Source organism: Desulfovibrio intestinivivus, assembly GCF_053570665.1.
Genome location: NZ_JBRBQT010000001.1, coordinates 3,142,107 through 3,199,777 on the forward strand (window position 1 = coordinate 3,142,107; position 57,671 = coordinate 3,199,777).

A 57,671-nucleotide genomic window follows, 5' to 3' on the forward strand; every position below is an offset into this window, starting at 1 on the left:
GCACAAGCGACCATGAATGATGCCGAATCCGGCAGTTGCCCGCACCGCAGGAGTTGCCAGCACAGGGCAACCCCTTGCGCCGCCCGGTAGCGGCGGACGCATGAGCACGGCATGCAACAACTATGAAGCGCACCGCAAGCCTCACCGGGCGCGGCTCCGGTTTGGTCGCTACGCTCCGGGCCGCAAAAGCGGTGTGAACCTAAGCAGACGGCGCAAAAAAATCAATACGCCTTGATGTACTCGTCCATATTTTCCGCAGAGCAGTTGCGGCTGACCCAAAAAGCAGAGGCCCATACCATCAGGGCTGTGGCCTGCGTGTCGTCAAGGCTTTTGATCTTGGCCTCAAGGCTGGATTTGCTGGCCCCATGCCGCAGATGTACACCGTTGATGTCGCAGGCATCCGTAACGCGCAGCAAAAGATACGAAAGCCGCGTATGGTCGGGCATGAGCTTCATATCCTTGTGGGCTTCCACAATGGTTTTCAGCTCCGCAGCACTAAAGATATGCTTGATGCCCGTGATTGCCCGAAAAAACGTGTCCACCGCCCAGGGAAGGATAAACTCCGCCCCCGCGCTCTTTGTGCGGAAGTAGTCTTTGAGCCAGCGTTCCTGATCGTCGTTAATACGTGCTGCGACCTGCGGCATGATGCCCCCGATGTTGCGTGCGGCTTGGCGCAAGTTCGCCAAGCATCGTGTTACGCTATGTTTTCTTTTTGCGCTACACTACCTGCTCGTGAATTTCAAGATAAAATCTAGACTTTTTTCCAGAAACATTATTCGGTCTTACCACAGATCAGGATGCGGGCATGGCAAATATGCCAGGTGCATGCCCCCTTGCCTCGCCCTGCTTGCCGCGCGCTGCCCATGAATGTATCCATAGCGCACAGACAGAATAAAGGAGCTTGCATGCAGAATGCCAGACAGGCTGCGCCCCCACAATTACAATCTACCACAGCACCCAACAAGGACGCAATGCAGCAAAGCGCCGTGCGCGCAGCCTTGATCCGCATGCACGCAGCCACGGTTCTGTTTGGTATCTCTGGCATTTTTGGTAAATTGTGCCAGTGTTCCGCCGTTGATCTTGTCTGGGGCAGGGCCGTGGTTGCAGTGGTCGCCCTTGGCTGCATCTGCCTTATCCGGCGTGATCCGCCCTGGCATGGAATTGCGGCACGCGACCTGACAGGCCTTGCCGTAAGCGGCATTCTGCTGACCCTCCATTTTGTCACATTTTTTATGGGGATAAAACTGGGCGGCATTGCGGTGGGCACGCTCGGCTTTGCGTGTTTTCCCGCCTTTACGGCCCTGTTTGAAGCCATAGCCTACCGCGAACGCCCAAGTGCCAGGGAATTGCAATGCATTGGCATGGTGAGCATTGGGCTTGTGTGCCTGACGCCTTCGTTTTCGCTGGCTGATACTGCAACCCACGGCCTGCTGTGGGGCATGGTTTCCGCTGCGGTCTACGGCCTGGTGGCCATAGCAAACCGGCACTTTGCCGGGGGCATATCTGGCATGCATACCTGCTGGTGGCAAAATACGGTAATCATCATTTGCCTTCTGCCCTTTGCAGCAGCGGATGTGCCGGGCATTGCCGCGCTGGACTGGCTGTGGATAATCTGCCTGGGCCTTTTGTGCACCGCCCTCGCCTACAGCCTTTACGTCAGCAGCCTCACAGCCCTCAAGGCCCGCCAGGCAGCTGTTATCATCACGCTTGAGCCTGTTTACGCCATAATTGCTGCGTGGCTGCTCTTTAACGATGCTCCCGGTTTGGGCATTTTTGCAGGCGGCGCGCTCATACTTGGCGCTGTATTCAGACTCAGCAGGTGATGATATAAGCGGCATTTTGCCTTGTATAAAATATTCAACTCAAATAATCGCATGAATACATACTGCAATACTGCATTTTCCATAAAATATTATTACAAATGATATAAAGTTTATATTGGATTTGACGATTTTTTTGACTAGTAAAAGTGAAAATATTTGGGAGAGATGTGAAGTGTTAACGGAATGCTAATTTTTTTAACATACGTTATCATCACATTATAATAACAATGGCATCACGAGTTCACTGGAGGGTACCATGCTGCGCCTGTCATTCAAGAGCGTAAATACTGTTATAGCTGCACTGATAAGCGTCATTCTGCTTATCGGCGTTTCCATTTTTGTTGTTTACGTTGGCAAATCTTCATACCACATTGTCAACAATACATCTGTTGGCGGCATGAAGATCATAAACAACAGCCTCATTGCCAACGTCAATGACATGATTGACGCCAACATGAGCATGATCAAGGTTCCGGCGCAGAGCGGTCAGGCTAAAAAAGCCATCGAAGGCAACAGCGCCGAAATGGACACCCTGATCAAAGCCCTTATCAAAGAATACAAGGGAATCAATTCCATCTTTGTTCTAAATGCGCAGGGCGTTGCTGTTTCCGGCGCATCCTCCAGTGGAGAGAATTTTATTGGCAATAACTACAGTGAGAGGGCATATTTCAAAACTGCCATGCAGGGCAAGGATGCCATTGACCCCAACATCGTTATTGCAAAAACCACAAAAAAAGAAATCTTTGCTATTGCCACCCCGGTTTTTAGCGGCACAGGCAATCCCATTGGCGCAGTATGCGTGACCATGAACTGGCTTGAATATATTAAAAGCCATGTTTTTAACATAACAGTTGCAGACCATGGTTATGCATTTATTATTGATGCCAACGGTCGCGTTATCGCCCACCCCAATGCTGATACTCACATGAGCGATGTCAGCAAGCTGGAATTTGTAGTCAAGGCGCTCAAAATCAAGAACGGCTCTTTTGATTATGAGTTTCAGGGTAAGGAAAAGGTGATTGTTTTTCAAACCATTGAAAGAACAGGCTGGCTTGTCTGCACCTCCGCATTTACAGACGATCTTGCAAAAGACGCCATTGAGCAACGCAACATTCTTATTCTCGTTGCCATCGGAATTTTTGTTGTATTGCTGGGCAGCATTGTGTTTATGGTTCGCCGGATCATTACTGCCCCGCTGAAGAACATTATGGACTATAGCGCGCAGATTGCGCACGGCGACTTCAAGGCCTCGCTCACGGGCAACTATCGCTTTGAACTGGCTGAACTTGCAGGAAATTTCAAAGAAACGACCGCTGTGCTCAAAAACCGTCTGGGTTTTGCTGACGGCGTATTGCAGGGCATCACCTTCCCCACCCTTGTTGCAGATACAGACGTGCATATTACCTATGTAAATGACGCCATGGTCAAACTTGTGGGCAAGAGCGGCAAGCCCGCAGATTATAAGGGTATGACAGCGGCTGAATTTTTCTACGGGGATGCCAGCAAGCGCACCATCTGCCATAAATGTCTGAGCGAGGGAGTGAACGCACATGGCATTGAAGCAGCAATGACCTTTGCAGACGGCCAGCACAAAAATCTGCGCATTGATGCCTCGCTGATCCGCGATCTGGACGGCAACATTGTTGGTGCAGTAACACTTGTGTTTGACCTGACGGAAATCAAAAAACAGCAGGCCACCATTGAGCAGCAGCGTGATGCCGTTGCCCAGGTGGCGCAGAACGCCAATGCCATTGCCGACAGGCTTTCCACCGCTACCGAGGAACTTTCCACCCAGGTGGAACAGGCCAGCCGAGGCGCGGATCAGCAAACACAGCGCGTTTCTGAAACCGCCACCGCCATGGAGCAGATGAATGCCTCTGTGCTTGAGGTTGCGCGCAATGCGGGCGGCGCTTCAGACACTACCATCAATGCCAAGCGCAAGGCAGAGCACGGCGCAGAAGTGGTCAACAAGGTGGTGCAGGGCATCAACCAGTTGCACACGCAGGCTCTGGGCCTCAAAACCGGCATGGCCTCGTTGGGCGATCAAGCCCAGAGTATCGGCCAGATCATGACAGTGATTTCAGACATTGCAGACCAGACCAACCTGCTGGCCCTTAACGCGGCCATCGAAGCGGCGCGCGCGGGCGAAGCCGGACGCGGATTTGCCGTTGTGGCCGACGAGGTGCGCAAACTGGCGGAAAAGACCATGCAGGCAACCCGCGAGGTTGGTTCCGCCATTCAGGGCATCCAGAACGGCACCACGCAGAACATTAATCAGGTCAACCAGACTGTAGACACCATTGAGCAGACCACCGAGCTTGCCGGAACCTCCGGCGAGGCGCTCTCAGAAATTGTGGTGCTGGTTGATCAGGCTGCGGATCAGGCACATTCCATTGCCGCCGCCGCAGAAGAACAGTCGGCCACCAGCGACGAGATCAACCGGGCAGTGGAACAGATCAACACCATCAGCGCCGAGACCTCCTCCGCCATGTCGCAATCTGCCAACGCGGTGACGGAACTGGCAAAGCAGGCGCAGGAACTTAAAAAGCTCATTGCGCAGATGGTTTCCTAGCTGGCGCGGACGCTGGGGCAGGCGCGAGTACCTGCCCAATCATGACAGACTCAAACCCCTTGAACGGCCTCGCCGTTCAAGGGGTTTTTAACGTTCGGTCTGTCCGCAATGCAGGTGCTGCACGGCAATAGGAACTGATCAGGCCCGCCTGCGTTCAATGCAGACCTTGCGGTTTGCCACTGAACGAAAGCGGGCCTGTTTTAAATACCCTGCATTGGTCTGCCCAAAAGAAGAAAGACAAACGGATATTGCACAAAACTGAAAGCTTGCACAGGCAGAAACAGCCTGTGCAAGCTATATCGGCTAGATATCCTTAATCACATCCTGCATGCTGTAGAGCTTGCCGGGCTTCTGCCCTGCCATCCAGCCAGCGGCGCGGATAGCGCCGCGCGCAAAATTCTCGCGCGAGTGGGCCTGATGGGTCACTTCAATGCGCTCCCCAGGCCCCATAAAGTACACGGTGTGTACGCCCACCACATCACCGCCGCGTATGGCCTGAATGCCGATCTGCTCCTTGGGGCGAGCGCCGATGATGCCGTCACGGCTGGAGCAGCGCACATCGTTGAGCTTCCAGTCGCGGGCCTCGGCAAGGCACTCGCCAAGGGTCAGGGCCGTGCCGCTGGGGCTGTCCTTTTTGCGGTTGTGGTGCAGCTCCACCATTTCAATATCATAATCTTCGCCAAGGGCCTTGGTGAGTTGGGGTAGAATGTTGAGCAGCACATTCACGCCGATGCTCATGTTCGAGGCCCAGAAGATGGGAGCCTTGGCGGCAAGGGCGCGCAGTTCATCCTTTTCTTCATCGGTAAAGCCAGTGGTGCCGATCACGAGGGCGTTGCCCGTCTGCGCCACGGCCTTGGCCGATTGCAGGCTCACCGAAGGGGCGGTGAAGTCAATGACCACTGCACCAGGAAGCTTGGACAACAGGGCCGTCAGACTGTCGGAAACCGGGCAGGCAGCGCCCGCAAGAGCGGCTATGCGCTCCGGGCTGTCCACCAGCCCCGCAAGGGTGAACTGCGGGTCGGCTTCCACAAGCCCGCTGATGGTTTTGCCCATGCGCCCGCTGGCCCCGACCACAATAATAGAAGTGCTCATAGCTTCTCCGTTTCCGTTATTCCGGCTCAATGCCGGATTCACGCAACAGGTTTCTGAATTCCGTTTCATCCAGCACGGTTACGCCAAGGGAGCGCGCCTTGTCCAGCTTGCTGCCCGCCTTTTCGCCCGCCACAAGATAGTCCAGCTTTTTGCTGACAGCACCAAGGGGAACAGCCCCGGCGGCCTCGGCCCACTTTTGCGCCGTACCGCGCGGCACGCTGATGGTGCCCGTAAAGAGAATGGTTTTACCCGCCAGCGGCCCTTCGACAAGGGTTTGCGTGCCCTGAGCCGAATCCGCGCCCTTGGGCCACGGCCCCTTCTCCTTGAGACGTGCAAGCTGCTCGCGGTTGGCGGGGCTGTCAAAAAAGTTGCGTATGGACGAAGCCACTTCTGGCCCCACATCGGGCAGGGCCAGCAGGCTCTCCACCGTGGCGTTTTCCAGCTCGTCCAAATCATGAAAGCGTCCTGCCAAAGTGCGGGCCGTCTGCTCGCCCACATGGCGGATGCCAAGGGCGCTGATGAGCCTTTGCAGGGTGGCGGTGTGGCAGGCGTTTTCCAGCGAATCCACAAACTTCTGCGCCAGCACCTCGCCCATGCGCTCAAAACCCAGCAGCTCCTGCACGGTGAGGCTGAACAGATCGGCTGGCGACTGCACACGCCCGCTGGTCACAAGCTGCTCAATCCACTTTTGCCCCACGCCCTGAATATCAAGCCCGGCCTTGGAAACAAAATGAGTTATTGAGCGCAGGCGAATGGCGGGGCAAGCCAGATTTTCGCACCGCCAGGCAGCTTCGCCTTCTTCGCGGTACACGGGCTGCCCACAGGCCGGGCACGTGCGGGGGAACTGATAGGGTTCAGCGCCCGCAGGCCTTTTATCCAGCACCGGGCCGACCACCTCGGGGATAACATCGCCCGCGCGCTGCACAATAACGGTATCGCCCACGCGCACGTCGCGCGCGCGGATTTCATCCTCATTATGCAGGGTTGCGCGCGAAACCATTACCCCGCCCACAGCCACAGGCGCAAGCGTGGCCACAGGCGTAAGCGCCCCTGTGCGGCCCACCTGAATTTCTATGCCCTCAAGCAGGGTCTGAGCCTGCATGGCCGGAAACTTGAAGGCCACGGCAAAACGCGGCGCGCGCGCCGTAAAGCCGAGTGCTTCCTGCGCTTCAAGGTCATTCTGCTTGGCCACGGCACCGTCAATTTCCATGGCAAATTCCGGCCTGTTTTCGCGCACCCAGTTCACATATTCTTCAACATCCTGCGGGTTCGCGCAGAGCTTGCCGTTTGGCGGGGTAAGAAAGCCGTATGCCCTAAGACGGGCCATCAGTTCCGAATGCAGGAGGCAGGGCTGCGCCGGGGCCCACTGCGCGTCACCGAGGCTGTAAGCCAGAAAACGCAGGGGGCGGGATTCAGTCACAGAAATGTCGAGCTGGCGCAGGGTCCCGGCGGCGGCATTGCGCGGATTGGCAAAGGTCTTTTGCCCCAGCGATTCCTGCCGGGCGTTGAGAGCGTCAAAATCCTTTTTATACATCACCACTTCGCCGCGCACTTCAAGCCGCGCGGGAAACGGCCCTTCGCCCCTGAGACGTAGCGGCACTGTGCGGATGGTGCGCACGGCCTCTGTGACGACTTCGCCCACTTCGCCATCGCCGCGCGTCAGAGCCTCCTGCAACACGCCATTCGCATAGATGATTTCCAGCGCGAGGCCGTCAAGCTTGGGATCACACCAGAAGGCTTGCGGCAGAGGGCCGTTGACTTCCGTATCCCATGCGCGGCGCATACGCTCCACAAAATCGCGCCACTCTTCGACAGAAAAGACGTTGTCCAGACCGTACATCTGGCGGCTGTGGCTTTTTTTGGCAAGACCGTCCAGCAGCTTGCCGCCCACGCGCAAGGTGGGTGAATGGGCAGAGCGCAGCTCCGGCCAGCGGTCTTCCAGCGCGGCCAGCTCATGAAACAGCGCGTCAAACTGGTCGTCCGAAATTTCCGGAGCATCCTGCGTGTGATACAGATAATTGTGGCGCTCCAGTTCGTCGGCCAGCCAGCGGGCGCGATTGCGCTCCTCGCTGCTGGGGCCGCCAGCGGGGCCAGTGGCAAAGAGGCTGTTCTGCTCCTGCCTGCCATTGCGTGAATTCTGCGACATGAAAAAACCTTTCTGATGGTCAGCCGCCGTGCCCTTGTTTGGCTTCCGGGCATGCGGCGGCACTGCTCACAGGGGCAAGCGCCCCGTCTATTCGGGCATGGCGATAAGCCTGGCCCGCAAAATGCGGATACGGTCGCGCAACTCTGCGGCCTGTTCAAATTCCAGATCGCGGGCTGCCTGACGCATTTCCTTTTCAAGCTTGGCAACAAGAACGGCAACGTCCTCGGCTGTCAACGGCACGGCATCTGCCTCGCGCTGTTTGCCCTTACCCTTGCCGCGCCCGCGTCCGCCGCCATCTTCCACATACAGGCTATCCAGTGGGGATTCAAGCGATTTGCGGGTGCTGGTGGGCGTGATGCCATGCTCTTCATTGTAGGCCGTCTGTCTGGCGCGACGGCGCTCGGTTTCGCCCATGGCGGCGCGCATGGAATCGGTGATCTTGTCCGCATACAGTATCACCTTGCCCTGCGCGTTGCGCGCGGCGCGGCCAAAGGTCTGGATAAGCGAACCCATGGAGCGCAAAAAGCCCTCCTTGTCCGCATCCAGAATGCACACAAGCGACACTTCGGGGATGTCCAGCCCCTCGCGCAGCAGGTTGATGCCTACCAGTACGTCAAATTCCCCAAGCCGCAACGCGCGGATAATCTGCATGCGCTCGAGCGTATCAATGTCCGAATGCAGGTAGCGCGCCCGCACGCCCATGTTGCAGCAGTATTCGGTGAGATCTTCCGCCATGCGCTTGGTAAGTGTGGTGACAAGCACCCTCTCGCCCAGCGTCACCTTGCCCCGGCATTCGCCAAGCAGATTTTCCATCTGGCCCTTGGTGGGGCGTACTTCCACAACAGGATCCACAAGGCCCGTGGGGCGGATGATCTGCTCCGCCACAATGCCCTGCGCCTGATCCAGCTCGTACTTGCTGGGCGTGGCCGACACGTAAACCACCTGATTGAGCAGGTTGGTGAACTCGTTGAACTGGAGGGGGCGGTTATCCAGAGCCGAAGGCAGGCGAAAGCCGTAATCCACAAGGGTCTGCTTGCGCGAACGGTCGCCCTTGTACATGCCGCCCACCTGCGGAATGGTGATGTGCGATTCGTCCACAAAGAGCAAAAAGTCTTCGGGAAAATAGTTGAGCAGACAGGACGGCGGCTCGCCCGGCTTGCGGCCGTCGAGGTGGCGGGTATAGTTTTCAATGCCGTTGCAGTAGCCGAGCTCTTCAATCATTTCGAGGTCAAGCTGGGTGCGTTGCTCAATGCGCTGGGCCTCCACAAGCTGCCCGTGCTCCTTGAAATACGTAAGCCGCACCGCCAGTTCATCGCGTATGTCGCTGGCAGCCCGCTTGAGGTTGTCCTGCGCGGAAACAAAGTGGCTGGCAGGATACAGCACTGTTTTGCTCACCTCGGCCAGCACTTCTCCCGTGAGGGGGTCAATCTCGCGCATGAGGTCAATGTCGTCGCCAAAAAATTCCAGCCGCAGCGCCCGCTCGTGATGGTAGGCGGGAATGATTTCAAGGGCATCGCCGCGCACGCGGAAGGTGCCTCGGTGGAAGTCGTAATCGTTGCGCTCGTAGTGCACTTCCACCAGCCGGGTGATGAGCTTGTCCATGGGGAAGTGCTGGCCCACCTCAACGGGAATGACCATCTTGGCGTAATATTCCGGCGAGCCAAGGCCGTAAATGCACGAAACCGAAGCCACAATGATCACATCGCGCCGGGTCAACAGGGCGTGAGTGGCGGCATGGCGCAGCTTGTCGATGTTGTCGTTGATGGACGAATCTTTTTCAATATAGGTGTCCGAGGCCGGAACATAGGCCTCCGGCTGGTAATAGTCGTAATAGCTGACAAAATATTCCACGGCATTGCGCGGAAACAGCCCCCGGAACTCGCCGTAAAGCTGGGCTGCCAGCGTTTTGTTGGGGGCGAGAACCAGCGCTGGGCGGTTGCAGCGGGCAATGACGTTGGCCATGGTAAAGGTTTTGCCGGAGCCGGTAACGCCCAGCAAAACCTGGGAGGGAACCCCGGCCTGAAGATTGTCCACAAGAGCGTTAATGGCCGTGGGCTGGTCGCCCGTGGGCGTGTATGCCGTTTCAAGGCTGAATGGGATGACCGGATTATCTTCCATAATATTATGTTTTGGAGTAAGAGGACAGGATTACATCAATAACGAACGGGAATTGCCATGGAAAAAATCTTCGTACCTTCACAGATAGATCTGCCCATCGACCGGGTTTTCATTGTGGCCGCAACTCTCAGCACCTTCAAGGGCTGCCGCCATCTGGACGTGCAGATTTTCCGCCCCGGCGCGACTGATGCCGAAGTGGAAGCCATCAAGGGTCTTGGCCTTGTGGCCCCGGTTGACCCTTCCGTTCCGGCAGAAGTGCTGCAAGGCGCTACGGAAGAAGCCGCCCTGCGCTGCGTGCTTGAATCCTTCACCGCAGAAGAAAGCCACGCGCTGGTTGAATACCTTGAAAAGCGCTATGCCGACCAGATCGAAAAAATCACGGTCTGCCCGCTTGATCTGCCCGTGCCCTTTGGCGTTGCGCCGCTGGCAGGCATTGGCGAAGGCAAGACCACGGGCTTCATCCGCTTTGACGCGGTGCGCGACTACCCGCTGCCCTTCCCGGCCTATGGTTTTTACGATCTGGCCGCCCAGAAGCCGTCCGGGGAATAGCTGTACACGACTCCCCAGGGCAGCCACGGAAACGGCAGGCCGCTTTCAACCATTTCAGGCGTTGCGCAACTTTGCGCAGCGCCTGTTTGCGTTTGCATGGCAAGGGCGCGCTCAAGTTCGGCCTGAAAAATCGCGCGCGGCAACATCACGCCGCCCATTCGCATGATGTGCGGCGTTTCCTGCTGGCAGTCAAGCAAGGTAGCGCCTCGCTGACGCAGCAGGCCCACAAGCCCTGCCAGGGCGGCACGTGAGGCCTCCGGCTGGGTGTGGAACATGGATTCGCCAAAAAAAGCCCGCCCCAGCGCCACGCCGTACAGACCGCCCACCAGCTCGCCATCACGCCAGGCCTCAATGGAATGGGCATAGCCAAGGGCGTGCAGGTCTTCGTAGGCGCGCATCATGTCGTCAATAATCCAGGTGCCGCCCTCCTTGTCCCTTGGCGCTGCGCAAGCGCGGATAACCTGCTTGAAGGCGGCGTTGTGGGTCAGTTCAAAAGGATGCAGGCGCAGCTTGCGGGCGCTGCGCGCAGGCAGGCGAAAGGCCTCAAGAGGCATGACGCAGCGGGGATCCGGCGACCACCAGAGGATGGGCATTCCCTTGGAATACCAGGGGAAAATTCCACAGCTATAGGCTGCGACCAGACGTTCTGGCCGCAGATCGCCGCCCAGACACAGCAATCCGTCTTCACGGGCTGTTTCCGGCGGCGGAAATTGAGAGGCCAGTGCTGTAAATGCCCCGATCATAGCGTCCTTTGCCGACAGAGTATCATTTGAATATTTTCGGGGAAGGAGCGGATGCCATTGAAAACAGCCAAACGCAAACGGGCCGGAACTGCCGCATTCGGCAACAGCCCCGGCCCGCCTTTCTGCATATAATCAGGCGTCTACAGGCACCGGCTTGCGGCTTTTGGCCGCGCTGCCCTCATGTTCAAGGGCCAGTTCCTCGCCCTTGACTGTCAGCTTTGCGCTGCCGCCCTTTTTGAGCGAACCGAACAGCAGCTCGTGCGCCAGACGGTCTTCCAGCTCCGTGCGCAGCAGACGACGCAGGGGCCGCGCCCCCATGGAGGGATCAAAGCCCTTGCGGGCCAGCCATTTGCGGGCGGTCTCCGTGAGTGTAAGCGTTACGCCGCGCTGCTCGAGGCTGGTGCGGATTTCGCCCACAAACTTGTCCACAATGCGCAACATCATGGGTTCGGTGAGACTGCCAAAGGGCACCAGCGCGTCCAGCCGGTTGCGGAATTCAGGGCTGAAGGTGTTTTCCACAGCCTTGAGGCCCTTGTGCGCCGCATCCTGCGGGGCTGTGCCGCCAAAGCCCATGGCGGGCCGCGACATTTCAAAGGCCCCGGCATTGGAGGTCATGATAAGGATAACATGCGAAAAGTCTGTCTTGCGCCCGGTGTTGTCCGTCAGTGTGGCGTAATCCATCACCTGGAGCAGCACGTTGAAGATATCCGGGTGGGCTTTTTCCACTTCGTCCAGCAGCACCACGGAATACGGGGCCTTGCGCACGGCCTCTGTCATGAGCCCGCCCTGATCAAAGCCCACATAGCCTGGAGGCGCGCCGATGAGCCGCGAAACAGAATGCTTTTCCATGTATTCGCTCATGTCGTAGCGCAAAAATTCCACGCCCATGAGTTTGGCAAGGCTGCGGGCCACTTCCGTTTTGCCCACGCCCGTAGGGCCGTAGAACAGGAAGGCCCCAGCAGGGCGCTGCTCCTGCCCAAGCCCGGCGCGGGCGCGTAGGATGGCGCGCACGGTCAGCTCAATGGCTTTTTCCTGCCCGAACACAAGGCTCTTGAGGTCTTTTTCAAGCGTTGCCAGCTTGTTGCGTTCCTTGCCGGAAACTGTGCGCACGGGTATGCCCGCCATGCGGGCCACAATGCGCTCCACATCGGCCACGCTGACCAGCGGGGCATCCTTGCCGCTCTTTTTGGCAGGCTTTCCGGTAGGCGTTACGCCACGGCCAAGCCGCACGGCCGCGCCAGTTTCATCCAGCACGTCAATGGCCTTGTCGGGCAGCAGACGGTCGCGCACATGCCGCGAGGTAAGATCCACCATGGCCTTGAGGGCCGCAGGGCTGTAACGCACGTGGTGATACTGCGCATAGCGCGGCTCAAGCCCTTCAAGAATGCCAAGGCATTCTTCCGTGGTCGGCTCGGTAAGGTCAATGCGCTGAAACCGGCGGGCCAGCGCGCGGTCTTTTTCAAAATGGTTGCGGTATTCCTCGTATGTGGTGGAACCAATGCAGCGGATTTCGCCATTGGCGAGCACGGGCTTGAGCAGGTTGGACGCGTCAAGCGAGCCGCCAGAGGTGGAACCAGCCCCCACGATGGTGTGGATTTCGTCAATAAACAGGATGCAGTCGGGCTGCTCCTTAAGCTTTTGCACCACTGCCTTGAGGCGGCCTTCAAAGTCGCCCCGGTAGCGCGTGCCCGCCAGCAGAAGCCCCATATCAAGGGCGTAAAGCTTTGTTTTGGCAAACATTTCAGGCACGTTGCCTTCCACAATGCGCAAGGCAAGGCCCTCGGCCAAAGCGGTTTTGCCAACGCCTGGGTCGCCCACAAACAGGGGATTATTCTTGCGGCGGCGGCACAGAACCTCAACCGCGCGGTCAAGCTCCGCAGTGCGGCCCACGAGGGGGTCAATCTTGCCTTCCTTGGCGCGGGCCGTAAGCTCAACAGTGTACTGGGCCAGAGGGTCGGCCTTGGCTTCGCCGTCCCCGGCTTCGGCCCCGGCTTCCACACCGCGCGAGCCAGCGCCTTCGTCAAGCCCGTGCGAAATAAAGGTCAGCACGTCCAGCCGCTCAACGCCCTGTTTGCGCAGATAGAAGTGTGCGTAGCTTTCTTCCTCATCCATGATGGAAATGAGCAGGTCGCCAAGCTCCACAGCATCGCGCCCGGAGGAGCGGATATGCTCCAGCGCGCGTTCAAGCACACGCTGCACACTGTCCGTCTGCGAGACTTCGTGCTTTTCCGCCAGGGAAACGGTTTCCAGTTCCTTGTTGAAAAATTCCTCAAGCTGCTCGCGCAGCACGGGCACGCTTGCCCCGCTGCCCTCAAGAATGATGCGCCCCTTCATGCTGTTGGTCAGCGCAAAGAGCACATGCTCCACAGTCAACAGATCATGCCGTCGCCGGTGGGCTTCCATGAGGGCGTCCCGAATGACCAACTGAACATTTTTACTCAACATAGGCTTATCTCAATGGATTTTTTCCATGGTGCATTTAAGGGGATACCCTGCCGCCCGCGCCGTGTTGTGCACACGCCGAACCTTGGCCTCGGCTACTTCAAGGGTGTATATGCCGCATTGGCCTACCCCGCGCTGGTGTACCGCCAGCATGATGGCCGTGGCTTCTTCGGCGGTTTTGTGGAAAATACCGCACAGCACCGACACCACAAACTCCATGCTTGTATAGTCGTCATTGTGCAGGAGTACCCGGTAGCGATCCGGTTCCTTGAGTTTTTTTTCCACGATTACGCGGCTGTCGCCGCTGGTTTGATTGTCGGGGATAAAAGACATGCATGGCTCCCAAGACGTTTCAGCTCTGCCGCGATGAATCCGCGCCGACATCGGCCTTTTCGGTCAGGCCCAGCACTGTGCGCCAGTGCGCCCTCTGCGCTTCGTCAAACACAAAGGAAAGCTGTTTCGGCTTGTTGTTTTGCCGCAACCATTCCTGATGCAGCTCATGATAACTTTTGATGCTTATTTCGGCATTGTCAAGGTTCAGACGCTTCTCGACCATGGCAATATCCTGCGCCCGGCCTTCCAGCTCAACCACCTGGGCAAAGGGCAGCGCGTCCAGCTCCACTTCCACGGTGTCCATGCGCCAGGGCTCGCGAACTTTTTCGTACCGGGCCGCCACCGTATAGCCCAGACCTTCCAGAATACCCCGCAAGGCCGCGCCATCGGCAATTTCCGTTTCGCGCTCCTCCCGCACCTTAAAGCCGCCGTCTTCCGTGGCGGGCAGCTTGAGCGTGATCAGGTGGCGCGTTTTGTCCTGCCATTCCTGACTGCGCAAACGCAGCAGTTTGCCGCCTGTGACCAGCGCTCCATGGGCAGTGTCAAACACCCAGTTACATTCAAAATGCGCGCCAAGACAGTGCGCCCCGTTGTCCACCAGCGCCTGACGCAGGGTTTGCAGATTCACATGCAGATATTTGCGTTCAATCTCAAGGCCCATGACTGCCGCCTTTACTTGCGATGAAACAGTTTTTGCTGCAAGGCTGCTATGGTGCTGATGCCGCCCTGCTCCGCAGCCGGGTGCACAATGGGGTCAAAGCCCAGCCGCCGCGCCTGCGTGAGGCGCAAATTCTGCGCGGATACGGGCCGCACCTGCCCGTTGAGATCCACCTCGCCCCACAGTACGCTCTTTTCCGGCAGCGGAACATCATAATACGACGAAAGCACCGCAGCCACCAGCGCCAGATCAAGCCCCGGCTCGCTCAGCTTCATGCCGCCGCCCACCTTGGCGTAAATATCCACCTGAGCAAAATTGAGCTTGAGCCTTTTTTCCAGCACGGCCAGCAGCAAATGCAGGCGGGCCACGTCAAAGCCAAGGGCCGCCCGGCGCGGGATGCTCAAAAATGTGCGGGAAACAAGGGCCTGCACCTCCACTGCCAGCGGGCGCTGCCCGTCCACGGCCATGACCACGGCAGTGCCGGATAGCGAAGGATCGCGCTGGCCCAGAAAAAACGTGGAGGGATCGTCCACGATCTGCATGCCCGTGGCCTCCATACGGAAGACCAGCAGTTCCTCATTGGGGCCAAAGCGGTTTTTGAACACGCGCAACAGGCGAAACATCTGGCGGCGGTCGCCCTCGAGCGAAATAACGGTGTCCACCATGTGTTCCAGCAGACGGGGGCCAGCCAGCACGCCATCCTTGGTCACATGTCCCACCAGAATCAGGGTGCAGGACAGACGGCGGCAGGCTTCGAGCAAGGTTGTTGCCACGGCCCGCACCTGACTGACATTGCCCGGCAGGCCATCGGCCTCAAGGCTTGTGAGGGTCTGCACTGAATCCACCACCAACAGGGCTGGTGGCGCGGCATTGGCCGCCCCAAGCACATCCTCCACACTGGAGGTGGCAATGGCCATCAGGTTATGATCCAGCATGCCGAGGCGCTCGGCCCGCCCCTTGATCTGCGGCAGGGATTCCTCACCGCTGGCGTAGAGCACGCGCCTGCCCTGCGCTGCCACAAGCCCCGCCACCTGAAGCAGCAGGGTTGATTTGCCGATGCCCGGCTCGCCGCCCACCAGAATGGCCGCACCGGGCACAAGGCCCTTTCCCAGCACACGGTCAAGGGCTTTCAGGCCGCTGCCGTAGGGCGCATGCCCGGCATCTTCCACATCCCGCAAAGCAATGGGGCGGCTGGAAGAATTCGTGGCAGCGCGGGGCCTGTTGCCGCCTGGAGCGGATTTGGACTGCACAGCCGCCTGAAGCGTATTCCACTCATGACAGTTGGGGCATTGCCCACGCCACTGCATGGTTTGTGACCCACAAGAAGAGCATATATAAATTTCACGTGTTTTCGACATGAATAAAGCCTACGGAAAAAGTACACAGGGCGCAAGGCGTGGGCGCTCGGGCAATGCCGCATATCCCCTCTGCCACTGCCCTGCAAGGCTGGCGCAATAAAAAAATTCCGGCGAGATTGAAGCAGCAGCGCCCGCTGTTGAACGGAGCCTTGTGCGGGCAACCGTGTCAACAACGGGCGATGGTATACAGCCGTAAAATTGCGGCCTGTGGCGTCAACCGGAGCAGGTGGGCATTTTCAGCCACATCTTGCTCTGGAGTATGGATAGTTGCAAACTTGGCAGTTGCCCCAGCCTAGCCCTTGGAACCACGCTTGGAGGCCTTGAGGGGGTTGACCTTCTTGGTGGAAGCGGTCTCCACCTGAATGCGGTGCTGGTTTGCGGCCACCAGGGCATCCACATCCAGCCCGAGGGCGGCAAGCCTTTGAGGCATTTCCTTGCGCACACCGCTATAGCGGTTGCGGTCGGCAATGGGGCGTCCCACAAATTGGGCGGTGGTCAGATACAGGCCCCTGCTGTCGATGGCCAGTACAGCCTCCGTTCCATTTTCCTGAACGGTCTGGATCATCATTTCCGGCGTTGTTCCAAAACGGTTATACATGTTACCTGTTCTCCTGTATGCCTTTGCGGCGGTAAACAGTGCGGCCCGGTTGAGGGCAACAGGTTCCATTATACGAAAAAGAAATTCAAAGTCAACACAAAAAAGAAAAATATTATGACGTTGCGTCTCGTATGGTTGCAACTGCATGGATTATCAGCGCAAAACTGAAACTATGAGCACGAAAAAATGCGTAATGGAGAGCGCATAAACGCGTGATGTCAGGAGTGAGGACGTACCAAACAGTCAGCAGCACCATCAGCGCCGCAACTGCCTGCCAATACGCTGCGGTTGCGCCCCTGAGCCTTGGCGCTGTACAACGCTTCGTCCGCTCTTTTGAACGCTTCATCAAACGACATATCGCAGCAATCACGCACCAGTAAGCCGCCCAAAGAGATGGTTACAACCTTGTCTGCCCCATCGGGATGCTGGAGGCGCATATCCTCCACAGTCTTTCGGATCTTTTCCATGAGGCAAACAATCTGCCGCTCCTCTGACGCGCTGGCCAGCACGGCAAATTCCTCCCCACCGATGCGAAAAACCCTGTCGCCCCGGCGGGACAGACGGATGCTCACACATCTGGCGATTTCGCGCAGAACATGGTCGCCGGCCTGATGCCCAAAGGCATCATTCAGCCGCTTGAAATGGTCGATGTCAAACAGCACCAGCGAAAAGGGCACGCCAAGCCGTAATGTCTGGGCAAACCAGGCTTCGGCCATTTCATCAAACATCCTGCGGTTGAGCAGCCCGGTCAGGGAATCGTGCTGCGCCTGAACCCGCAAGGTATCATTAAGCTTTTGTAATGTTTTGCGCAAATATCTGTCGCGCAGCAGATTCACTGTGGTACCGATTATGACCGCAAAACCAAGCACAAAAAAAATAAACGTGGTGGCAAGATGCATGCGGAAGCTTTCCGCAAGGTCGGCCAGCAGAGGGCCAAGGCCCTCAAAGCCGTAAATGCTCAGCCCCTCCTTGCTTATGCGGACAGTCTTGCACAGGTAGGGCGGGCCACCGGGGCTAAGCTCCCAGGCATCGTAGCCGTCCACATCCACTTTGCGCAGATACACGGGTTCAAGACTTTCGCGCTGATAGCGGAGCAGGCTCTTGGCCGGGGCAAGCAAGGCGGCACTCTCGCCAGGCACTGCGCGCAGCATGTTCCCCGGTGAATCGGAGAGCACCACCACGCCCGCCTTGTCCGTAACAAAACCCGTGGGCAGGTAAAGCTGCTGCGCAAGTGTCTCCGTATCAACCTTGAGCACGGCCACGCCAAGATAGCCGTCAGGCCCGCTGACAGGTGCAGCAAAGTGGAAACCGGGAATGGTCGAAACCCGCCCTACAACAAACTGCACCGTGCTTTCCCCGGCCATGGCGCGGATAAAATAATCACGGTCGGCAAGGTTAACGCCAAGGAGATTTTTGGGCATTCCGGCATCGTTGGAGGCAACGCATACGCCGTTTTTATCAAGCAGGAACGCACGGTGCAGCCGGAGCGTGTCCCCCACACTCTGAAGGTAGCGGGTGCATTCCGCAAAATCCCCGTCTCCCTTCAGAGCGGCAATAATGCGCGAGTCTGTAGCCAGAAGTACGGTAAGTTTTTTTATCGTATCAAATTTAAGGTCAGCCATTTCAGCAACACGCTGAACACGCTGCGACAGAGAATATTCTGCTTCATCAATTGCAACTGTCAAACTTTCTGAACGCCAGTGCAACGCTACAAGCAGTGAAAACAATGCAGCAACAGGAAGTGATAAAGACCAAAGCAAAAATATTGCTCGAGTTGGACGTTCTTCAATTTGCGTTCTAAGCAGTCCGAACAGTGACTTCATATACAAAAAACCATATTCACAAGCCATATTCCCTTGCGTTTGTCGTAAAGAAAATTACCCCCAGCACCTTCATCAATTTATGCGCTCTTGGCAACTAAAAAATGCAACAATTGTACATAAAAATTTTCATGACCACAATAAAACAATTACATTTACTATGTACGGTTTTACGTAACATTCTGAAATACTGAAATCTGCCATATCGATACAGCCTGCACCATCAGTTTTCAGTAACGTCTTGCAATATGTAATCAACAAAACATTGCTGACTGCTGTCAGCAACTATCAGTGCAAAGCACGTGAAATTTTTTGTCATTCCCCACGCTCTGCATTATAATTACCGCAGCAGCCAGCAGTAAAAGAAAAGAGAGCTATTCTTCCGTCATATTCTCGGCAAAGTGCTGCTCTGCCCACTGCGCCACACGCCGCTGCATGTCGCCCAGTTGCGCATCGTCAAGTTCAAGCCCGGCGGCAGCGGCATAGTTGACCACATAGGCGTAGGGATCAGCCTCAAACCGGTATTGATCCTTGTTATTCCGAATATTGTCAGTCATGGCCTTTTCAAGCCAGTCCATCATTTCCTGGGCTGTAGCGAACACATGCCCTCCGGCCAGATCATTGGCTTGCTGATACATACATCCTCCGGGGTAACTGGTTAGAGCGGCCATCCGTGCAGAAGACTGCTTTTTGCCATTTAACGGCAGTATGGCTTTTTTATCAATGCGCCTAAGCGCATGCCCGACGGCAGAAACATGCCGCTGGACTTTCGCGCACTTGCACTGCATCATAAGCATATATGGTCAGCTTGCAGGGCATGCAGCCGCTGCAAATATCTTTAAGCACTTTTTCCCGACATTATTCATGCTCAGTTCTAAAAGTACCACTACCAACGGTTCCTCAACCGATGGCCGCGCCCACGCGCACCGGAAGTTTTCTTCATTGCTGTTCGACAGGCAGGACCACAAGCTCATCCAGATGGTGAACGCCTTTGTGGACGCCCGCGCACAGGATCACGCCCTGCGCCAGCCAGAACCGGGCCTGCACCCCCACGGCATCATTGAAATGACCTCTTCGCACGGCCTGCGCCTTGCCAGCGCCGTCATCGTGCTGCTGGAAAGCCTGGAGGCTGGCGGCCCCAGCGAGAGATTGCAGGCTCTGCGCCGCTTGCACGACGAGGTCCTGTACTCCACGCACTCTTCGCTGCAAAACAATACAGCGCGCGTGCTGGTGCAGATCATGAAAGACCTCGTGCGCTCGCACAACGATGCCAGCCACCAATTACCCCTCGCGCACGAATTTCATCAGGCCGTGCGCGGTACGCCGCGCATTGTGCGGGCATTGCTGCGTAAATACCACCTGCTTGAAATGCCGGAGGAATGGAACCAGCACGCCTTTGACCACCACGTGCACGACGCCAACACCAAGGGGCGCAAAAATCCAACCCATTTGGTCATGGATGCGTGGATCAAGGGCATCCGCTTTTTGACGGTAATCTACTATAATACCGTTGACCCCGAAGCTGCTCAGGAACTGCTGCGCGCCGCGCGCATCATGGACATTACGGTGCGCATCGGCATTGAGTTCAAGGCCACGTTCCGCGACAAACTGGTGGAATTTACATGGTCGCCGCTCAATACCGAAACATCGAGGGCTTTTGACAACCTGCTGCACCGCAAGGACATCACAGACGCGCTGCGCAAGTACGCGCCCGTCAACGACTGGATGCGCGCCTACGTGCTCAAGCTCTTGCGGGCCTGGAACGAGAGGCACGCCGCCTCGCTGGCTGCTCGATGGGATATGCCCGCACCGGAACCCATCAAGGAGGAGGCTTTTCTTGCCTATGTGGGGCAAAAGCAGCCGTCCTCGCTACATCTTGCCGAATTTATTTATCATCAGCTTGAGCCCATGCGACAGTTGCGCGGCGAACGCCTGCGCGAGGCCCTAACTGCGGAAACAAACCCCGCACGGGCGGCCAAACTGCGCGAAAGCCTGACGGAACTGACCGACATGGTGCCCGACATGCTGCGCGATGACTGGCTCGGCCCGGAGGCCAACCCGGAGATCGTGTTCCCTTACAAGCCGCACAAGGATTTGCCCGCTATTTTGCAGCAGTCGCCGGAATTCCTGCTGGAAAACATCTACCCCCTGCACCCCTGCCAGATCGTGCTCAATCTGGCAGGCCTGACGGAACAGGACGTGCTGGAGTTGCTGTGGCTGGGCCGTGGGCGCATTACCCACCTCGAGCTTTTTAACCTGCGCGAATGGACAGCCGGTCAGCTTGCTCATGTGGAAGAAATCAACACCCTGCAAAGGGCCGTCAACGAGGGCAGCACCCCGAGGCTCAAGCAGGTCATCCGCAGCATTATCAGCAAGGAACCCAAGGATTCTCCGCGCATGCCCCTGTTTCAGGAGATTCTGGGTCATATTCCGCAGTTGCAGGAGTTTTATGCGCTTTCGCCGCTGGGTTCGCGCATCGGCACGGATTCCACCAGCCGCTCGCACCACACCCACGGCATGGGGCTTGTGTTTGTGGAAACGCTGCCCCCCAAGGCTCGTGCAGCCCTGCGCAATGAAGATAACGCCCTGCGGCTCACCCTGCCCGTGCATACGGATATTTACCGCTTCACGCACTACCATGAGCCAGCACAGCCGCAACCATGGTGGCAGCGCCTGCTCAGGCGCATTCCCGGCCTTGGCAATCTGGGCTGCCACAGGATACGGGGCTGGGGCCTTGAAAAAAACACCACCAGTGTGGGCCATGACGGCAACCTTGTGACCCTGGGCGGTGTTGACGCCAAAGGCGTGAACCGCGAAATGCAGCAGACGCCCGGCCCGGAAAAAGGGGAAATCCCCTTCTGGTCGCCCGAATACATGAACAGCGACATTGTCAATGTTCTCAAAATCCTGGCGGGTTTTTTGCCCGCGCAGTGGGCCTTCAGCTATGTGGACGGCTGGTGGGTGCTCACATGGTTTGGCGCGCTCATATGGTTTGCCATTACTGCGGTGCGCAACGTGGGGCAGGCTGTTGTGGGTGGCGGGGCCTTTACCCGCTCTGTGCTTGTGCCGTGGAAACGCTATGTGAGCTGGAGCCGCATGGCCGACTCGCTGTTTTACACGGGCATATCCGTTCCGCTGCTTGAGGTTGTGGTGCGCCTGTGGCTCTTGCAGGACTTCATGGGTCTGACGGTGCAGGACAACGCGCTTGCGGTCTATACGGTCATAGCCATGATCAACAGCGCCTATATTTCAGGGCACAACATTTACCGTGGCCTGCCCAAGGAAGCCATAGTCGGCAACCTCTTTCGTAGCGCGCTTTCCATTCCGCTGTCCATGCTCATGGGCCAGGGCTTGCTGCTCTGCTTTACCGCAATGCACTTGCCTGACCCCATAAGCCTTATGCAGAACTGCGCGGCCATTGTTTCCAAGTGTTCGTCCGACATGGTGGCATCCATCATCGAAGGTTTTGCCGACCGCAACATGTATCTGCGCATGCGACAATGTGATTACGACAGCAAATTTACGCAGATATACAAAAGCCTGGCCCGGCAGGAACTGCTGTTCCCCAGCAAAGACCTTGAAACAATGCTGCAAGATCCTGCGGAATACTGGCGCATGCTGTACGGCAAAGACCGCGCAGCAGCACGGCAAATAGTAACGCACCTTCTGGACATGATGTACATGTGGTATTATCAGCCCCGCGCCCGGGAGGTATTCTGGCCCAAGCTGTGCGCTCTGCCGCAGGAGGAACGGCGCATTGTCATTGGCATGCACGCCCTGCTCTCGCTTGAACGGGAAATCAGCACCCTCATTCTTGAGGGCCTGCTGAAAAAAGATTTTGCCCGCGCGCTGGCCTTTTATCTGCAAAACAACAGGACGTATGTGAAGGAACTTCGCCGCGAGGCGCAGTCAAAACTGGGCACATGCCCCTGCTTGTGCTGACCCTGCATGGGCCATGGCAAGAATAAGGAACCGGCATCCGGACAAGTCGAGCTTGACTGCGCGCCCTGCCTCCGGTAGTGCTCCTTGCCCAAAGTATTGAGCGCGGTTACACCGCAGAGAAAAAAGCATTCGGAGCGGGGTCAAACTCAACATGCTTGATTTGTTTGATTTTTTATTTTTTTGCAAAAAAAAGTAAAAAAATCAGTCCAAACCCCTTTTCAAGCTCCGAGCGCGTCTTATTTCTATGCAGGTGCGGAACTGAAGCGAAGTGGAACTGGCTTCGGTTCATAACGCGCAATATTTCCAGCGCGGCCACAGCGATGCGGCCGCTGCTGCGTCCTAAATGGACAATAATAATATCATTTCCGGGAGGATTTGACGTCATGAAGCTGAAGCCCCTTAACGACCGTGTGCTGGTCAAACGCCTTGAATCCGAAGAAAAGACCGCCGGTGGCCTGTTTATCCCTGATACGGCCAAAGAAAAGCCTTCCAAGGGTCAGGTTGTTGCTGCCGGTCCTGGCAAAGCTGGGGAAAATGGCGAACGCGTCGCTCTGGCTGTGAAAGCGGGCGACATGGTGCTGTTCAACAAGTATGCCGGCACCGAAGTCAAGCTGGACGGCGTTGATCACCTTGTGATGCGCGAAGAAGACATTCTCGCCATTATTGACTAACTCCCACTGCTGCCGAATTATATTTCAGGAGGAAAATTTCCAATGTCCGCTAAAGAAATTCTTTTTGACGTTAAAGCCCGTGAAAAACTTGCCCGTGGCGTCGACAAGCTCGCCAATGCCGTTAAAGTGACCCTTGGCCCCAAGGGCCGCAATGTTGCCATTGAAAAGTCCTTCGGCGCTCCCGTCATCACCAAGGACGGCGTGACCGTGGCCAAGGAAATCGAACTGACCGACAAGTTCGAAAACATGGGCGCCCAGCTCGTCAAGGAAGTGGCCTCCAAGACCTCTGACGCCGCTGGCGACGGTACCACCACCGCCACCATTCTGGCCCAGGCCATCTACCGCGAAGGCACCAAGCTTGTGGCCGCTGGCCGCAACCCCATGGCCATCAAGCGCGGCGTGGACAAAGCTGTTGAAGCCCTGATCGCCGAACTTGCCAACCTGGCCAAGCCCACCCGCGACCAGAAGGAAATTGCCCAGATCGGCACCATTTCCGCCAACTCTGATGCCACCATCGGCAACATCATCGCCGAAGCCATGTCCAAAGTGGGCAAGGAAGGCGTGATCACCGTTGAGGAAGCCAAGGGTCTGGAAACCACCATGGACGTGGTGGAAGGCATGCGCTTTGACCGCGGCTACCTCTCCCCCTATTTCGTGACCAACACCGAAAAGATGGTCTGCGAAATGGACAATCCTTACATCCTCTACACCGAGAAAAAAATCTCCAGCATGAAAGACATGCTGCCCGTGCTCGAGCAGGTTGCCAAGGTGAACCGTCCGCTCATGATCATCGCTGAAGACGTGGAAGGCGAAGCCCTTGCCACCCTGGTGGTCAACAAGCTGCGCGGCGCCCTGCAGGTTGTGGCCGTGAAGGCCCCCGGCTTCGGCGACCGCCGCAAGGCCATGCTTCAGGACATCGCCGTGCTGACCGGCGGCCAGGTGGCTTCTGACGACACCGGCTCCAAGCTTGAAAGCATGACCCTTGCCGAACTTGGCACCGCCAAGCGCATTGTCATCGACAAGGAAAACACCACCATCGTTGACGGCGCTGGCAAGGGCGACGACATCAAAGCCCGCGTGAAGCAGATTCGCGCCCAGATCGAAGACAGCACCTCTGACTACGACCGCGAAAAGCTCCAGGAACGCCTGGCCAAGCTCGTGGGCGGCGTGGCCGTTGTGCATGTGGGCGCTGCCACCGAAGTGGAAATGAAAGAAAAGAAAGACCGCGTTGAAGACGCTCTGAACGCCACCCGCGCTGCCGTTGAAGAAGGCATCGTGCCTGGCGGCGGCACTGCGCTGATCCGCGTTTCCAAGGTGCTGAACGACATCAAGCCCGCCGATGACGACGAACTTGCTGGCGTAAACATCATTCGCCGCTCCATTGAAGAACCCCTGCGCCAGATCGCCCACAATGCCGGCTTTGAAGGCTCCATCGTGGTCGAAAAGGTTCGCCTGGGCAAGGACGGCTTCGGCTTCAACGCCGCCACCGGCGAATACGAAGACCTCATCAAGGCTGGCGTTATCGACCCCAAAAAGGTTACCCGTACAGCCCTGCAGAACGCCGCTTCCGTGGCCGCCCTGCTGCTGACCACCGAATGCGCCATTGCTGAAAAGCCCGAACCCAAGGGTGCGGCGCCTGCCATGCCCGACATGGGTGGCATGGGCGGCATGGGTGGCATGGGCGGCATGTACTAAGCCAGCCCAACAGCTCATACGTTTGAAGAATGAAAAAGGCTCCTGCGAAAGCGGGAGCCTTTTTGTTGCGCTGACGAGGTCGGCGCAACCAGAAAGCAGGAGCAGGCTGCGGCTTGACCGCGCCGGTAAGCGACTGGTTTCTGTGCTTACAAAGTCCGCAAACGCGGCTTTGCTCTGAGTAAGGCCTCCCGCGAAAGCGGGAGCCTTTTTGTTGCGCTGACGAAGTCGGCGCAACCAGAAAGCAGGAGCAGGCTGCGGCTTGACCGCGCCGATAAGCGACTGGTTTCTGTGCTTACAAAGTCCGCAAACGCGGCTTTGCTCTGAGTAAGGCCTCCCGCGAAAGCGGGAGCCTTTTTGTTGCGCTGACGAGGTCGGCGCAACCAGAAAACAGGAGCAGGCTGCGGCTTGACCGCGCCGGTAAGCGACTGGTTTCAGCCGCTCCCCCCGCAAAAAAACTCAAAACAAATCTGTTCTATACCTGCCGTGCTTCGGGGTTGAGGCAGTTGGCTGGCAGCTTGCCGTCCAGGGCTGCAAAAATCTTTTCTGCGCTGCTGCGTCCCATATTTCTGAATCCGTCCATAGTCGCCGCACCCTTGTGCGGCGTCATCAGCACGTTGGGCAGCTCACAGAGAGCAGGAAGCACCAGCGGTTCGTTTTCAAACACGTCCAGCCCTGCCCCGGCTATCACGCCGTTTGTTAGGGCACTGGCAAGCGCGGCCTCGTCGACCACCTTGCCACGTGCGGTATTGATGAGGATGGCATGGGGCTGCATGAGTTCAAGCTCCCTGCTGCCTATATATTTTTCCGTTTCCGGCGTCAGCGGCATGTGCAGGCTGACAAAGTCGGACTTTCGCAGCAGATCATCCTTGCTGACATAGCGTGCGCCCGTACTCGCCTCAAAGTTCTCGTTGCGGTGCCGCGCGGTGTAGAGCAGCGACATGCCAAAGCCTGCAGCCCGTGCGGCCACGGCCTGCGCAATGCGCCCGCTGCCCACGAGGCCCAGCGTTTTGCCCGATACCCGCAAGCCCAGATTGACAGTCATGGGCCATGGCTTTTCCCCGCTGCGCACAAAAGCATCGCAGTCGCGCAATTTGCGCGCCACGCCGAGCATAAGCGCAAAGGCCATATCGGCAGTGTCATCAGTGACAAAGCCGGGATTGTGCGTCACCCATATGCCGTTGCGGGTGGCGGCGGCAATATCCACATGATCAAAGCCGACGCCAAAGCAGGAAATGATCTTGCAGGTCAGGGCCATGGCATCAATAACATCTGCGGGCAAGGCCACCACCGGAGAAAGAACGCCATCGCAGCCGCGCACCGCTTCAACCAGTTTTTCATGCGGCAATCCGCCTCCGGGGCCCATCTCCACATCACAACGGGTTTGCAGCAATTCAAGGGCCTCGGGCACCACCGTGCGCGGAACAAAAATTCTTGGTCTGCTCATGAACTCTACTCCAGAATACAAAAAACTTCAGACAAACAGAGGCGCAACCCGCCGGATAATCCAGCGCAGTCGCCTGTTTTGTAGTAAACAGCTAGGAGTACGTTGGCAAGGAAGATGAAGGGATGCCCACGGCCGCACTCAGTACAAAAACAGAGCCAGCGCAGCAGGACAGCCTGAAGAACAGCACCGTGAACGTGTGCTGAAAAAACCTCTAACAGCCCGGCGGCAAAGGTCTGTCGAGCAACGAGGCCATGTCGCCGCCCAGTTTTTCCCTTAAGGCTGCGGCGCGCTCCTGCTCCAGCATAATCATGTCCACCTGCCTGGTATGGATGAGCAGATAGCCGATCATACGGGTTTTTTGCAGAATATCGGCAGCGGGGAAGTTTTCCGCCACCGCAAAGAGCGAATCATCCTTCACATCAGCGCGGAAGCCGTGCGCCTCCAGCAGGTCGGCCACCATGCGGGCGCGCAGGCGGCGGCGCTGTCGGTCGGCGGCACCTCCCTTGAACTGGAAGCTCACAAAATTTTCATGGTTATTTGCGCCAGCCAGACTTTCCACCGTGCAGAAGTGGTAGCCGTAGCGGGCCTGCAAAATCATGTAATTATCAGAAATGATAAAAAAGTTTTTGTTGGACATGGCATTGGGCGCTGTACTTTCCAGATCCGGATTCATGGTGCTTTCAAGCATCACGGTCATGAAGCCAGAGGCGCTTGCCGCAGGCGGCCCGGCCCATGGCACAGCCACCATGCCGTCCCACAGCGCCAGCATGGGCGTACTGGCGATATCGGCGATATCCACCACCGCGCCGCCCACATACCGCCTGAAACCGTCGCCCATGTCCACAATCCAGTACTGAAGCTTGACCCCGGCCTTGAGCTGCTTGCCCATGCGCTGGTTGACGTCTGAGCCGTCCTCAAACATGAGCTGTACGGATTTTTCGTGGCAAAAGCGGGTGATGTCGTGCAGGGTCTGGCAATGTTCCGGCGCAAACTCCGGTGATTCCGGGTCCAGCAGATGCAGGGGAACCATCAGGGTCGCCAAGGCCTCAAGCCGCTGATGCACCGGGCTGCCTTCCATAAGATTTGGCGGCTCCGACACCTGGGCGGCAAGCTCGGGATTCAGCCCCGCAAACACGGCGCAGCGCACGGCATCCAGGGTGGCGTCCCCGGCATTGTCCAACAGGCTACAGGCATTAGGCAGGCTGAACACGGCTGGCAGGCGGTACTCGCGCGCTACAGAGGCCAGATGCCCCGCCATGCCGCCCGTTTCGCTGACCATGCCAGACGCGCGGGAAAGCAGAGGTGCCCAGCGCGGCAAGGCCCGCTCAACCACCAGAATGCCGCCCTTGGGGAAGGAAAGCATGTCCGCTTCCTTACGGGCCACAAACACAGGCCCCATGCCCACGCCGGGGCTTACGGCAACGCCGCCGCAAGCCAGCATGGAAAGGCCTTCGGGCAGATTTTCCGCCAAAATTTTACATTCGCCCGGTCCGACAGCTGCGCCGTCAGCAACATCGGCGCGGTTTTCCGTGGCGGCATCTGCCGCGTGCAGGGGGCGGCTTTGCAGCACCACAATACGCCCGTTGCGGGAATCAAGCGCCCACTCCACATCCTGCGGCTCGGCGTAGTATTCTTCCAGCGCCAGCGCGACCTGGGCAAGGTCTGCGGCCTTCGCATCGGTGAGGCTGGCTGGCACGCCAGCAAGCCCAGCAAGAGTCTTGCTTATGGGCTGCGGCGGATTGGTGCGGGTAAAAATAAAAACATCAGGTGTAACCGCGCCGTCCACCACGGCCTGGGGCAGGCCCGGCACGGCATTGAGCAGCACCTGCTCCTGCCCGCGCGCGGCAGCAACAGGATCTCGGCTGTAGGCCACGCCGCCAGCGGCAGCTGGCACCATGGCAAGCACACCCACGCACATGGGCGCAGCATCATCAGGGATGCCGTGCTGATACCGATAGCTCATGGCTGTTACGGCATACTTGCTGGCGATAATTTCTTTCCAGACCTCGCAGGCTTCTTCCGGCGGCACGTTAAGTTCGGAGCGGTACTGCCCGGCAAAGGAGACACCAAGCGAATCTTCGCCCACGGCGCTGCTGCGCAGTGCAAGGGCAAGACCCGGCCCAGCCCGGCGCTGCATGGCGGCCACGGCCTCGGTAATTTCCTGCTCCAGCTCCGGCGGCAGCGGCGCGCTGAGTACGGCCTGCTGCAATGCCGCAGAAAGACTGAAAACTTCATCCAGGCTGTGCATATCCGTAGCCTGAATGCGGCGGTTCAGTTCGCTGTGCAGGCCAGTGTATTCCATAAAACGATAGTAGGCGCTGACCGTCACGGCAAAGCCATCAGGCACGTCCAACCCTGCATGGGCCGCCACTTCACCCAGATTGGCCATCTTGCCGCCCACAAGGGTGATGTGGTGCAGGCGGATATCGCCAAGCGGCATGATATTGGGGCCATCCTGATGCGGCTGATCTTCGAGCAGATTCTGCATCTGCCCACGAATGCGGTCAAAGGCCTGCTGCAAAGGCTCGTAGCCTTCATCTGAAAGCGCGTTGAGGTCGCGCACCATCTGAAAAACCGCCGTTACGGCGCGAGTGCTTACGGCATGCACGTAATCCATGCCAAAGGGCCGCGCGCCGGAGAGGTGCTCCTCCACATCACTCATGGCCTCAAGGGCTGTCTTGTTGGACGACAACAAGCGGCGGAAGCGCGCGCAGCGCTCCCTCAGGTGGGCCTTGAAAGCCTCCTCACGCGCAAGCTGTTCCGCGTCCGGCTCATCCGAGCCATCGCGCACCAGCCACTTTCGCAGGCAGTCGAGCAGCGTCATGTCACATAGCGGACCGGGCCGCTTCCTCCATCTTAATGATCAGCTCGCTGATGGCCACGGGCTTGAGCATGTAGTCATACGCGCCAAGATCAAGCCCCTGCACGGCCACGCCCATGCAGGCATGCCCCGTAAGCAGAATAACGGGCAGATTGGGGGCTTTTTCCTTCATGTGGCGCAGGGTTTCCAGACCATCCATGCCGGGCATGCGCACATCCATCACCACAATCTGGAACATCTCGCCCGATTGCAGGGCCTGATCCAGCAGATCAAGGGCCGACTGACCATCGGGCGCGGTTACAACTTCCATACCTCGCCGGGTAAGGCGTTTTTCCATCAGCTCCAGAAATTCCACTTCGTCGTCCACAAACAATGCGCGCATGGAGGCCTCCTTCATATGGCAGCATGCCCCGTTGGGGCCGCCTAGTGGTATTATGCTTCTGCGCTTTCTTCAGGCGCGAGCTGCGGCGGTTCCGCAGGCAGAAAAATATTGAATGTGGTGCCGTGCCCAAGTTCGCTCTGCACGTCTATGCGCCCACCGAGCTTTTCAAGAATTGTGTAGCAGATGGCAAGGCCAAGCCCCGTGCCCTCGCCCACCTTCTTGGTGGTAAAGAAGGGGTCAAAAATCTGCCGCAGGGTTTCCTGATCCATGCCCGGCCCGGTATCGGTAAAGGAAACGCGCACTCCAGTACGCCAGGGCTGCGTGCTGACGGTCAGGGTGCCATTCTTGCCCATGGCATCAATAGCATTGTCTATCACATTGATGAATATCTGTTCAAGCTGGGCCGGGTCGGACAAAATTACGGGAACATGCGCATCGTACTGCCGCACGATGGCGATATTGCGGTTGGCGGCTTCGGTTTTAAGCATTTCCACGGCCTGATCGGCCAGGGAACTGATAAGAATTTCCGTACGGCCCGGATTCATGCGCCGCCCAAAGCCCAGCATGCGCTGGGTTATGCCCTTGGCGCGCTTGACGTGCTGCTCGATTTTTTCTGTACTATCAAAAATTTCTTTGTAATTCTTCATGGTTGACGGGTCTTCATCATCCAGCAGGTCGCGTATCCAGCCCGCGTTTTCCTGAATGAGCATCAGGGGATTGTTGACCTCGTGCGCCACGCCAGCCGCCATCTTGCCCAGAGCGGCCATCTTGCTTGACTGCAACATACGCGCGTCAATGTGGGCCTGCTTCTGATCCGAGGCTTCAAGCGAAGCCACAAGCCGCCGGGTGCACAGCTCCGCGCCCATGCAGGTCAGCGCGCCGCCAAGCAGGGTAAAGAAGAGTATCAGCGCCTTGAGCTGCCGCAGGGGCTTGAGGCTGTCGCGCACATCATCCATGACCACCAGCACCCACGGCATGGAATCCAGCCGCATCATGGCCACCACCATTTCTTCCCCGCTGGGAATGACCGTGCGCATGGTCACCACATTGTTGCGGGTCAGATCCTCCTGCGGCGGGGTAAAGTTCCCCATGATAGGGCCATAGAATCGTGAACTAGTTTGCAATACTCCGGTATTGCTAACGATAAATGCGTCACTGTGCGGGCCGGAGTATATGCGCCGCAGCAGTGCGTCAATGGCGTCCATGTCGATGGTGGCGCGCATGATATAGGTGCGCCCGCCCTCGTGCCGCAGCACGGCAATGATAAAGTGCGGCACATGGCGATAGCCCATGAATACATTGCTGACGTACACGCCCTTGCGCAACACCTCCGAGAACCAGGGGGCCTCGGAATAATTGGCGTCCCGCAGGTCAAACGGCCCCACATAGGATACATGGCGGCCATCCATACCGATAATGCCCAGATCAACAAACGAACGGCTGTTGCTCTGCATCACGCTGAAAATCTCGCTCAGGCGCGCGGAATTGCTGAGATCAGAATACGGATGGGTGAAGGCCAGATTTTTGACCTGCGCGATGCGCTCTACCATGAAGGTATCAAGGGCGCGGTGCTTGCTGCTGATGACAGCCTCGATGCCCGCAGTGATTTTTTCGTCATAGATGGCGCTGAGCCTGTCCAGACAAAATATCCCCAAAGCGACCAGCGGCGTGAGCGCCATGAGCAGCAGCGTTATCAGCAAACGGCGATATATGGCCCTGTAGCCTCTGTGGGATGCAGGCACGGTGGACGACATTAACGGGCCTCCTGGGATGGAGAATCAACAACGCCAGCCAGGGATTCTCCCCTGAAAAGCGCCCGGCAGTGGGCCAGCATTTCCTTGCGGCGGGCCGCAACCTGCCCAGGGTCCTGCATGATCATGTCAAGCTGGCGGGTGTGGATGGTCATATACCCTGCCACTGCCAGCAGGCGTTCGCCTTCTTCCTTGTCCATATCCTTGAGCGTGGCGCTCACGGCATCGTTGCGCACCACTGGTGAAAAACCGAATTCCCAAAGGATATCAGCCACAAAGCGCACCCGAAGAATACGGCGCTCAATGTCTGCAGCACCGCCGCGCAACTGGAAATTCAGATAGTTCTCGCTGGTGCGCTCCGAAAGTCGCGCCTCAACCGAAACAAAATGGAAGCCAAAGCGGGAATGCAGGCTGCAATAATCGCTGGAGATAAGAAAATAATTTTTTTCAGTGAAATACGCCGTCTGCGCCGCAGGATCCAGATTGGGGTTGGCTGTGGCCTCAAAAAGCACAGAAAGAAAACCCTTGCCATCCACAGGTGGCGGCCCCTGCCAGGGGTGGGCGTTCATGCCCTGCCACAAGGCCAGCATGGGCAGCGAGGCAATGTCTTCCACGTCAATGACAGGCCCGTTGGGGGTACGCACAAAGCCATCACTGAGGTTGACCACCCAGAACTGCTTGACCACTTTGTCGCGCAGTTGCTTGATGCGCTGCGGCGCGTACTTTTTTTCTGAGCCAAGGCTGAACATGGCGCTCACGGCCTTTTCGTGGCAATAGCGCACAATGTCGTGATAGGTGGCGCAGTTGGCCGCCTTGAAGTCCACGCTGTCCACCTCGAGCGTCAGGGGCAGAATGCGGCGGGAGGCGGTTTGCAAAATCTGGTATACGGGGCTGCCGGGCATGTAGTCCTTGCCCGGGGGTACCTTGGGCAACAGGGAATCCTGCCGGTTTTCGTACACGGTGCACAGGTCTGCGCAAAGGGTGATGCGCTGATCACTTTCTACCACTTCCGTGGCCCATTTGAGGCCAAAGACGGCGGGCTTGCCGAACTCCCGCGCCAGCGAAGCCAGCCGTGATCCCTGAAAACCGCGCTCCGCCACAATCCCGGCAGCGCGGTCAATGAGCGAACCCCAAATGTAATTGTCATCTGACACCACAAGGATACCGCCGGTGGGGAACCTGCGCGCGTCTTCCCAGCGGCGGGCCACCCAGGCAGGGCCGGATACGCGGCCCGGATTGACCGTAAATCCCCCTTCCAGCAGCAGGGCATCATCCAGCGCCCTGGCTGGTTCCGGCAAGGCGGGTTCTTCCTCCTGCGGCAAGGACATGGGGCGCGCCATAAGCATAAAAACCCGACCCTCCGGGTTGCACACCCAGGTGAGCACCTCGGGCCTTCCGGCGGCTTCTTCCACTGCGAGGGCAAGCTCTGCGGCGCGTATGGCGGTGGCATCGTCCAGCACCGGACGCTTGGCTTTATAAGGACGGCGGTCTGTCACCGTGTGCGGCGCCGCGCGCGAAACACTTATGGCGTCCACCGGCAAGGTGGAATACTCCACCTCCTGCGGCAGCCCCGCGCACCCAAAGACGTGCACGTTCTCGCTGTGCGGGGTCAATGGCGCGGATGACTGGGCAATGCCGCCAAAACAGCCCTCATCCACCGCCATACAGGTGAGGCAGACGCCAGCCCCTCCTTCCGTCAGCCCGCGAGCACGGCGGTAAACCAGAGCCTGAGCGCGCTGCTTGCTGGACAGGGTTACGCGCACCGCACGCAAAATATCATCGTCATGCGCCTGCAACGAAACAGGCGGCCCCCAAAGTACAACGCCGCAGCCTTCGCCCTCGCCCGCGGCAGGCGGCCATACGCGCCCGCGCAGCAAAAGCTGCATGGGCTTGCTGCAAAGGCCGCGTAAACGCTGTACCTGCTCAAGGATAGCTGCGGCAAGGTCTTCCGGCAGGGGGGTTCCCTCCACCAGCGCGCCCAGCTTTTTGGAAAGCCGCGCCAGATGGTTTGGGGCCAGGCCGCCAGCAGCCTGAATGCAGCGGTTGATCTCGCTTTGCAGGTCGCCGCTCTGAAAATAGTGCTGACACCCCGCCGCCGTGACCACAAAGCCCTGCGGCACGGCACCGGGAAAAATGGGGCGCAGTTTTTCAAGCCGGGCGGTTGCCGGGTCCACCAGCACCCGCCCCTCGCTGTGCAGGGTTGCCAGACATCCGGCATCGTCCTGACACAGGGGAACAACCAGCGGCCCGAGCAGGCAGGCTTCCGGCTCGTATACTTCTTCCGCCACCAGCTTTTGCAGTTCACCAAAGCGGGCGTAAAGGGCCGGGCAAGGCGCGGGATCAAGCCGCTCAAGCTGCTTGATGCACTGAAAAACCTGGGTGGCCATAGAGGTGCAGAGCGCCCGCACACGATACAGGCCAAAGGGATGATCGCAGCAAAGCGTGTATTCCAGATCGGTCATGGTTTCCTGAAAGGCGTTCCATGCCGTAAGAAACAGGCGGAAGGAGTGGTGCCGCAAGGCAAAAAAGCGTTGGGCTTCCTCCGCCGCACTGACGGAAGAAGAGGAAACGGCTTCGTCGCCCCGGCGGGCGCCTCGCGTTAAAAAGCCCAACAGACGGCTCAGGGACATGGCGGCTCCACAAGATAAGGCTGTAAACCTGCGACAACGCGAAAAACCACGCCGCGCCAACAGTTACACATTGAACCTAGCACAGCACTAAGCCGCCTTCAAGCCGCATGTGACAGAATTCCCATTCTCAAAAAAACAAATGTGGAAAAGAAAATTATGGATAAAACTAAAGAGGCGCAACGCCGTTGGGCTGTTGCGGCACAGGCATGCCACCCTGCGGATTGCCTTGGGGATCGCCCTGCTGACCATCGTCCATATCGGCCAGAAGGCGTAACTGGGCCATGCACTGCTCCACAAACTGGGGTTCGCCCACATCCTGCCGCAAAAAGGCGTTGATGTCCGGCATCTTGGTAATTGCTGCGTCAATTTCCGCATTGGAGCCCTTGGCGTAGGCACCGATGTTGATCATGTCTTCCACGCGGCGGAAGGTGCTCATGCAGCGGGTGACAACGCGGCCTGCGAGAACATCCTGTCGGTCGCAGATATCGGAACGCAGACGGCTGATGGAACGCAGCACGTCAATGGCGGGAAAATGCCCCTGGTCGGCCAGATCGCGCGTAAGCACAATATGCCCGTCAAGGATGGAACGCACGGAGTCGGCGATGGGTTCGTTAAAGTCGTCGCCGTCCACAAGTACGGTATAAATTCCCGTGATGGTTCCCTTGGCGGAACGCCCCGCCCGCTCCAGCAGCTTGGGCAACTGGGCAAAAACCGAAGGCGTGTAGCCCTTGGTGGTGGGCGGCTCACCCACGGCCAGCCCCACTTCGCGGGCAGCCATGGCAAAACGGGTTACGGAGTCCATCATCAGCAGCACGTCCATGCCCTTGTCGCGGAAATATTCCGAAACAGCCGTGGCTGCGTAGGCCGCGCGCATGCGTACAAGAGGAGACTGGTCTGACGTGGCGATAACCAGCACGGAGCGGGCCATGCCCTCGGGGCCGAGGTCGCGCTCCATAAATTCCACAACTTCGCGCCCGCGTTCGCCAATGAGGGCAATGACGTTGACATCCGCACGGGTATAGCGGGCCATCATGCCCATGAGCGTGGATTTACCCACGCCCGAACCGGCCATGATGCCCACGCGCTGCCCCTTGCCAAGGGTCAGCAGGCTGTTTACCGAGCGCACGCCCACATCAAGAATATCGGTAATGCGCGGGCGTTGCAGGGGGCTTGGCGGATCGGCATAGATGGGCACCAGCTCGGGATTCCAGTGTTTGCGGGCCTCCTCAAGCCAGTGGGGCACAAAGGGGCGCTGCTCTTCCTGTTGGCGGATAAAATCCTCTCTGGAGCTTTCCCCAGAGGGCAGGGGCGAAACGTAGAGTTCCGCGCTTATGGGCGCACCGGCATCCAGTGGGGTACCAAAGGCGTCAAAGGCGCGGCCCAGCAAATCCGGCCCTACGGGGAACACCGGGGGCAGACTTGTGTTGCGGATACGGCTGCCGGGGCGGATGCCCCGCATGTCGCCATAGGGCATGAACAGAAGATTGCCTTCGCGAAAGCCCACTACTTCGGCGGCGATGCCGTTGTCGCCTTCATCGGGCAGCATGTGGCACACGGCCCCGAGGGGCGCGCGCAAACCGCTGCCCTCGGCCACTAGGCCCACGACCTTGTTGACCTTGCCGTAGAGGCGCACGGGAGTGCTTGTTTTGAGCAGCTTTATGCAGGAATCTGGGTCAAGCTTCATGGCTGGCTATCCCGGCTGGCCGTTGCCCGAGCCGGGCAGAAAGCCCCCGCTGACAAAGACGCTGGAAGAAGATTGCGAGACGTGTTCCTTTTCCTCTTCCGGCAGGGGAAAGAGCTCGTCCTCAAGCTCGGCAAGGCTGGGATTGGCATTGTGTTCCGCTGTCTGAGCATGGGCAGGTTGCGGAGCATGCGCCTGAGCAGGCTGCCCTTCAACACCATCATCAGGCTGCGCCACCGGGGCCGGGGATGATTCTGCAACCTGCCCGTCTGCCTGAACTCTGGGTTCTGGCATGGAATCCTGCATCATTTCGGGAGAGGCATTGGCAGAAGGAGCAGCGGCATCGGGCTGCGCGGCAACATCAGCTGGCGCAGGCTCCTGACCATGCTCAAAAGATTCAGCGGCAGCAACCGTATCAACAGCCCCAGACGCGGGCATAACTTCACCGGGCGCGAGGCCAGCGCCATCCTGTCCGGCAAAGGAGGCCTGCTCCGGCTGCGCATCTTGGGCCATATCTGGTGCAGATTCGTGCGCAAATTCCGGCCCAGATTCCGGCCCAGGTTCCAGCAAGGATTCAGCCTGAGTTTCTGCCGGATGTTCCGGCAACAGTTCCGGCTGACCCGCCGCACCCTCTGGCGCTGCCGCCAGTTCAGCCGCATCCACAGGCGCGGGTTCCGCAACAGGGGCAGCCTCGGGCACGACTTGCGTCAGCCGTGCAGATTCACGCGCAGCTGTGGCGCTCACCTCTTCACGCGCCCTTTCTTCCTCTGGGCGCGGCGGCAAGGTCAGATGCTCCAAAATGCCATTGACCATTTCACGGTAATGTTCGCGCAGATTCTCCACCGAACCGCTGACGCTCTCGGCCACAAGGCCGCCAGCCTCAACAGAAGGATCGCCGTTCACGATCCATTGACTCAGCTCGGGCACACGCTCGCGGGCGGCCCGAAACAGGTCGCTCACGGTATCCTCGTCATCGGGGTGCACGCGGATGCTCACGGTGGCGCGGTCTTCCAGCAATTGCAGGGAACCAAAGACCAGATTCTGCAAAATGCGCTGATGCTCGGCCTGCAAAATCCAGCCGGTTCCGGCCTCAACGGCCACGCGGGCCAGCTCGGCCAGTTCGTCGCGCCAGGCTTCGCCAAGGCTGTGCCGCTGCACCTCAAGAGCGCGCAGCATGTTGCCGAGCATCTGCCCCACATCAACGCGGAACTCCTTAAGCTCGGCCCCGGCCTGCTCCATGCCCGCCTGAAAGCCCTCGTTATGCGCATTGCTGTGGATAAACTCGGCTTCTTCGCGCAAATCGCGGGCCTTGCCGTGCTCGGCCTCGGCCTCGGCCAGTTCTGTCTGCGCCTGAGCCTTGAGTTCTTTCGCTTCGCGCGTGAACTGCTCCACGCGGGCCTGAGCCTCGGCCCCGGCCTCTTCCAGCACCTTTTGCCTTTCGGCGTAGGCTGCGCCAAGAATCTCACGCGCGCGTTCCTCGGCCCTGGCGCGCACCCGAGCAAGATAGTCCTCCTGCTGCAGGTGCTGGACGCGTTCACGGAGCAAGGGTTCCTGCATGGCATCAAGCTGCTGAGGTGTTGCCTCGCGCTCGCCCATGAAGATGGTGCCCCATTTTTTGCGCAACTGGTCTGACGCCATGCCGGGTTCCGATGGTTACAGATTCTGCGGCAGGCCGCTACACAAACACGTCGCCAGCGCCACGGCTGATGACAAGCTTGTTTTCGCCTTCAAGCCGCCGCACGATCTTGACGACGTTCTGCTGGGCCGACTCCACATCCGAAAGCTTGGCCGGGCCCATGAATTCCAGTTCTTCGCGAATCATGTTGCCCGCGCGTTCCGACATATTCTTGAAGAACTTTTCCTTGAGGTCGTCGCTGGCGCCGCGCAGGGCCAGGGTGAGATCTTCGTTGGAAATTTCCTTCAGCATTTCGCGTACGCCTCGGTCATCAATATTCTTGCAGTCCTCAAAGACAAACATGAGGTTGCGGATATCTTCGGCCATCTGCGCGGAATCTTCCTCAATTTCGGAGAGCACTTCCTCTTCGGTGGCGCGGTCCACAGCGTTGAGAATTTCTGCCACAGACTGTACGCCGCCCACTTTTTTGCCTTCCTTGCCGCCCATGGCGATAAGCTGGCTTGTGAGCACCTTGTCCACTTCCATAAGCATTTCTTCCGGCACGGCTTCAAGCCGCGCAAGGCGCATAAGCACCTCGGCGCGCACGCCTGCGGGAAGGTTTGTCAATAAATTGGCGGCCTGATCCGGATGCAAATGCCCAATAATGAGGGCCAAGGTTTGCGGATGCTCGTTGCGCAGGATCTGCGAAAGCAGCTTGGGGCTGACCGATTCCAGCTCGCGGAAGGGCGCGGGGCCGGTTTCAAGGCTCAGGGAGTCCATAACGTACTTGGCGGTTTCAGGATCAAGATTCTTGACCAGCAGGCGTTTCAGCGTTTCACTGCCGCCCGTGATCATATCCACGCCTTCAACCAGCGATTCGTGAAATTCGCGCAGCACTTCTTCGACTATTTCGCGCGGCACAGGCTCCAATTCCACGATAGCTCTGGAGATGTCGGCTATTTCCTGCCGGTCCATGCGTTTGAACACGTCAGCCGTGAATTTGTCGCCCATGGCGAGCAGCAGCACTGCAGTACGCTGTTTGCCGGTCAACTCCATCTCCTTACTCCTTCACCGAGATCCGCACTAGGCTGCTCGGGGTTGCTTATTCCTTGTCTGCAAGCCAGCGCTTGATAAGCCGCACGGCCTGATCCATATGCTGCTCGGTAATGTGGAAGAGCCGCATTTTCAATTCTTCAACGCGCTGATTGCTTTCTTTTTGCGCAAGGCGCAAGGCCTTGAGCTGCGAGAGCGTCGAGTTGCTTTCCGTCAATTGACGGTTCGGTGCTTTAGGCGGTAGCTGTTTCATCATTTTTCATCCAGCCGCGCACCAGCATCACCACCTGCTCCATATGATTATCAGAAAGGGTGAAAATGTGCGACTTCAAGGCTTCAATATCTTTGAAAACAAGTTCATCGTCTCCATCAGCTTCCGGCTCGTCCTCTGCCTTGGAGGCCTCTTCAAGAGCCTCATACAGAGCCAGCTGTTCTTCGGCTGCGGGCAGGCCTTCAAGCCCCTCAATCATTTCACCGGCTTCAACCTTGGGCCGGATGAGGGCCAAAACCACGGGCCGCACCACAAGCATGAGGAACAAAAAGGCCAGCAACGCGTTGAGCAGGGGCTTACCCAGCCGTTCGGCATAATCGGCCAGTATTTCGGCAAAATTGGGATCCTTGGGCGGCTCGGAATCCGTAAACGGAGCGGAGCTTACTTCCAGAGCATCGCCACGGGCCTTGTCCAGACCCACGGCATTGGTAACAAGCTGGCGCACCCGCTCAAGGTCATCGGCCTTGCGCGGCACAAATGTCCACGCTCCGCTGGTCTTTTCATACGTCCCATCGATAAGGACTGCAACCGTCATACGCTTTAAATCGCCCACATTGGATACGATTTGCTGCTCTTCCTTGTTAATTTCGTAGTTGGTGGTACGGGTTTCGCGGCTGCCGTTCTGCTGTGAAACAGATCCGGCTATGCCATCACCACGGAAGTTGGCATCCGGCGAGCCACCCTCAAGATTCGAGCGGCCCTGCTGGGTTTCTTCACTGCGCTGCTCGCTGCGTACTGCGGTTTTTTCGGGGTCAAACAGTTCGCGGCGGATGGTGCGCTGGCTGAAATCCATATCCACATTGACCTTGGCGATAACTCGGCCAGGGCCAAACATGGGCTGCAACATTTCTTCAATGCGGCGTTCAAGGTTGCGCTGCACCTGCTGGCGGTGTTCCATCTGGGTGGAGCTTGCACCAGCGAGGCTGTCTGATTCCGGCTGATACAGCACCTTACCGCCATTGTCTGAAATGGAAACATGCGTTTTGTCCAACCCTTCAACAGCCATGAGCATCATGTTGAGGATGGCGTTGATCTCTTTCTGGTCGGGCTTGAGGTTGGGGCGCTTGAGCTTGAGCACAACTGAAGCAGAGGGGGACTGGCGTTCTTCCACAAACAGGCTGCGGTGCGGAATGACCAGATGCACGCGCGCGCTTTCCACATTGGGGAACTCGCTGATGGTGCGCGAAAGTTCACCCTGCAAGGCACGGGTGTAGTTTATTTTCTGCACAAAGTCGGTTTGCCCGACCTTGACCTTGTCAAAAATTTCAAAACCAATGCCCTGCCCCACAAGACCGCCTTCGCCCGCGATCTTGATGCGTTCATCGTACACAACTTCCTTGGGAACAAGAATGGTCTTTCCGTTGTCCGTAAGCTGGTACATGACCTTGTCGGCCTGGAGCGACTTGATGACAACGCTGGCGTCTTCGGCGCTGAGGTTGGAATACAGCACTTTCATGTCGGGCCGCGAGGCCCAGACAGAAAGGCCAATGGCCGCAGAGCTGATGAAGACAAATCCACCCAGAACCATCACGCGTTGCGCAACGCTCATTCTGGCCCAGACTGCCTTGATGGAATTGACAAGTTGCATAAGAAAAGCCGGCATATGGTTGCTCCTGCGAAGACGTGGCGTAATTCCGGCACTTTGGCCGGGCATATGCCCTGCCAAAGCAATTGCCATGCCACATTACAACATACTGAATTATATAATTTTTTAAAACAGTCCTCTGATCCATTCAAATTTGTGACGCTGCGCCAGAAACGCCTAATCCCCCAGGGCACAGCCCGTGGGGGATTAGGCGTTCAGGAGTATCACGCGCGGAAAGGAAAATCTGGAAGTTGTAAAATACACCTGCCCGAGCGTATCGCAACGTAAATAAACGCTCCGCGCCCAGGCTGGAACAGCTGCTCAGGCAGTTTCCTAGAACTGCATGCGGGAAATTTCCTTGTAGGCCTCAAGCACCTTGCCGCGCACGGCAGAGGTCAGCTTCATGGCCATGCTGGATTTCTGCATGGTGATCATGAGTTCGTGCACATTCTGGGTGCGGCCTGCGGCGAAATCTTCGATAGCCGCATTTTTGGCGCTGTCCAGTTCGTTAACCTTGTTGAGCGAACTTTTGATGGTGCCGGAAAAGCTGTTCTGCGGCGTCACCGGCGTGTGCGCCTGTGTGGGATATTTGATAAAATCCGCTTGGGCGCCAAAATTTTCGCCACGGTCAACGCTGTCGCGCAAAAGGCTCTGGTCAAGGGTTTTGGCAAACTGGGTCTGGCCGCCGATGGAGCCGCCCTGCTGCAGGCCGCTCTGCACCTTGCTGAAATTCTGCACTGCCTCGCTGTACGCCCGCATGCCAACTGCCTGAATGCTCATAACAACCTCCGCGCTCCAAAAAAATCTTTTTTATGCTGTCATCGTGGTCATGGCTTAGGGGCTGCTTCTAAATAAAAAATTTTGCGCCGAGGACAAGGAAAACAGTGTTTTTTTACGACAGGAGTGGACGCTTTCTGTCCATGACTGGAGTAAAAAATGCTGGATGACGCAGTGATCGGCCAAAAGAATTATTTAGTAACAGACCCTAGCGGCCAATATCCAAAGCCTTGATGAACATGCCCTTGACGGCATCCACTGTGGTGACGTTGGCCTCGTAGTTGCGCTGGGCAGTCATGAGGTTGGCCATTTCCTCAACCACGTTGATATCGGGGTACATGACGTAGCCTTCCGCATTGGCGTCAGGATTGCCTGGCTCGTACACACGCTTGAAGGGCCGGTTGTCCATGGTCACGGCAGAAACACGCACGCCCTGCACCGCCCTGTCGAGGGCCGAACGCATGTGGATGGAAAAAGGATCATCCACATCAGCCGTTTGCTGCACCACGCTACGCCGACGGTACGGCCCGCCCTGGGGCGTGCGCGTTGTCTTGGCGTTGGCAAGGTTCATCGAAATGGTGTTGATGCGGGTGCGGTCGGCTGCAAGGCCGGACGCGCTGATATCAAATGCCGTCATGAAGTCCATGGCTTCCTCCTACACTGTCCGCTGCCGGGGTTCTTATGCCGCGTATGGAAGCGGCGCGGCGGCGGGCAAAAATCAGGACTGCTTGCCATCCTGAATGATGTTGTTCAGTCCTTCAAAAGACTTGCTCATCACCTGGGTAAGCGCTGTGTACTGCAACTGGTTCTTGGCGTGCTTGGCCATTTCTTTATCAATATTCACGCGGTCTTCGCCGTGAACAACACGCGGTTTGACCGCCATATCCCATTCCGGCCCAAAAGAATCAGGCCTGAAAGCCGTGGGCATATGAGAAGATTCCGTGCGGGTCATCTCCCCGCTGGAATCAAGCCCAAGGGCCGATTGCAGTTCTTTTTCAAAAGACAGTTCGCGCGGCTTGTAGTTGGGCGTCTCCACGTTGGCGATATTGCCCGAGATGACGTTTTGCCGCTGCAACTGCATATCCATGACCTTGCCCACAAGGCCTATCTGCATATTGAACATTGATTTCATACTACGTACCCCCGTGGTTCACGGAAATCTGCTTGCCAAGCCTTTAGCAACAAGCGTTCCACAATATAAAAAGCATGTAATTAAGATATGTTAAAAAACAAAGAACGGGCAGAGGTCGGTATTTTGACAGACGCAGGGAGTTCCGGCAGGCCAGAACGCAAGCGCAAAAAACAAAAAACCCGCCCGAAAATCCGGGCGGGGTCAATCTGGCAGGAATGGACGAACTGCGGCTTACAGTTTCATCTGGGCATCGGTAACGCCCAGAGCGTGCAACTGCAAATAGATGCGGGCGCAGGCTTCCGCATCCGACCCTGCATGGTGGTGGTTCAGCGCTATGCCAAAGTAGGCACTCACGCTGCTGAGCTTTTTGGAGGCAAGCGGCAAACTGCGGCGGGAGCCTTTGAGCGTACACAAAAAAGGCGCACAGGGTTCCTGCACTCCCACTGCATGGCAGCTTGCGGCAAGCACACGCTTGTCAAAGGAGGCATTGTGCGCAAGCAGGCTGCCCGCCCCTTCAAGAAAGGCATCTATTTGCGGCCACAGTTCGGCAAAAGTGGGCGCATCCTTCAGCATGGGCCAGGTCAAACCGTGGATCTCGGTAAACATCACGCGAGATGACGGCGGCCTGATGAGGCTGTAAAAAATATCGGTCACGCTGCCCTGCTCAATACGAGCAAGGCCCACGGCGCAAGCGCTGTGGGCCGAGTAGCCGGAAGTTTCAAAATCAATAGCTACACTACGGCTCAAATCTGTAGAAACCACACTTACTCTTTTGCAGCTTTGTGGGCGGCTTCGGCCAAACGCGCCTTGATATAGTCGCGCATGACGGCATCGTCGTCCTCGAGGTTAAAGCAACGGGCGTCTTCGCCCATGAGGCCGCCGGGCACAAAGTCGCCCTTTTCGCCGGGGTCAGAGACCATTTCGTCATAAAAACAAATGGAAAGCCAGCGGCTTGCCGGTTCATCATCCACCACATCCAGCAGCACAAAGAGTACACGTTCGGTCTGTACGCTGTGGCGCGCCCGCAGGGAATAACTTACGCCGGGCCGGGCCTTGAAGGTAAAGGAAATATTGCTGTGCGCGGCCAGAAAATTCATGTATTCCGTAAATGATTTCTTGATGTTAAGCGGGTCATCCTGCCAGGAATCAAGAAATTTACGCAGTTCTTCGGAACCTGTAACTTCCATACGCGCTCCTTTTATGGGTTACGGCGGCGTGTCAGCGGGTCCATTGCCAAGGGGGGGTGCCAATGTTCAGCCCCCAAATGCCACGCCTGTCCAATACCGCCTGATGTTCCTGAATAAGCCAGCGGCGGCAAAAAATGGCCCTGCACTTCTGCCTGTCCACCCAGGCCAGACCTTCCATCACCAGCTTGTAGTTGACGGAATCACCGCCCACCTGCACAAGCGCGGTAATGGGGCCTGCTTCGAGCTGCCCCACGTCTTCAACGTCCACTTTGGCTCCCTTGGGCATCATGCGCTGCAAATAGGCCAGCGCCTGAGGCCCGTAAGGCTGCCTGAGACTGGGAGCTTCAATGCCGTAAAAAACCAGCACCTTCTCAGGTTCTTCACTGTCTTTCTTGGTGCTGACTGAAATGGTATTTCCGTCTTCCACACTTACCACATACGCATTCCACGTTGTAGCCGCAGCAGCTGGAGACACAGCCAGAACCATAAGGATTATATTTGCAAAAAGCCGGTTGAGCATTGCTGAACCCCTCGGTAAAGGCCTGCAAATGTGCGCCAGCAGATAATGCCTGTGCCGCCAGACCTTTGTCAAGGCAGGCGGCACAGGCATCAAGGAGGGGAATCAGAAATCAAACAGTATTGCTACCCCCAGACAGTGCGTCCTATCTGGTAGGCGGCCGTGGCTACAGCAAAGGCCAGAGCAGTGTTGAACACAATGCTGAACGCCACCCAGCCCCAACTGCCAGCCTCTTGCCGAATGACCACAAGGGCCACAAAGCAGGGGGAATACAGCAGTACGAAGAGCATCAGGGAAAGCGCGGTGGCCTTTGACCATGCTTCATCACCCTTGAGGCGCTCCGCCAGGGGGGCAGCGTCTTCGGGATCCTGGTCGCCCATGGCGTAGGCAGTGCCCATTGTGGCAACAACTGCTTCCTTGGCGGCCACACCGGCCAGCAGGGCTATGTCGGTGCGCCAGTCAAAGCCCATGGGGCGGGTGGCAGGTTCCACGGCCTTGCCAAGACGGCCAGCCACGGAGAAGGCCAAGGCTTCTTCCTTAAGTTCGTTGCGCACGTTGCCAAGTTCTTCTTCGATGGGGGCGCGGGCTTCGTCACCCTCAGGGATAGCCGCGATCTTTTCCTCAAGCTGGGCGATCTGTGCGTCAAAGGGGGCGGACTTGTCTTCCGGCAGACCGGGGAAGGTCATGGCGGCCCAGATCAGGATAGAAATGGCCACCAGCACGGTACCGGCCTTCTTGAGGTACATCCAGGCGCGTTCCCAGCAGTGCAGCAAAAGGCTCATGAGAGTAGGCATGCGGTACGGGGGCAGCTCCATAACAAAGGGAGTGGCCTCGCCCTTGACGATGGAAGAGCGCAGCAGGCGCGCCACCAACAGAGCCATGACCCAACCGGTTATCATGATAAGGAACATGACGGTGGGGGCGCTGTCAGGAAAGAATGCCCCGGCCAGCAGCAAGAACACAGGCAGCTTTGCTCCGCAGGTCATGTAAGGCAGCGTCAGCAGGGTTGCCAGTTTTTCCTTTGGGCTGCGCAGGGTACGGGTCGCCATAACGCCGGGGATGGCGCAACCGCCCGCAATACCGCCAGCGATAATATAGGGCATGACCGATGCGCCGTGCAGGCCGAAAAAGCGGAAGATGCGGTCCATCATGTAGGCCACGCGGGCCATGTAGCCGCTGTCTTCCATAAAGGAGATAAGCGCAAACATGATGAGGATGAGCGGCACAAAGCTGACCACGCCACCAACACCCGCGATGATGCCGTCAACAATAAGCGACTGGGCAAAACCCTCGGGCAGCAGCATTGTGCAGGTATCTCCCAGCCATTTAAAGCCGTCTTCAACCCAGCCTTTGGGGTAATCGCCCACAGTAAAGGTCACCTGAAACATGAGGTAGAGCACGCCGATCATGATCAGCGGCCCAAGAAAGGCGTTGGTGAGTACCTTGTCCAGCTTGTCTGAAAGGGCCAGTCGGTCCTTGCCGGCGTCCTGGGTCACGATGCCGTCGCGCAGGAGGCTGCGGATAAAGCCGTAACGGTAATCTGTGATGATGGATTCAAGATTGGCGTTGAGCGTGCTGCGCACATGAGCTGCAGCCTTTTTGCGCATGCCCTCAAGCTCTTCGGCCAGGGCGGCATTGGCGGAGCGAACCTCGCTCATGATCTCGCTGTCGCCTTCAAGCATTTTGAGGGCAACCCAGTGTGGCATATACTTTTTGGCAAACAGCCCACTGTCTTCGATACGCTTTTCCATATCCAGCAGCACAGGGTCAATATCGCTGCCATAAGAAATACGCAGGGCATTGGCCTTGCCCTCCTGCGCCAACCTGATGGCGACAGCCATGGCTTCATCAAGCCCCTCGCCAGAGCGTGCCACCATGGGCAGCACGGGAATGCCCAGCAGTTCACTAAGGCGCTCCATATCTATATGGATGCCTGCGGCGCGGGCTTCGTCCATCATGTTGCAGCCCAGCACTACGGGGATGCCCATTTCGAGCATCTGCACGGTAAGCAGCATGTTGCGCTCAAGGGCCGAGGAGTCCACAACGTCAATAACGGCCTGCACATTGCCAGCCGCCAGCTCGCGGCGCGCCACCAGTTCTTCCATGGAATAGGCGGTCAGCGAATACGTGCCGGGCAGGTCAACCACGGTAACCTGCTTGCCGCCCACGGTGATGTGCCCTTCTTTTCTGTCAACCGTAACACCGGGATAGTTGCCCACATGCTGTCGGGCACCAGTGTAGCCGTTGAAAACCGTTGTCTTGCCGCAGTTGGGATTGCCAGCAAGAGCTATCCGCAGCTTTCCATCAGCGTTGAAATTGGCATCATCGGGATTATTAAACTGCCGAACCGCGCTCATGCACGCACCTCCCCCATGCTATAAACAGACTGACGCCGCACTTGCGACATCCCAGCCATTACCGCGAACAAAAATTTGTTCATACCAGCCTTCCTGCCAGCAGCCTTGCCGTCATACGGCTTGCCTTTTCCGACCTGTTTTCGATCCTGCCGAAGTGTCTCAGGAAAGGCGCTGCTCAAAAAATTGAAATTCAATTCCAAAGTCCTGATTGATTTAGCTACCTGCCCCCCAAATGTCAAGCGATGGATACTAATTTTCCGCAACTTTACTCAGCCAATTGAGCTCATGCCCAATACACCCGCGCCCAGCCAGATTCCCCCCGCCTCAAATATTGCCCCAAGCAGTGACCTGCAAAAAACGGGAGGCCGCCGACCTTGGTCAACGGCCTCCCATCCCGTCACCGGGTTGGCAGTTCTGCATTAGAGAACGCTCCTTCAGCAGCCTATGCGCCCTTGAGGCATTCACGCAGGGAAGATACGCCGCACGAATGAACCATCTGCAGAGGGATGTTGCGCGAGCGCGCCACCTGCACGGCCTTGCGTTTGGCTTCGTGCGAAATTTTGTTGGTGAACACGATCATGGCGTCAGGGTTGCCGATTTTGTCCACAAAATTGCGCTCATTGCGGGTAATGAACTTCAGGGAATGTCCGTCCTGCTCCGCCGCCGCCATGTAGTCTTGTTTCAGTCGGTCCATACCGCCTATCAGGGTTACGCACATATGATCCTCCGTCTTTTGCCGCACTGCTCAATTTTGCGCGGGTGGTGTTGCTGTGTGTCTTTCTTTTAATTGAAAACGAATTTCAAAGTCAAGAGGTCTGGATCATATTTTTGAAAATAAATTTCAATATAAATAACAAGGGCGCTCTCCCCTGCGGAAAAGCGCCCTGATTTTGTGCAAAGGACGATAAAAAAGCTTCTATTCCCAGCTACTTCCAGAGGGCCAGAAATTCGGCGGCGCTGTTGCCTGCGTCAATATGTTTGAGCAGGGCGCTGCCAAAAACAACGGCGTCGGGCCGCGCATCGGGCGAAAGAGCCTCAAGCTGCGAAGGCTCGCGCAGCCCAAAGCCAAGAGCCAGCGGCAGCTTGAAGGCAGAACGCGCACGCCGCATGGTCACTGCCACCTGGGGCGCAAGGTCGTTGCGTTCGCCAGTGATGCCCATGACCGAAACCACGTACACATAGCCTTCGCCCACGCTGTCATAGAGGGCCATGCGCTCCGCGCTGGTATTGGGGCCAACCAGAGGAATGAGGGCAATGCCTTCTTTTTTCAGGGCGTCACGCAGTGGCCCGGCCTCTTCATAGGGCAGGTCAGGCACGATAAAACCGTGCACGCCGCCGCGCGCGGCGTCCCGCGCCAGCTTTTCGTAGCCATATTGCAGAAAAGGATTCAGGTAGCCCATGAGTACCACACCAGCCTGAATTAGCCCCTTGCGTTCAATGAGTTCTTCCAGAATGCCGCGCAGGCTTACGCCATCGCTCAGGGCGCGGCGCGAGGCGTCTTCCACCACCGGGCCATCTGCCACAGGGTCGGAAAAGGGCACGCCGATTTCGATGATATCCGCGCCGCCTTCGTCCAGTTCCATCAGCGTGGGCCAAAACGTGGACTGATCGGGAAAGCCCGCCGTCAAAAAGGGAATCAGTGCCGGGCGACCGGCTGCCTTGGCATCGCGGATTTTCTGTTCAAGAATATTCATGACTACACCTCTTCCTGGCCCTGCGCCGCAAAGCCCAGCGCCTTGTTGACAATGCCCAGATCCTTGTCGCCGCGGCCAGACAGGTTCACCACCACCTGATCGCCTTTTTTGAATTCCTGCGGGTGGTCGAGCACCCAGGCAAGAGCGTGCGAAGATTCAAGCGCGGGCAGGATGCCCTCTGCACGGCACAGGCGCTGGAAGGCGTTGAGCGCGTTGGCGTCCTTGACCATGCCGTAATGGACGCGCCCGATTTTTTGCAGCCATGAATGTTCTGGCCCCACGCCGGGATAATCCAGCCCGGCGGAAATGGAGTGCGAGGGTTCAACCTGACCGTCTTCGTTTTGCAGCAGCATGCTGTACGAACCGTGCAGAACACCGGGGGTGCCAAGATTCAGCGGGGCGGAATTGAAGCAGCCAGTCTCGCCCGTGCCTGCCGCCTCCACGCCGATGATGCGCACGCTGGCGTCATCCACAAAGGGATGGAACATGCCGATGGCGTTGGAACCGCCGCCCACGCAGGCAACCACGGCATCAGGCAGCCGTCCGGTTCTTTCCAGCATCTGGGCGCGGGTTTCACGGCCAATGACGCTTTGCAGCATGCGCACCAGCTTGGGGAAGGGGTGCGGCCCGGCAGCGGTGCCAAAGCAGTAATGGGTTGTTTTCTGGCTGCCGATCCAGGCGCGCAAGGCCTCGTTGATGGCGTCCTTGAGGGTGCGGGTGCCGCTTTCCACCGCATGTACGGTAGCGCCCAGCAGCTTCATGCGCATGACGTTGGGGGCCTGGCGCACCACGTCTTCCGCTCCCATATATATGGTGCATTCCAGACCCAGGCGGGCGGCAGCGGCAGCGGTGGCAACGCCGTGCTGGCCAGCGCCGGTTTCCGCCACCAGGGCTGTTTTGCCCATGTACTTGGCAAGCAGGGCCTGCCCAAGGGTGTTGTTGACCTTGTGCGCGCCCGTATGCAGCAGATCCTCGCGCTTGAGCCACAGGTCAAAACCCACCTCGCCCGAAAGCGTGGGGCAATAGGTCAGCGGTGTTTCACGCCCGGCATAATTGAACAGCAGGTCTTTCAGCTCTGCCTGAAACTTATCGGTGGGATAAATGTCGCGCATGGCCGCTTCCACTTCCATAAGGGGCGGCATAAGCAGTTCGGGAACAAAGCAGCCGCCGAACTCACCAAAGTAACTGTCTTTCATAGCGAATACCCATTGCCTTTGGAGTTTGCGGCCATGAATGCAGCCGCCATTTTTTCCCTGTTTTTACACCCCGGCGCGTCTTCCACGCCGGAATTGAAATCCACCCCGGCAGGCGCGCACATGCCTACGGCCTTTGCCACATTGGCTGCGCTCAATCCCCCGGCAAGCAGCCAGGGATGCGCCGGGCGCAGGCTGGCCAGATCCGACCAGTCCAGCTTGTGCCCGCTGCCGCCGCCTTTCAGCCCCGCGTCAAGCAGGTAATAGGCGCAGGCTTCGGCATTGCGTTGTAAATCATTGTACAACAAAGCGCGGTGGGTGTAACGATCGGGCCAGAGCACCCGAATGACGCGCTCCGCGCCGATGGCGCGGGCGCATTCCACACTCTGGTGACCGTGCAGTTGCGCATAATCAAGCCGGGCTTCGTCCATGATGCGCCGGATTTCATCCGAACCCTGATTTACAAAAACGCCCACCCGCAGCATGGATCCACTGCCCAAGGCTGCCGCCTGCGCAACCGTCACGCCGCGCGGGCTGCGGGGGTGAAAAATAAAACCGCACATGGCAGCCCCTAGGCTGGCCGCATGGTCAACATCCTCTTGCCGTGTGAGGCCGCAGAACTTGATCAGCATGTGCAATCTCCCTCAGTTTTGGCCGCAGCTCCCAGCAGGGCCGCCAAGGCCTCGCCCGGAGCGCCGCCTTCCATCAGGGCGCTGCCCACAAGGGCGGCGTGATACCCCGCAGCTGCCGCTGCCCGCAGATGCTCTGCGCTACTCATGCCGCTGGCTGCAATCCACAGTTCGCCATTGGCTGGCGGGCAGGACTGTATCAGTTGCAGGCAGGCATCGCGATCCACCGCAAGGCTTTCCAGATCGCGGGCGTTGACCTGTATGATGCGCGCCCCGCTCTCGCGGGCAAGGCGCAGGTCTTCGGCATCAAATATCTCCACCACTGCCTGAATGCCGTAGCCCTCCGCCTGTTCGCGCAGGGCGCGCAAGGTCGCGGCGTCCGGCGTCAGGCGCACAATGAGCAACAATGCCGAGGCTGGCGTGGCTGCCGTGGCCCGCACCTGCAAAGGATCAAAAATAAAATCCTTGCGCAGCAGAGGCACACGCGGCCCACTGTAGAGCGCCGGGTCAGCGGCGCGGGCCAAATATTCCAGGCGCCCGCGAAAAAAGGTTTCTTCCGTCAGCACCGATACTGCGCTGGCCCCTGCGGCGGTATACTGGCGCGCCACATCTTCCACAGCCAGACTCTCGCAGATCACGCCGCGCGAGGGCGAGGCCCGCTTGTATTCCGCCACCACCGCCAGAGGGCAGCCGGGTACGCGGAGGGTCAGGGCCGCAGCAAAGTCTGGGCGCTGGCCTTCGTATACTGCGGGCAGAGCGCCCTGTGCTTCCAAAGCACGCAGAGCCTCTACCTCAGCCTCCTTGGCCTTGCGAAAGCGCTCAAGCAGCATTGAGCACCTTCCTGCCCACACCGGCGCTCACGGCCTCACGGGCGCGGGCCATGCACAGGGCCATATCCATCTTTTCTTCCAGCAGGTAGATGGCAAGCCCCACATTGAGCACCACCATGTCCATCATGGCGCGCGGCCCCTGCCCGTTGAGAATATCCTTGAGCACGGCCACGGCTTCTTCCTTGCCGCTCACGGCCAGGTCTTCCACAGTGCAGGATGCAATGCCGAATTCCTGCGGGTCAAGCATCATGGGCGTCACCTTGCCATTGTGCAGCAGGGCCATCTTGGTGGGGCCGATGGGCGTTACCTCGTCATAGTTGCCCGAACCGCAGACCACGGCGGCGCGGTGCAGGGGTGACTGCATGAGTGTTTCGGCCACCAGCTCCACCAGTTCGGGCCGCGCCACGCCCATGAGCAGATGGCTGGGCCGCGCCGGGTTAATCATGGGGCCAAGAATGTTGAACAGGGTCCGCACGCCCATCTCCTTGCGCACAGGGCCGATATTGGCAAAGGAAGGATGAAAGTACGGGGCAAATATAAAGGCGAAATTACGCTTTTTGACCATCTCCGCCACGGAGGCGGGATCTTTTTCCAGCGTGATGCCGAGGGCTTCCAAAGCATCCGCGCTGCCGCACTTGGACGAAACCGCGCGGTTGCCGTGCTTGACCACCCTGTAGCCCATACCTGCCAGCGTCAGAGATGAAGCCGTGGAACAGTTGAAGGAATGACGTCCATCCCCGCCGGTGCCCACCACATCAATGGTTGTTCCCGAAATGCCGTCCACGCGCACGGCGCGGGCCAGAGCGGCGCGCGTGGCGTGAGCAAGTTCAAGGGCGCTCTCGCCCTTCATGCGCAGCCCCATGAGGAAGCCGCCCGCCTGCGCCGGGGTCATCTTGCCGTCCATGAGGGCCGCAAAACCCGCCGCCGCCATTTCGGCGGAGAGGTCTTCCCGGCGGGCCAGACGCTCAAGAATACCGGAGAAGTCGGAGGTTTCCGCACCTGTGCCAAGGATGCTCTGCGGGAAGTTGCCTAGCAGACGCAGGCCGTCCGGCGTAAGCACGGACTCGGGGTGGAACTGCACGCCAACCCACGGGCGGTCATTGTAGCGCAGGGCCATAACTTCGCCTTCGGGAGCGCGGGCAGTGACCGTAAAACGGGGATTTTCCGCGTCTTCATCGGCGCGCACCACAAGGGAGTGGTAGCGGCCCACGCGCATGGGGTTGGGCAGGCCCAAAAACATGCCAGTGCCGTCGTGCACGATTTCAGACTGTTTGCCGTGCATGATGCACGGGCCGACCTCAACCTTGGCCCCGGCATGCAGCCCCAAAAGCTGATGCCCAAGGCACACGCCCAGCACGGGAATGCGCGGGCTGAGGCGTTTGAGGAACTCCGGGCAAAGCCCCGCATCGGCGGGATGCCCCGGCCCTGGCGAAATGCAGACCATGGAAAGCTCGGGATTCACCGCCATGTCCAGCACGGCGGGGTCATCGTTGCGCAGCACCACGGGCTTGTGGCCCAAGGCGTAAAAAGCCTGCACAAGATTGTAGGTAAAGGAGTCGTAATTATCGATGAGCAGAAACATATTCTTCGTCCTCCGCACGCAGGGCCAGGCGCATGATGGCTGATTTGTTGCACACTTCCTTCCATTCCAGATCGGGATCGGAGTCATGCACGATGCCTCCGCCCGCCTGCCAGAAGAGCTTGCCGTCACGCATCCACATGCTGCGGATGGTGATGCCTGTATCAAGGTTCACGCTGTCCTTGTCCAGACCAAGCCAACCGATGCAGCCAGCGTAAGGGCCACGCGCGCGGCCTTCCACCTCGCGGATGATTTCCATGGCCCGCACCTTGGGCGCGCCCGAAACCGTACCCGCCGGGAAGGTGGCCGCCAGCACGTCCAGGGCGTCCAGGCCTTCCTCAAGCCGGGCGCTGACCCGACTGGTGAGGTGCATGACGTGGGAGTAGCGCTCAACTTCCATGTAGCGCTCCAGATTCACTGAGCCGGGCTGGGCCACGCGGCCAAGATCGTTGCGGCCAAGGTCGACCAGCATGACATGCTCGGCGCGTTCCTTGGGGTCGTCCCGCAGTTCGGCGGCAAGGGCGGCGTCTTCAAGGTCGTCCGCGCCGCGTTTGCGCGTGCCTGCAATGGGCGAAAGCTGCAAATGCCCCGCCGTGCAACGCACCATGACCTCGGGCGAAGAACCGAAAAGCGTCAGCTCGGGAAAGCGCATGTAGAACATGTAGGGAGAGGCGTTGAACCGGCGCATGCGGCGGTACAGTTCAAAGGGATTGCCCTCAAAAGGCGTGGAAAACCGCACGGAAGGCACAACCTGAATGGCCTCGCCCTGGCGCAGCATTTCCTTGATGCGGCGCACGTAATCCTTGTAGCCTTCCTCGCCGGGTTCGGCGCAGACATTGTCGGGATTGATGCGCACGGCCCCGGCCTGCCCCGTGGCGCGGGCTTCAAGTGATTCACGCGAGCTTTGCAGCGCACGGTGTTCGCCCAGGCTCACCTGACAGAGCCGGTTGTACAAATGGTCGAACACAAGCACGGTCGACGGCAGCATGAGCAGGCAGTCGGCCTCGCTCTGCGGCATGACAGGGGCCAGCTTGGGGTTGAACAGACCCGCCATGCCAAAGCCTAGATACCCGTAAAGAGCGCGGGTAATGGGCGGCAGATTTGTGATGTTGACCGGGCCATCTATGGTCAGCGCAGCCATGAGCGCCCGCAGGCCGTCCACAAAGGGTTTGCCCTCAAAGCGCGCCAGGGGGGTTAAGCTGTCGTTGCGGATGTCCAGTGCAAGCTTGCCATCGCGGCAGGAGATGAACAAAGCCGCATCGCAGGCCAGGATGCTGTAACGGCCCCAGCGACCGTCCACTTCGGCGCTTTCAAGCAAGATGCCGTTACCGGCCCCGACCATACCCATGAATAGGCTGATGGGCGTGTCCATATCCGCTGGCAACCAGCGGGCGGTTTGTTGCAGCGTCAGCATATGCTGCGCATCACCGTTATCTTTCATCTGGCGCATCCTTTGGGTTTTTGTGCCTGAAAAACAAAAAACGCCGTCTCCCTTGGGGAGACGGCGTCTACTTACGACAATGCCAACGTACCGGAACTATTAAGCCCGCACGTCTCCCCCACGCAGTTGGATGCGCCACCACCAGCCTTTGAAGCTGTTAAAAATGGTGTTGGAGAAAACGTTCATATAAATGCCTAGTTCCTTATGTTTCAAGTCACCCTACGCATCCAGCCGCAGGCTGTCAACAACGCAGGGCGGTTTTTCAGTAAATTTCCGTTACAGCCTCAGCTATGGCAAGCGGGAGGGCACGCCCGAAGCGGCTTTGCCCTCCCTGCCTCCTCGGCCTACTTGCCGAACAGAATTTCCTGATAATTGGGCAGCGCCCACAGGTCGTCAGCCACGCGCACTTCAAGCATGTCCGCGTAGCGGCGCACTTCAAGCATACGGGGCAGCACATATTCGCGATAGCTCAGGGCGGCCTCAAAGCCGTAGCCCAGGCTGTCCGCCTTGGCCAGCACTTCTTCAAGCTGGCCGCAGGCATCCTGCATGAGGCGCAGATTTGAAGTGATTTCGGCCAGGGTCACAGTTTTGGGATCCTTGCCGATGGCGCGCATGTTGGCCGCGGCAGCGGCCAGTTCACCCTGATAGCGCATGCCCGCAGGGTAAATGATGGTGTGGGCCATGCGGATAACCAGATTGGCCTCGGTACGCACGGTCTTGCAGTACTGCTCAAGGTAGATTTCCTGCCGCGCCTTGAGTTCGGCCTTGTTAAGCACGCCAGCCTTTTCATAAAGGCTGACCACTTCGGGCTTGGTCAGTTCGGCCAGAGCCTCGGGGGTGGTGCGCAGGTTGGGCAGGCCACGGCGCTCGGCTTCCTTGTGCCATACTTCGGAATAGCCGTCGCCGTTGAAGATAACGGCGCTGTGCTCGTCAATGACATGGCTGATAAAGGATTCCAGGGCCTGATTGAAGGTCTTGCCCTGGGCCAGTTCCTTTTCAAGCCAGTCGGCTGCAAAGCCCAGCGAATCGGCCATCATGGTGTTGAGAGCGGTGATGGAACCCGCCGCAGACTGGCTGGAGCCAAGCGCGCGGAACTCGAACCTGTTGCCGGTAAAGGCCACGGGGCTTGTGCGGTTGCGGTCGCCGGGATCGGCGGGCAGCGGCGGCAGCGTATCCACGCCCAGATTAAGGGCACGGCCCGTGCGGCCACCGGCGGCGTTTTCAACGCGTCCGGCGCGGAAGGCTTCAAACACTTCCGTCAGCTGATCGCCAAGGAAGATGGACATGATGGCCGGCGGGGCCTCGTTGGCGCCCAGACGGTGGTCGTTGCTGGCGCTGGCGACGGTTGCGCGCAGCAGACCGCCAAACTTGTGCACGGCACGGATCATGGCGGCGCAGAACACCAGGAACTTGGCGTTGGCATGCGGGGTTTCGCCGGGATCAAACAGGGTGCCCAGCTCCGCATTGCCGATGGAATAGTTCAGATGCTTGCCCGAGCCGTTCACGCCCGCAAAGGGTTTTTCGTGCAGCAGGCACTTGAGGCCGTAGCGCTTTGCCACGTTGCGCAGCTTGGCCATGATGATGTGGTTGTGGTCAACCGCGAGGTTGCTCACCTCAAAGAGGGGCGCGATTTCGTACTGGCTGGGGGCCACTTCGTTGTGGCGGGTACGCACGGGCACGCCCAGCTTGTACAGTTCGCGCTCCACTTCCATCATGTACGAAAGCACACGCTGCGGGATAACGCCAAAATACTGGTCGCTGAATTCCTGCCCCTTGGCCGGACGCGCGCCAAACAGGGAACGCCCGGCGATCTGGAGGTCGGGGCGGGCAAAATTGAAGTTGTGGTCAATGCAGAAATATTCCTGCTCAAGCCCGGCGTAGGAAACAATGGGCAGCGGCGTATCTTCGCCAAAGAGCGCCAGCACGCGATGCGCCTCGCGGTTCAGGGCCTGGCCGGAACGCAGCATGGGCGTTTTTTTGTCCAGGGCAACACCCGTCCACGAAAGGAACATGGTGGGGATGCACAGGAAGGTGCCGTTGGGGTTCTCCATGATGTAGGCGGGGCTGGTCACATCCCATGCGGTGTAGCCGCGCGCCTCAAAGGTGGAGCGCAGGCCGCCGGAGGGGAAGGACGAAGCGTCAGGTTCGCCGCGAATAAGCATGGAGCCGGAAAATTCGGCGATCACGCCGCCAGATCCGTCGGGCATCAGGAAGCTGTCGTGCTTTTCGGCAGTCTGCCCGGTGAGGGGATAAAAAATGTGGGTAAAGTGGGTGGCACCCTTTTCAATGGCCCAGTCTTTCATGACTGCGGCAACGGTATCGGCGATGGCGGGGTCCATGCGTTCGCCGAATTCAATGGTTTTACGCAGCGCCTTGTACACGCTCTTGGGCAGGCGTTCACGCATGATGCGGTCATTGAACACGTTGCACCCGAAAATATCGGTGGGTTTGGTGTCCACAAAATTCAGGGGGGCCGCTTCGGGTTTGTAAGTAGTGATGGCCTCAATGGCGCTTTGTCTGGCGGATTTGCTGCTCATGGACGAACCTCGCGCTCAGGGCTGACGCAGTGTTGGGGGTGCCGATATTCCCGCTTATGGCGGTTGGATTTATGCCGCTGCATGCAAACCACAAAACGCCCGCGCCCGTGCTGCCCTGGCGCACGCGGACAAGGGGGGCTGTTGCAGAGGCCTTGCGGACGCCCTGCAGACGCCCGCACCAAAGCCATGATCTCCGGGCCTGACCGTGAAGGCCAGGCCCGGAACAGTATACTCTACCGGAACGCGCCCTGGAGCTGCCCGCCACTACACAAAGCCAGCCATGCAGAATCAATCAACACGGCCGATAGGCAAAGGCAGCGGCAAAACCAGAAGCGCGAACCAGAAACCGCTTTAGTTCACGCTCACGATTTCGATTTCAAACGTCAGCGTCTTGCCAGCGAGGGGGTGGTTGGCGTCAAGGGTGATCTCGTCCGAGCCAACTTCGGTGATGGTCACGTCCATCTGGCCCTGCTCGTTGGAGAGCTGCAAGGGCACGCCCACGTTCAGGGGAATGTGGTCGGGCACCTGGGCGCGGGGAACGGTGAACACCAGTTCGGGATCAGCCTCGCCGTAGGCATCATCAGGCGCAACGGTCACGGTAACGGTTTCGCCCGCTTCGCGACCGTCAACGGCGGATTCAAAACCCGGGATCAGCATACCCTTGCCCATCACGAATTCCAGGGGTTCGCGCTCACGCGAAGAGTCGAACACCGTGCCATCGTCAAGGGTACCCGTGTAATGCGCGCGCACCGTATCGCCTTTTTTAATAGGCATAACTACTCCATTGCAGTGTGTGTGGGCGGTCTGCGGCAGTGTGCCGCATCGTCGGCAGAAGCTGCCAGGGCAGAAACCCGCCCGCGAAAAGAATAACGCCCGATAATAAAGTGCAAGCAAAACACGCCGGGGGGCTTCTGTCAATCTGTAACGTTGTTACAAATGCCTCCAATCTCCCTGCCCGCGCGGGTTTGCGGACTTTGATCTTTTGCGCGTCATTACGGTAAAAATACAACTGCCGTAGTTGCATTCCGCCCTGACGCGACACTGCTGCCACACCGCCACTACAGCAGCTTGCAGGCTTGACAGAGTGCCATACGACACTAATAATCAGCAATTGCTCTCAACGGGAAAATCCCGCTCTTGTTCGGGCGGCACACGCAATCTTTCAGAGGTATCTCAGAGGTATTTTTATGTCCGATATTCGCTCCACGTACACCGACGAATGCAATTTTTATGGCCGCCACACCCCCCGCGAGCTGGCTGAAACCTTCGGCACCCCTCTCTATGTATACAATGAGAATGTGCTGCGGCAGCGTTGCCGCGACCTTATGGGGCTTTCCAAACACCCCGGTTTCGGTGTGAACTATTCTGTTAAGGCCAATGCAACCCCCGCCCTGCTGCGCATAGTGCGCGAGGAAGGGCTGGTGGTAGACGCCATGAGCCCCGGCGAACTGTACATGGACGAGCTGGCCGGTTTTACACCTGACGAAATCCTGTACATTTCCAACAACAATTCTGAAGCCGAGCTGAAAAACGCCGTTTCGCGTGGCTTGCTTATCAGCGTGGATTCCCTCTCGCAGCTTGATACCCTTGGCCGCATCAACAAGGGTGGCAAGGTCATGGTGCGGTTTAACCCCGGCATTGGCGCGGGCCACCATGCCAAGGTCATCACCGCGGGCAAGGACACCAAGTTCGGCGTCACCCCCGACAAGCTGGACGAAGTTTTTGCCCTGCTTGAAAAGCACGACCTCACGCTGGCTGGCATCAACCAGCACATCGGTTCGCTCTTTATGGAACCCGACGGCTACCTTGATGCCGCCGAGGTGCTGCTGCACCTTGCCGACCGCCTGCCCGCCAGCATGCTGGCAAAACTCGAAGTCATCGACTTTGGCGGCGGCTTTGGCATTCCCTACCACAAGTACGAAGGTCAGGCCCGCCTGAGCATGACCGACCTTGGCGAGCGCCTGCACGCCCTCATTGCGGGATGGTCTGAAAAATCCGGCTACAA

General features: G+C 58.2%; 46 protein-coding genes (1 of these 46 only partly in view). 7 read left to right on the forward strand and 39 right to left on the reverse strand.

Going from position 1 to position 57,671, the window contains the following annotated elements:
* Nucleotides 1–221: 221 nt before the first annotated feature.
* Nucleotides 222–644, reverse strand: a complete 423-nt coding sequence (locus ACUZ9P_RS13380; RefSeq protein WP_027180902.1) for a hypothetical protein — start codon at nt 642–644, stop codon at nt 222–224.
* A 261-nt stretch (nt 645–905) separates the two neighbouring features.
* On the opposite strand from ACUZ9P_RS13380, the gene ACUZ9P_RS13385 reads away from it, so the two are divergent.
* A complete protein-coding gene (locus tag ACUZ9P_RS13385) occupies nt 906–1,823 on the forward strand; it encodes a DMT family transporter (RefSeq protein ID WP_449250077.1) in 918 nt (305 codons plus the stop codon).
* 256 nt (nt 1,824–2,079) lie between these two features.
* Nucleotides 2,080–4,395 carry a methyl-accepting chemotaxis protein gene (locus ACUZ9P_RS13390; RefSeq protein WP_449250078.1) on the forward strand — a complete coding sequence of 772 codons (2,316 nt, stop codon included), beginning with the start codon at nt 2,080–2,082 and terminating at the stop codon, nt 4,393–4,395.
* 303 nt (nt 4,396–4,698) lie between these two features.
* On the opposite strand, the gene dapB is transcribed toward ACUZ9P_RS13390, so the two are convergent.
* The 3 genes from dapB to uvrB all read right to left on the reverse strand — a co-directional run bounded on the left by dapB (nt 4,699) and on the right by uvrB (nt 9,751).
* Nucleotides 4,699–5,487 (reverse strand): 4-hydroxy-tetrahydrodipicolinate reductase, encoded by a 789-nt coding sequence (gene dapB, locus ACUZ9P_RS13395; protein WP_449250079.1) that lies wholly within the window; start codon nt 5,485–5,487, stop codon nt 4,699–4,701.
* A gap of 16 nt (nt 5,488–5,503) precedes the next feature.
* Nucleotides 5,504–7,633, reverse strand: a complete 2,130-nt coding sequence (gene ligA, locus ACUZ9P_RS13400) for an NAD-dependent DNA ligase LigA (RefSeq protein WP_449250080.1) — start codon at nt 7,631–7,633, stop codon at nt 5,504–5,506.
* 87 nt (nt 7,634–7,720) lie between these two features.
* Nucleotides 7,721–9,751 carry an excinuclease ABC subunit UvrB gene (gene uvrB, locus ACUZ9P_RS13405; protein WP_449250081.1) on the reverse strand — a complete coding sequence of 677 codons (2,031 nt, stop codon included), beginning with the start codon at nt 9,749–9,751 and terminating at the stop codon, nt 7,721–7,723.
* A gap of 57 nt (nt 9,752–9,808) precedes the next feature.
* Between uvrB and ACUZ9P_RS13410 the strand changes: the two genes are divergently transcribed.
* The gene (locus ACUZ9P_RS13410) at nt 9,809–10,300 is read left to right on the forward strand and encodes a hypothetical protein (protein WP_298998587.1); all 492 of its coding nucleotides are present in this window, start codon (nt 9,809–9,811) and stop codon (nt 10,298–10,300) included.
* On the opposite strand, the gene aat is transcribed toward ACUZ9P_RS13410, so the two are convergent.
* From aat to ACUZ9P_RS13450, 8 genes are all read right to left on the reverse strand, one after another.
* A complete protein-coding gene (gene aat, locus ACUZ9P_RS13415) occupies nt 10,264–11,043 on the reverse strand; it encodes a leucyl/phenylalanyl-tRNA--protein transferase (protein ID WP_449250082.1) in 780 nt (259 codons plus the stop codon). The genes ACUZ9P_RS13410 and aat overlap by 37 nt on opposite strands.
* A gap of 132 nt (nt 11,044–11,175) precedes the next feature.
* On the reverse strand, nt 11,176–13,488 hold the full coding sequence (gene clpA / locus ACUZ9P_RS13420; RefSeq protein ID WP_449250083.1) for an ATP-dependent Clp protease ATP-binding subunit ClpA: 2,313 nt from the start codon (nt 13,486–13,488) through the stop codon (nt 11,176–11,178).
* A 9-nt stretch (nt 13,489–13,497) separates the two neighbouring features.
* The gene (gene clpS / locus ACUZ9P_RS13425) at nt 13,498–13,818 is read right to left on the reverse strand and encodes an ATP-dependent Clp protease adapter ClpS (RefSeq protein WP_449250084.1); all 321 of its coding nucleotides are present in this window, start codon (nt 13,816–13,818) and stop codon (nt 13,498–13,500) included.
* A 19-nt stretch (nt 13,819–13,837) separates the two neighbouring features.
* The gene (locus tag ACUZ9P_RS13430) at nt 13,838–14,479 is read right to left on the reverse strand and encodes a class IV adenylate cyclase (RefSeq protein ID WP_449250085.1); all 642 of its coding nucleotides are present in this window, start codon (nt 14,477–14,479) and stop codon (nt 13,838–13,840) included.
* 11 nt (nt 14,480–14,490) lie between these two features.
* Nucleotides 14,491–15,834, reverse strand: a complete 1,344-nt coding sequence (gene radA, locus ACUZ9P_RS13435; protein ID WP_449250086.1) for a DNA repair protein RadA — start codon at nt 15,832–15,834, stop codon at nt 14,491–14,493.
* 292 nt (nt 15,835–16,126) lie between these two features.
* Nucleotides 16,127–16,432, reverse strand: coding sequence for a hypothetical protein (locus ACUZ9P_RS13440; protein WP_298998598.1), 306 nt, complete (start codon nt 16,430–16,432; stop codon nt 16,127–16,129).
* A 218-nt stretch (nt 16,433–16,650) separates the two neighbouring features.
* Nucleotides 16,651–18,054, reverse strand: a complete 1,404-nt coding sequence (locus ACUZ9P_RS13445) for a sensor domain-containing diguanylate cyclase (protein ID WP_449250087.1) — start codon at nt 18,052–18,054, stop codon at nt 16,651–16,653.
* Between the two features lie 572 nt (nt 18,055–18,626).
* Entirely contained in the window at nt 18,627–18,890 is a 264-nt protein-coding gene (locus ACUZ9P_RS13450; protein ID WP_298998604.1) for a hypothetical protein, read from the reverse strand.
* Nucleotides 18,891–19,116: 226 nt separating this feature from the next.
* Between ACUZ9P_RS13450 and ACUZ9P_RS13455 the strand changes: the two genes are divergently transcribed.
* A complete protein-coding gene (locus ACUZ9P_RS13455) occupies nt 19,117–22,194 on the forward strand; it encodes a hypothetical protein (RefSeq protein WP_449250088.1) in 3,078 nt (1,025 codons plus the stop codon).
* Between the two features lie 172 nt (nt 22,195–22,366).
* Here ACUZ9P_RS13455 and ACUZ9P_RS13460 read toward each other — a convergent pair whose 3' ends face one another.
* Nucleotides 22,367–22,579 carry a hypothetical protein gene (locus tag ACUZ9P_RS13460; RefSeq protein ID WP_449250089.1) on the reverse strand — a complete coding sequence of 71 codons (213 nt, stop codon included), beginning with the start codon at nt 22,577–22,579 and terminating at the stop codon, nt 22,367–22,369.
* Here ACUZ9P_RS13460 and groES point away from each other — a divergent pair.
* Both groES and groL read left to right on the forward strand, forming a co-directional pair.
* Nucleotides 22,578–22,865: a co-chaperone GroES gene (groES, locus tag ACUZ9P_RS13465; protein ID WP_022659228.1), complete on the forward strand. Its 288-nt coding sequence runs from the start codon at nt 22,578–22,580 to the stop codon at nt 22,863–22,865. The two genes, ACUZ9P_RS13460 and groES, sit on opposite strands and share 2 nt — an antisense overlap.
* Before the next feature lie 42 nt (nt 22,866–22,907).
* The gene (gene groL, locus ACUZ9P_RS13470) at nt 22,908–24,560 is read left to right on the forward strand and encodes a chaperonin GroEL (protein WP_298998610.1); all 1,653 of its coding nucleotides are present in this window, start codon (nt 22,908–22,910) and stop codon (nt 24,558–24,560) included.
* Between the two features lie 472 nt (nt 24,561–25,032).
* On the opposite strand, the gene ACUZ9P_RS13475 is transcribed toward groL, so the two are convergent.
* The 26 genes from ACUZ9P_RS13475 to ACUZ9P_RS13600 all read right to left on the reverse strand — a co-directional run bounded on the left by ACUZ9P_RS13475 (nt 25,033) and on the right by ACUZ9P_RS13600 (nt 56,440).
* Nucleotides 25,033–26,004 (reverse strand): 2-hydroxyacid dehydrogenase, encoded by a 972-nt coding sequence (locus ACUZ9P_RS13475; RefSeq protein ID WP_449250090.1) that lies wholly within the window; start codon nt 26,002–26,004, stop codon nt 25,033–25,035.
* Nucleotides 26,005–26,215: 211 nt separating this feature from the next.
* Entirely contained in the window at nt 26,216–28,828 is a 2,613-nt protein-coding gene (locus tag ACUZ9P_RS13480) for a PEP/pyruvate-binding domain-containing protein (protein WP_449250091.1), read from the reverse strand.
* 1 nt (nt 28,829) lies between these two features.
* Complete coding sequence (locus ACUZ9P_RS13485; protein ID WP_192112020.1) at nt 28,830–29,207, reverse strand: response regulator; 378 nt, start codon at nt 29,205–29,207, stop codon at nt 28,830–28,832.
* Nucleotides 29,208–29,257: 50 nt separating this feature from the next.
* Entirely contained in the window at nt 29,258–30,961 is a 1,704-nt protein-coding gene (locus ACUZ9P_RS13490) for a sensor histidine kinase (protein WP_449250092.1), read from the reverse strand.
* Entirely contained in the window at nt 30,961–33,588 is a 2,628-nt protein-coding gene (locus ACUZ9P_RS13495; protein WP_449250093.1) for a PEP/pyruvate-binding domain-containing protein, read from the reverse strand. The genes ACUZ9P_RS13490 and ACUZ9P_RS13495 overlap by 1 nt, the downstream gene beginning before the upstream one ends.
* 166 nt (nt 33,589–33,754) lie before the next feature.
* Nucleotides 33,755–35,272, reverse strand: coding sequence for a FliI/YscN family ATPase (locus ACUZ9P_RS13500; RefSeq protein WP_449250094.1), 1,518 nt, complete (start codon nt 35,270–35,272; stop codon nt 33,755–33,757).
* Nucleotides 35,273–35,278: 6 nt separating this feature from the next.
* Nucleotides 35,279–36,907 (reverse strand): FliH/SctL family protein, encoded by a 1,629-nt coding sequence (locus ACUZ9P_RS13505; protein WP_449250095.1) that lies wholly within the window; start codon nt 36,905–36,907, stop codon nt 35,279–35,281.
* Between the two features lie 37 nt (nt 36,908–36,944).
* Nucleotides 36,945–37,940 (reverse strand): flagellar motor switch protein FliG, encoded by a 996-nt coding sequence (gene fliG / locus ACUZ9P_RS13510; protein WP_022659219.1) that lies wholly within the window; start codon nt 37,938–37,940, stop codon nt 36,945–36,947.
* Nucleotides 37,941–37,986: 46 nt separating this feature from the next.
* Nucleotides 37,987–38,193, reverse strand: coding sequence for a flagellar M-ring protein FliF (locus ACUZ9P_RS13515; protein WP_449250096.1), 207 nt, complete (start codon nt 38,191–38,193; stop codon nt 37,987–37,989).
* Nucleotides 38,171–39,811 (reverse strand): flagellar basal-body MS-ring/collar protein FliF, encoded by a 1,641-nt coding sequence (gene fliF, locus ACUZ9P_RS13520; protein ID WP_449250097.1) that lies wholly within the window; start codon nt 39,809–39,811, stop codon nt 38,171–38,173. The genes ACUZ9P_RS13515 and fliF overlap by 23 nt, the downstream gene beginning before the upstream one ends.
* A gap of 315 nt (nt 39,812–40,126) precedes the next feature.
* Nucleotides 40,127–40,573 (reverse strand): flagellar hook-basal body complex protein FliE, encoded by a 447-nt coding sequence (gene fliE, locus ACUZ9P_RS13525; RefSeq protein ID WP_308588011.1) that lies wholly within the window; start codon nt 40,571–40,573, stop codon nt 40,127–40,129.
* 205 nt (nt 40,574–40,778) lie between these two features.
* Nucleotides 40,779–41,216: a flagellar basal body rod protein FlgC gene (gene flgC / locus ACUZ9P_RS13530; protein ID WP_240824572.1), complete on the reverse strand. Its 438-nt coding sequence runs from the start codon at nt 41,214–41,216 to the stop codon at nt 40,779–40,781.
* A 72-nt stretch (nt 41,217–41,288) separates the two neighbouring features.
* A complete protein-coding gene (gene flgB / locus ACUZ9P_RS13535) occupies nt 41,289–41,702 on the reverse strand; it encodes a flagellar basal body rod protein FlgB (RefSeq protein WP_298998634.1) in 414 nt (137 codons plus the stop codon).
* Between the two features lie 231 nt (nt 41,703–41,933).
* A complete protein-coding gene (locus ACUZ9P_RS13540; protein ID WP_449250098.1) occupies nt 41,934–42,464 on the reverse strand; it encodes a 3'-5' exonuclease in 531 nt (176 codons plus the stop codon).
* A 2-nt stretch (nt 42,465–42,466) separates the two neighbouring features.
* Nucleotides 42,467–42,889 carry a hypothetical protein gene (locus tag ACUZ9P_RS13545; protein WP_298998638.1) on the reverse strand — a complete coding sequence of 141 codons (423 nt, stop codon included), beginning with the start codon at nt 42,887–42,889 and terminating at the stop codon, nt 42,467–42,469.
* A gap of 31 nt (nt 42,890–42,920) precedes the next feature.
* On the reverse strand, nt 42,921–43,409 hold the full coding sequence (locus ACUZ9P_RS13550; protein WP_449250099.1) for a thermonuclease family protein: 489 nt from the start codon (nt 43,407–43,409) through the stop codon (nt 42,921–42,923).
* 122 nt (nt 43,410–43,531) lie between these two features.
* Nucleotides 43,532–45,763, reverse strand: coding sequence for a ferrous iron transport protein B (feoB, locus tag ACUZ9P_RS13555; protein WP_449250100.1), 2,232 nt, complete (start codon nt 45,761–45,763; stop codon nt 43,532–43,534).
* Between the two features lie 442 nt (nt 45,764–46,205).
* Nucleotides 46,206–46,481 carry a DUF2325 domain-containing protein gene (locus ACUZ9P_RS13560; RefSeq protein WP_298998647.1) on the reverse strand — a complete coding sequence of 92 codons (276 nt, stop codon included), beginning with the start codon at nt 46,479–46,481 and terminating at the stop codon, nt 46,206–46,208.
* A 208-nt stretch (nt 46,482–46,689) separates the two neighbouring features.
* The gene (gene trpA / locus ACUZ9P_RS13565; RefSeq protein WP_449250101.1) at nt 46,690–47,457 is read right to left on the reverse strand and encodes a tryptophan synthase subunit alpha; all 768 of its coding nucleotides are present in this window, start codon (nt 47,455–47,457) and stop codon (nt 46,690–46,692) included.
* Between the two features lie 2 nt (nt 47,458–47,459).
* On the reverse strand, nt 47,460–48,653 hold the full coding sequence (gene trpB, locus ACUZ9P_RS13570; protein WP_449250102.1) for a tryptophan synthase subunit beta: 1,194 nt from the start codon (nt 48,651–48,653) through the stop codon (nt 47,460–47,462).
* Nucleotides 48,650–49,282 (reverse strand): phosphoribosylanthranilate isomerase, encoded by a 633-nt coding sequence (locus ACUZ9P_RS13575; RefSeq protein ID WP_298998653.1) that lies wholly within the window; start codon nt 49,280–49,282, stop codon nt 48,650–48,652. The genes trpB and ACUZ9P_RS13575 overlap by 4 nt, the downstream gene beginning before the upstream one ends.
* Nucleotides 49,276–50,109, reverse strand: coding sequence for an indole-3-glycerol-phosphate synthase (locus ACUZ9P_RS13580; RefSeq protein WP_449250103.1), 834 nt, complete (start codon nt 50,107–50,109; stop codon nt 49,276–49,278). The genes ACUZ9P_RS13575 and ACUZ9P_RS13580 overlap by 7 nt, the downstream gene beginning before the upstream one ends.
* Complete coding sequence (trpD, locus tag ACUZ9P_RS13585; protein ID WP_298998658.1) at nt 50,099–51,691, reverse strand: anthranilate phosphoribosyltransferase; 1,593 nt, start codon at nt 51,689–51,691, stop codon at nt 50,099–50,101. The genes ACUZ9P_RS13580 and trpD overlap by 11 nt, the downstream gene beginning before the upstream one ends.
* Nucleotides 51,672–53,129, reverse strand: coding sequence for an anthranilate synthase component I family protein (locus ACUZ9P_RS13590; RefSeq protein ID WP_449250104.1), 1,458 nt, complete (start codon nt 53,127–53,129; stop codon nt 51,672–51,674). The genes trpD and ACUZ9P_RS13590 overlap by 20 nt, the downstream gene beginning before the upstream one ends.
* A gap of 344 nt (nt 53,130–53,473) precedes the next feature.
* Nucleotides 53,474–55,666, reverse strand: a complete 2,193-nt coding sequence (locus ACUZ9P_RS13595) for a glutamine synthetase III family protein (RefSeq protein WP_298998662.1) — start codon at nt 55,664–55,666, stop codon at nt 53,474–53,476.
* Nucleotides 55,667–56,017: 351 nt separating this feature from the next.
* Nucleotides 56,018–56,440, reverse strand: a complete 423-nt coding sequence (locus tag ACUZ9P_RS13600) for an FKBP-type peptidyl-prolyl cis-trans isomerase (protein WP_298998664.1) — start codon at nt 56,438–56,440, stop codon at nt 56,018–56,020.
* 413 nt (nt 56,441–56,853) lie between these two features.
* Here ACUZ9P_RS13600 and lysA point away from each other — a divergent pair, with 413 nt between their 5' ends.
* On the forward strand, nt 56,854–57,671 hold the 5' portion of the coding sequence (gene lysA, locus ACUZ9P_RS13605) for a diaminopimelate decarboxylase (protein ID WP_449250105.1). Its footprint extends 451 nt past the window's final position; 818 of the gene's 1,269 nt are visible here — the first part of the coding sequence; its start codon is at nt 56,854–56,856; its stop codon lies beyond the right edge, outside the window.

What these genes read in the sequence shown, in the direction of transcription:
- ACUZ9P_RS13380 (WP_027180902.1), bottom strand. Translation starts at nt 644, where the DNA reads ATGCCGCAGGTCGCAGCACGTATTAACGACGATCAGGAACGCTGGCTC.
- ACUZ9P_RS13385 (WP_449250077.1), top strand. Translation starts at nt 906, where the DNA reads ATGCAGAATGCCAGACAGGCTGCGCCCCCACAATTACAATCTACCACA.
- ACUZ9P_RS13390 (WP_449250078.1), top strand. Translation starts at nt 2,080, where the DNA reads ATGCTGCGCCTGTCATTCAAGAGCGTAAATACTGTTATAGCTGCACTG.
- dapB (WP_449250079.1), bottom strand. Translation starts at nt 5,487, where the DNA reads ATGAGCACTTCTATTATTGTGGTCGGGGCCAGCGGGCGCATGGGCAAA.
- ligA (WP_449250080.1), bottom strand. Translation starts at nt 7,633, where the DNA reads ATGTCGCAGAATTCACGCAATGGCAGGCAGGAGCAGAACAGCCTCTTT.
- uvrB (WP_449250081.1), bottom strand. Translation starts at nt 9,751, where the DNA reads ATGGAAGATAATCCGGTCATCCCATTCAGCCTTGAAACGGCATACACG.
- ACUZ9P_RS13410 (WP_298998587.1), top strand. Translation starts at nt 9,809, where the DNA reads ATGGAAAAAATCTTCGTACCTTCACAGATAGATCTGCCCATCGACCGG.
- aat (WP_449250082.1), bottom strand. Translation starts at nt 11,043, where the DNA reads ATGATCGGGGCATTTACAGCACTGGCCTCTCAATTTCCGCCGCCGGAA.
- clpA (WP_449250083.1), bottom strand. Translation starts at nt 13,488, where the DNA reads ATGTTGAGTAAAAATGTTCAGTTGGTCATTCGGGACGCCCTCATGGAA.
- clpS (WP_449250084.1), bottom strand. Translation starts at nt 13,818, where the DNA reads ATGTCTTTTATCCCCGACAATCAAACCAGCGGCGACAGCCGCGTAATC.
- ACUZ9P_RS13430 (WP_449250085.1), bottom strand. Translation starts at nt 14,479, where the DNA reads ATGGGCCTTGAGATTGAACGCAAATATCTGCATGTGAATCTGCAAACC.
- radA (WP_449250086.1), bottom strand. Translation starts at nt 15,834, where the DNA reads ATGTCGAAAACACGTGAAATTTATATATGCTCTTCTTGTGGGTCACAA.
- ACUZ9P_RS13440 (WP_298998598.1), bottom strand. Translation starts at nt 16,432, where the DNA reads ATGTATAACCGTTTTGGAACAACGCCGGAAATGATGATCCAGACCGTT.
- ACUZ9P_RS13445 (WP_449250087.1), bottom strand. Translation starts at nt 18,054, where the DNA reads ATGGCTGACCTTAAATTTGATACGATAAAAAAACTTACCGTACTTCTG.
- ACUZ9P_RS13450 (WP_298998604.1), bottom strand. Translation starts at nt 18,890, where the DNA reads ATGTATCAGCAAGCCAATGATCTGGCCGGAGGGCATGTGTTCGCTACA.
- ACUZ9P_RS13455 (WP_449250088.1), top strand. Translation starts at nt 19,117, where the DNA reads ATGCTCAGTTCTAAAAGTACCACTACCAACGGTTCCTCAACCGATGGC.
- groES (WP_022659228.1), top strand. Translation starts at nt 22,578, where the DNA reads ATGAAGCTGAAGCCCCTTAACGACCGTGTGCTGGTCAAACGCCTTGAA.
- ACUZ9P_RS13460 (WP_449250089.1), bottom strand. Translation starts at nt 22,579, where the DNA reads ATGACGTCAAATCCTCCCGGAAATGATATTATTATTGTCCATTTAGGA.
- groL (WP_298998610.1), top strand. Translation starts at nt 22,908, where the DNA reads ATGTCCGCTAAAGAAATTCTTTTTGACGTTAAAGCCCGTGAAAAACTT.
- ACUZ9P_RS13475 (WP_449250090.1), bottom strand. Translation starts at nt 26,004, where the DNA reads ATGAGCAGACCAAGAATTTTTGTTCCGCGCACGGTGGTGCCCGAGGCC.
- ACUZ9P_RS13480 (WP_449250091.1), bottom strand. Translation starts at nt 28,828, where the DNA reads ATGACGCTGCTCGACTGCCTGCGAAAGTGGCTGGTGCGCGATGGCTCG.
- ACUZ9P_RS13485 (WP_192112020.1), bottom strand. Translation starts at nt 29,207, where the DNA reads ATGCGCGCATTGTTTGTGGACGACGAAGTGGAATTTCTGGAGCTGATG.
- ACUZ9P_RS13490 (WP_449250092.1), bottom strand. Translation starts at nt 30,961, where the DNA reads ATGTCGTCCACCGTGCCTGCATCCCACAGAGGCTACAGGGCCATATAT.
- ACUZ9P_RS13495 (WP_449250093.1), bottom strand. Translation starts at nt 33,588, where the DNA reads ATGTCCCTGAGCCGTCTGTTGGGCTTTTTAACGCGAGGCGCCCGCCGG.
- ACUZ9P_RS13500 (WP_449250094.1), bottom strand. Translation starts at nt 35,272, where the DNA reads ATGAAGCTTGACCCAGATTCCTGCATAAAGCTGCTCAAAACAAGCACT.
- ACUZ9P_RS13505 (WP_449250095.1), bottom strand. Translation starts at nt 36,907, where the DNA reads ATGGCGTCAGACCAGTTGCGCAAAAAATGGGGCACCATCTTCATGGGC.
- fliG (WP_022659219.1), bottom strand. Translation starts at nt 37,940, where the DNA reads ATGGAGTTGACCGGCAAACAGCGTACTGCAGTGCTGCTGCTCGCCATG.
- ACUZ9P_RS13515 (WP_449250096.1), bottom strand. Translation starts at nt 38,193, where the DNA reads ATGATGAAACAGCTACCGCCTAAAGCACCGAACCGTCAATTGACGGAA.
- fliF (WP_449250097.1), bottom strand. Translation starts at nt 39,811, where the DNA reads ATGCCGGCTTTTCTTATGCAACTTGTCAATTCCATCAAGGCAGTCTGG.
- fliE (WP_308588011.1), bottom strand. Translation starts at nt 40,573, where the DNA reads ATGAGCATTCAGGCAGTTGGCATGCGGGCGTACAGCGAGGCAGTGCAG.
- flgC (WP_240824572.1), bottom strand. Translation starts at nt 41,216, where the DNA reads ATGGACTTCATGACGGCATTTGATATCAGCGCGTCCGGCCTTGCAGCC.
- flgB (WP_298998634.1), bottom strand. Translation starts at nt 41,702, where the DNA reads ATGAAATCAATGTTCAATATGCAGATAGGCCTTGTGGGCAAGGTCATG.
- ACUZ9P_RS13545 (WP_298998638.1), bottom strand. Translation starts at nt 42,889, where the DNA reads ATGGAAGTTACAGGTTCCGAAGAACTGCGTAAATTTCTTGATTCCTGG.
- ACUZ9P_RS13550 (WP_449250099.1), bottom strand. Translation starts at nt 43,409, where the DNA reads ATGCTCAACCGGCTTTTTGCAAATATAATCCTTATGGTTCTGGCTGTG.
- feoB (WP_449250100.1), bottom strand. Translation starts at nt 45,763, where the DNA reads ATGAGCGCGGTTCGGCAGTTTAATAATCCCGATGATGCCAATTTCAAC.
- ACUZ9P_RS13560 (WP_298998647.1), bottom strand. Translation starts at nt 46,481, where the DNA reads ATGTGCGTAACCCTGATAGGCGGTATGGACCGACTGAAACAAGACTAC.
- trpA (WP_449250101.1), bottom strand. Translation starts at nt 47,457, where the DNA reads ATGAATATTCTTGAACAGAAAATCCGCGATGCCAAGGCAGCCGGTCGC.
- trpB (WP_449250102.1), bottom strand. Translation starts at nt 48,653, where the DNA reads ATGAAAGACAGTTACTTTGGTGAGTTCGGCGGCTGCTTTGTTCCCGAA.
- ACUZ9P_RS13575 (WP_298998653.1), bottom strand. Translation starts at nt 49,282, where the DNA reads ATGCTGATCAAGTTCTGCGGCCTCACACGGCAAGAGGATGTTGACCAT.
- ACUZ9P_RS13580 (WP_449250103.1), bottom strand. Translation starts at nt 50,109, where the DNA reads ATGCTGCTTGAGCGCTTTCGCAAGGCCAAGGAGGCTGAGGTAGAGGCT.
- trpD (WP_298998658.1), bottom strand. Translation starts at nt 51,691, where the DNA reads ATGTTTCTGCTCATCGATAATTACGACTCCTTTACCTACAATCTTGTG.
- ACUZ9P_RS13590 (WP_449250104.1), bottom strand. Translation starts at nt 53,129, where the DNA reads ATGAAAGATAACGGTGATGCGCAGCATATGCTGACGCTGCAACAAACC.
- ACUZ9P_RS13595 (WP_298998662.1), bottom strand. Translation starts at nt 55,666, where the DNA reads ATGAGCAGCAAATCCGCCAGACAAAGCGCCATTGAGGCCATCACTACT.
- ACUZ9P_RS13600 (WP_298998664.1), bottom strand. Translation starts at nt 56,440, where the DNA reads ATGCCTATTAAAAAAGGCGATACGGTGCGCGCGCATTACACGGGTACC.